General features: G+C 52.6%; 58 protein-coding genes (2 of these 58 running past the window's edge). 29 read left to right on the forward strand and 29 right to left on the reverse strand.

Annotated features, from left to right (window positions below):
- The 3 genes from BM007_RS02420 to BM007_RS02430 all read right to left on the reverse strand — a co-directional run.
- A protein-coding gene (locus BM007_RS02420; protein WP_032651162.1) for a YnbE family lipoprotein crosses the window boundary here: on the reverse strand, positions 1-19 show its beginning. 173 nt of this gene lie to the left of the window's left edge; the window shows 19 of its 192 coding nt (coding positions 1-19); its start codon is at positions 17-19; its stop codon lies beyond the left edge, outside the window.
- Positions 16-2,655, reverse strand: coding sequence for a YdbH family protein (locus BM007_RS02425; RefSeq protein WP_090417125.1), 2,640 nt, complete (start codon positions 2,653-2,655; stop codon positions 16-18). Before BM007_RS02425 ends, BM007_RS02420 begins: the two co-directional genes overlap by 4 nt.
- Before the next feature lie 127 nt (positions 2,656-2,782).
- Positions 2,783-3,106: a hypothetical protein gene (locus BM007_RS02430; protein ID WP_090417128.1), complete on the reverse strand. Its 324-nt coding sequence runs from the start codon at positions 3,104-3,106 to the stop codon at positions 2,783-2,785.
- 326 nt (positions 3,107-3,432) lie between these two features.
- Between BM007_RS02430 and BM007_RS02435 the strand changes: the two genes are divergently transcribed.
- Positions 3,433-4,422 (forward strand): 2-hydroxyacid dehydrogenase, encoded by a 990-nt coding sequence (locus tag BM007_RS02435; RefSeq protein ID WP_024909491.1) that lies wholly within the window; start codon positions 3,433-3,435, stop codon positions 4,420-4,422.
- A 19-nt stretch (positions 4,423-4,441) separates the two neighbouring features.
- Here the strand turns inward: BM007_RS02435 and BM007_RS02440 are convergent, their stop codons facing one another.
- Positions 4,442-5,647, reverse strand: coding sequence for an MFS transporter (locus BM007_RS02440; RefSeq protein WP_090417131.1), 1,206 nt, complete (start codon positions 5,645-5,647; stop codon positions 4,442-4,444).
- A 458-nt stretch (positions 5,648-6,105) separates the two neighbouring features.
- Between BM007_RS02440 and BM007_RS02445 the strand changes: the two genes are divergently transcribed.
- Positions 6,106-6,777 carry an MgtC family protein gene (locus BM007_RS02445; protein WP_024909493.1) on the forward strand — a complete coding sequence of 224 codons (672 nt, stop codon included), beginning with the start codon at positions 6,106-6,108 and terminating at the stop codon, positions 6,775-6,777.
- A 72-nt stretch (positions 6,778-6,849) separates the two neighbouring features.
- Here the strand turns inward: BM007_RS02445 and BM007_RS02450 are convergent, their stop codons facing one another.
- Entirely contained in the window at positions 6,850-7,305 is a 456-nt protein-coding gene (locus BM007_RS02450; RefSeq protein ID WP_254780639.1) for a MarR family winged helix-turn-helix transcriptional regulator, read from the reverse strand.
- Between the two features lie 68 nt (positions 7,306-7,373).
- Here BM007_RS02450 and BM007_RS02455 point away from each other — a divergent pair, with 68 nt between their 5' ends.
- The gene (locus BM007_RS02455; RefSeq protein WP_090417132.1) at positions 7,374-7,664 is read left to right on the forward strand and encodes a DUF1330 domain-containing protein; all 291 of its coding nucleotides are present in this window, start codon (positions 7,374-7,376) and stop codon (positions 7,662-7,664) included.
- A 125-nt stretch (positions 7,665-7,789) separates the two neighbouring features.
- Positions 7,790-8,224 carry a universal stress protein UspF gene (uspF, locus tag BM007_RS02460; protein WP_024909496.1) on the forward strand — a complete coding sequence of 145 codons (435 nt, stop codon included), beginning with the start codon at positions 7,790-7,792 and terminating at the stop codon, positions 8,222-8,224.
- A 57-nt stretch (positions 8,225-8,281) separates the two neighbouring features.
- Here uspF and BM007_RS02465 read toward each other — a convergent pair whose 3' ends face one another.
- On the reverse strand, positions 8,282-10,864 hold the full coding sequence (locus BM007_RS02465; RefSeq protein WP_090417135.1) for a bifunctional diguanylate cyclase/phosphodiesterase: 2,583 nt from the start codon (positions 10,862-10,864) through the stop codon (positions 8,282-8,284).
- Between the two features lie 323 nt (positions 10,865-11,187).
- A complete protein-coding gene (gene dcp, locus BM007_RS02470; protein ID WP_090417137.1) occupies positions 11,188-13,221 on the reverse strand; it encodes a peptidyl-dipeptidase Dcp in 2,034 nt (677 codons plus the stop codon).
- A 142-nt stretch (positions 13,222-13,363) separates the two neighbouring features.
- Between dcp and ydfG the strand changes: the two genes are divergently transcribed.
- Together ydfG and BM007_RS02480 are read left to right on the forward strand one after the other, a co-directional pair.
- Positions 13,364-14,110, forward strand: a complete 747-nt coding sequence (gene ydfG, locus BM007_RS02475; RefSeq protein ID WP_023292548.1) for a bifunctional NADP-dependent 3-hydroxy acid dehydrogenase/3-hydroxypropionate dehydrogenase YdfG — start codon at positions 13,364-13,366, stop codon at positions 14,108-14,110.
- Between the two features lie 91 nt (positions 14,111-14,201).
- Complete coding sequence (locus BM007_RS02480; RefSeq protein WP_090417139.1) at positions 14,202-14,888, forward strand: GntR family transcriptional regulator; 687 nt, start codon at positions 14,202-14,204, stop codon at positions 14,886-14,888.
- Between the two features lie 33 nt (positions 14,889-14,921).
- Here the strand turns inward: BM007_RS02480 and BM007_RS02485 are convergent, their stop codons facing one another.
- Positions 14,922-15,353 carry a universal stress protein gene (locus BM007_RS02485; RefSeq protein WP_048989540.1) on the reverse strand — a complete coding sequence of 144 codons (432 nt, stop codon included), beginning with the start codon at positions 15,351-15,353 and terminating at the stop codon, positions 14,922-14,924.
- Between the two features lie 287 nt (positions 15,354-15,640).
- On the opposite strand from BM007_RS02485, the gene ydfZ reads away from it, so the two are divergent.
- Positions 15,641-15,844 (forward strand): putative selenium delivery protein YdfZ, encoded by a 204-nt coding sequence (ydfZ, locus tag BM007_RS02490; protein ID WP_014883679.1) that lies wholly within the window; start codon positions 15,641-15,643, stop codon positions 15,842-15,844.
- Positions 15,845-15,887: 43 nt separating this feature from the next.
- On the opposite strand, the gene BM007_RS02495 is transcribed toward ydfZ, so the two are convergent.
- From BM007_RS02495 to BM007_RS02515, 5 genes are all read right to left on the reverse strand, one after another.
- Entirely contained in the window at positions 15,888-17,351 is a 1,464-nt protein-coding gene (locus tag BM007_RS02495; protein WP_090417141.1) for a mannitol dehydrogenase family protein, read from the reverse strand.
- Between the two features lie 220 nt (positions 17,352-17,571).
- Positions 17,572-18,939 carry an MFS transporter gene (locus tag BM007_RS02500; protein WP_090417143.1) on the reverse strand — a complete coding sequence of 456 codons (1,368 nt, stop codon included), beginning with the start codon at positions 18,937-18,939 and terminating at the stop codon, positions 17,572-17,574.
- Positions 18,940-19,012: 73 nt separating this feature from the next.
- Complete coding sequence (locus BM007_RS02505) at positions 19,013-20,032, reverse strand: Zn-dependent oxidoreductase (RefSeq protein ID WP_090417145.1); 1,020 nt, start codon at positions 20,030-20,032, stop codon at positions 19,013-19,015.
- Positions 20,033-20,046: 14 nt separating this feature from the next.
- On the reverse strand, positions 20,047-21,261 hold the full coding sequence (gene manD / locus BM007_RS02510; protein ID WP_023292552.1) for a D-mannonate dehydratase ManD: 1,215 nt from the start codon (positions 21,259-21,261) through the stop codon (positions 20,047-20,049).
- A gap of 111 nt (positions 21,262-21,372) precedes the next feature.
- Positions 21,373-21,699, reverse strand: coding sequence for a YnfA family protein (locus BM007_RS02515; RefSeq protein WP_048989542.1), 327 nt, complete (start codon positions 21,697-21,699; stop codon positions 21,373-21,375).
- A 152-nt stretch (positions 21,700-21,851) separates the two neighbouring features.
- On the opposite strand from BM007_RS02515, the gene BM007_RS02520 reads away from it, so the two are divergent.
- Together BM007_RS02520 and speG are read left to right on the forward strand one after the other, a co-directional pair.
- Positions 21,852-22,190: a DUF1283 family protein gene (locus tag BM007_RS02520; protein ID WP_028017573.1), complete on the forward strand. Its 339-nt coding sequence runs from the start codon at positions 21,852-21,854 to the stop codon at positions 22,188-22,190.
- Complete coding sequence (gene speG, locus BM007_RS02525; RefSeq protein ID WP_024909098.1) at positions 22,190-22,750, forward strand: spermidine N1-acetyltransferase; 561 nt, start codon at positions 22,190-22,192, stop codon at positions 22,748-22,750. Before BM007_RS02520 ends, speG begins: the two co-directional genes overlap by 1 nt.
- A gap of 17 nt (positions 22,751-22,767) precedes the next feature.
- Here the strand turns inward: speG and BM007_RS02530 are convergent, their stop codons facing one another.
- On the reverse strand, positions 22,768-23,478 hold the full coding sequence (locus tag BM007_RS02530) for a YnfC family lipoprotein (RefSeq protein WP_048989545.1): 711 nt from the start codon (positions 23,476-23,478) through the stop codon (positions 22,768-22,770).
- 104 nt (positions 23,479-23,582) lie between these two features.
- Between BM007_RS02530 and BM007_RS02535 the strand changes: the two genes are divergently transcribed.
- From BM007_RS02535 to BM007_RS23335, 5 genes are all read left to right on the forward strand, one after another.
- Positions 23,583-23,852, forward strand: coding sequence for a DUF1161 domain-containing protein (locus tag BM007_RS02535; protein ID WP_024909100.1), 270 nt, complete (start codon positions 23,583-23,585; stop codon positions 23,850-23,852).
- 131 nt (positions 23,853-23,983) lie between these two features.
- Complete coding sequence (ynfE, locus tag BM007_RS02540) at positions 23,984-26,422, forward strand: selenate/tellurate reductase subunit YnfE (RefSeq protein ID WP_061715343.1); 2,439 nt, start codon at positions 23,984-23,986, stop codon at positions 26,420-26,422.
- A 93-nt stretch (positions 26,423-26,515) separates the two neighbouring features.
- Positions 26,516-27,130, forward strand: coding sequence for a Tat proofreading chaperone DmsD (dmsD, locus tag BM007_RS02545; protein WP_090417147.1), 615 nt, complete (start codon positions 26,516-26,518; stop codon positions 27,128-27,130).
- A gap of 156 nt (positions 27,131-27,286) precedes the next feature.
- On the forward strand, positions 27,287-27,856 hold the full coding sequence (locus BM007_RS02550) for a hypothetical protein (protein WP_090417148.1): 570 nt from the start codon (positions 27,287-27,289) through the stop codon (positions 27,854-27,856).
- A 247-nt stretch (positions 27,857-28,103) separates the two neighbouring features.
- Positions 28,104-28,328 carry a hypothetical protein gene (locus BM007_RS23335; protein WP_024909104.1) on the forward strand — a complete coding sequence of 75 codons (225 nt, stop codon included), beginning with the start codon at positions 28,104-28,106 and terminating at the stop codon, positions 28,326-28,328.
- Between the two features lie 134 nt (positions 28,329-28,462).
- On the opposite strand, the gene BM007_RS02560 is transcribed toward BM007_RS23335, so the two are convergent.
- Positions 28,463-30,184: a SulP family inorganic anion transporter gene (locus BM007_RS02560; protein ID WP_024909105.1), complete on the reverse strand. Its 1,722-nt coding sequence runs from the start codon at positions 30,182-30,184 to the stop codon at positions 28,463-28,465.
- A 298-nt stretch (positions 30,185-30,482) separates the two neighbouring features.
- Here BM007_RS02560 and BM007_RS02565 point away from each other — a divergent pair, with 298 nt between their 5' ends.
- Positions 30,483-30,884, forward strand: coding sequence for a cell envelope integrity TolA C-terminal domain-containing protein (locus tag BM007_RS02565; protein ID WP_090417150.1), 402 nt, complete (start codon positions 30,483-30,485; stop codon positions 30,882-30,884).
- Between the two features lie 361 nt (positions 30,885-31,245).
- Entirely contained in the window at positions 31,246-31,629 is a 384-nt protein-coding gene (locus tag BM007_RS02570) for a SecDF P1 head subdomain-containing protein (protein ID WP_061715345.1), read from the forward strand.
- A gap of 146 nt (positions 31,630-31,775) precedes the next feature.
- On the opposite strand, the gene BM007_RS02575 is transcribed toward BM007_RS02570, so the two are convergent.
- Positions 31,776-32,063, reverse strand: coding sequence for a hypothetical protein (locus BM007_RS02575; RefSeq protein WP_061715346.1), 288 nt, complete (start codon positions 32,061-32,063; stop codon positions 31,776-31,778).
- 240 nt (positions 32,064-32,303) lie between these two features.
- Positions 32,304-33,164, reverse strand: coding sequence for a LysR family transcriptional regulator (locus tag BM007_RS02580; protein ID WP_090417152.1), 861 nt, complete (start codon positions 33,162-33,164; stop codon positions 32,304-32,306).
- A 176-nt stretch (positions 33,165-33,340) separates the two neighbouring features.
- Between BM007_RS02580 and BM007_RS02585 the strand changes: the two genes are divergently transcribed.
- Positions 33,341-34,879, forward strand: coding sequence for an MFS transporter (locus tag BM007_RS02585; RefSeq protein WP_090418203.1), 1,539 nt, complete (start codon positions 33,341-33,343; stop codon positions 34,877-34,879).
- A complete protein-coding gene (locus BM007_RS02590; RefSeq protein ID WP_048989553.1) occupies positions 34,876-35,169 on the forward strand; it encodes a DUF6966 domain-containing protein in 294 nt (97 codons plus the stop codon). Before BM007_RS02585 ends, BM007_RS02590 begins: the two co-directional genes overlap by 4 nt.
- 271 nt (positions 35,170-35,440) lie before the next feature.
- Here BM007_RS02590 and BM007_RS02595 read toward each other — a convergent pair whose 3' ends face one another.
- Together BM007_RS02595 and BM007_RS02600 are read right to left on the reverse strand one after the other, a co-directional pair.
- Positions 35,441-35,866 carry a VOC family protein gene (locus BM007_RS02595; protein WP_048989554.1) on the reverse strand — a complete coding sequence of 142 codons (426 nt, stop codon included), beginning with the start codon at positions 35,864-35,866 and terminating at the stop codon, positions 35,441-35,443.
- A 281-nt stretch (positions 35,867-36,147) separates the two neighbouring features.
- Positions 36,148-36,984, reverse strand: coding sequence for a MipA/OmpV family protein (locus tag BM007_RS02600; protein ID WP_090417154.1), 837 nt, complete (start codon positions 36,982-36,984; stop codon positions 36,148-36,150).
- A 203-nt stretch (positions 36,985-37,187) separates the two neighbouring features.
- Between BM007_RS02600 and BM007_RS02605 the strand changes: the two genes are divergently transcribed.
- The 3 genes from BM007_RS02605 to BM007_RS02615 all read left to right on the forward strand — a co-directional run bounded on the left by BM007_RS02605 (position 37,188) and on the right by BM007_RS02615 (position 39,870).
- Positions 37,188-37,865, forward strand: coding sequence for a response regulator (locus BM007_RS02605; protein WP_061715351.1), 678 nt, complete (start codon positions 37,188-37,190; stop codon positions 37,863-37,865).
- A complete protein-coding gene (locus BM007_RS02610) occupies positions 37,865-39,253 on the forward strand; it encodes a sensor histidine kinase (RefSeq protein WP_090417156.1) in 1,389 nt (462 codons plus the stop codon). The genes BM007_RS02605 and BM007_RS02610 overlap by 1 nt, the downstream gene beginning before the upstream one ends.
- A gap of 137 nt (positions 39,254-39,390) precedes the next feature.
- Complete coding sequence (locus tag BM007_RS02615) at positions 39,391-39,870, forward strand: efflux pump transcriptional repressor OqxR (protein WP_008502426.1); 480 nt, start codon at positions 39,391-39,393, stop codon at positions 39,868-39,870.
- Between the two features lie 67 nt (positions 39,871-39,937).
- On the opposite strand, the gene oqxB is transcribed toward BM007_RS02615, so the two are convergent.
- Both oqxB and BM007_RS02625 read right to left on the reverse strand, forming a co-directional pair.
- Positions 39,938-43,090 (reverse strand): multidrug efflux RND transporter permease subunit OqxB, encoded by a 3,153-nt coding sequence (gene oqxB / locus BM007_RS02620; RefSeq protein WP_090417158.1) that lies wholly within the window; start codon positions 43,088-43,090, stop codon positions 39,938-39,940.
- Positions 43,091-43,113: 23 nt separating this feature from the next.
- Complete coding sequence (locus BM007_RS02625) at positions 43,114-44,286, reverse strand: multidrug efflux RND transporter periplasmic adaptor subunit OqxA (RefSeq protein ID WP_090417160.1); 1,173 nt, start codon at positions 44,284-44,286, stop codon at positions 43,114-43,116.
- 336 nt (positions 44,287-44,622) lie between these two features.
- On the opposite strand from BM007_RS02625, the gene BM007_RS02630 reads away from it, so the two are divergent.
- Positions 44,623-44,973: a helix-turn-helix domain-containing protein gene (locus BM007_RS02630; protein ID WP_061715355.1), complete on the forward strand. Its 351-nt coding sequence runs from the start codon at positions 44,623-44,625 to the stop codon at positions 44,971-44,973.
- On the opposite strand, the gene BM007_RS02635 is transcribed toward BM007_RS02630, so the two are convergent.
- Complete coding sequence (locus tag BM007_RS02635) at positions 44,897-45,811, reverse strand: LysR family transcriptional regulator (protein ID WP_217642344.1); 915 nt, start codon at positions 45,809-45,811, stop codon at positions 44,897-44,899. The genes BM007_RS02630 and BM007_RS02635 overlap by 77 nt on opposite strands.
- Positions 45,812-45,911: 100 nt before the next feature.
- On the opposite strand from BM007_RS02635, the gene BM007_RS02640 reads away from it, so the two are divergent.
- The 3 genes from BM007_RS02640 to BM007_RS02650 all read left to right on the forward strand — a co-directional run bounded on the left by BM007_RS02640 (position 45,912) and on the right by BM007_RS02650 (position 47,594).
- Entirely contained in the window at positions 45,912-46,892 is a 981-nt protein-coding gene (locus BM007_RS02640) for a nitrilase family protein (RefSeq protein WP_090417163.1), read from the forward strand.
- 76 nt (positions 46,893-46,968) lie between these two features.
- The gene (locus tag BM007_RS02645) at positions 46,969-47,286 is read left to right on the forward strand and encodes a YebG family protein (protein WP_061715357.1); all 318 of its coding nucleotides are present in this window, start codon (positions 46,969-46,971) and stop codon (positions 47,284-47,286) included.
- Positions 47,287-47,378: 92 nt separating this feature from the next.
- Entirely contained in the window at positions 47,379-47,594 is a 216-nt protein-coding gene (locus tag BM007_RS02650) for a DUF6500 family protein (RefSeq protein ID WP_090417165.1), read from the forward strand.
- On the opposite strand, the gene BM007_RS02655 is transcribed toward BM007_RS02650, so the two are convergent.
- Complete coding sequence (locus tag BM007_RS02655; protein ID WP_254780640.1) at positions 47,583-48,629, reverse strand: NAD(P)/FAD-dependent oxidoreductase; 1,047 nt, start codon at positions 48,627-48,629, stop codon at positions 47,583-47,585. The two genes, BM007_RS02650 and BM007_RS02655, sit on opposite strands and share 12 nt — an antisense overlap.
- Before the next feature lie 336 nt (positions 48,630-48,965).
- Between BM007_RS02655 and BM007_RS02660 the strand changes: the two genes are divergently transcribed.
- The gene (locus tag BM007_RS02660) at positions 48,966-50,135 is read left to right on the forward strand and encodes a hypothetical protein (RefSeq protein WP_090417169.1); all 1,170 of its coding nucleotides are present in this window, start codon (positions 48,966-48,968) and stop codon (positions 50,133-50,135) included.
- A gap of 215 nt (positions 50,136-50,350) precedes the next feature.
- Here the strand turns inward: BM007_RS02660 and hxsA are convergent, their stop codons facing one another.
- From hxsA to hxsD, 4 genes are read right to left on the reverse strand one after another with little or no spacing between them, the layout of a single operon-like run.
- The gene (gene hxsA / locus BM007_RS02665; protein ID WP_090417171.1) at positions 50,351-50,986 is read right to left on the reverse strand and encodes a His-Xaa-Ser repeat protein HxsA; all 636 of its coding nucleotides are present in this window, start codon (positions 50,984-50,986) and stop codon (positions 50,351-50,353) included.
- Positions 50,983-52,095: a His-Xaa-Ser system radical SAM maturase HxsC gene (gene hxsC, locus BM007_RS02670; protein ID WP_090417173.1), complete on the reverse strand. Its 1,113-nt coding sequence runs from the start codon at positions 52,093-52,095 to the stop codon at positions 50,983-50,985. Before hxsC ends, hxsA begins: the two co-directional genes overlap by 4 nt.
- On the reverse strand, positions 52,088-53,476 hold the full coding sequence (gene hxsB / locus BM007_RS02675; protein ID WP_090417175.1) for a His-Xaa-Ser system radical SAM maturase HxsB: 1,389 nt from the start codon (positions 53,474-53,476) through the stop codon (positions 52,088-52,090). The genes hxsC and hxsB overlap by 8 nt, the downstream gene beginning before the upstream one ends.
- Positions 53,476-53,748 carry a His-Xaa-Ser system protein HxsD gene (gene hxsD, locus BM007_RS02680; protein WP_090417177.1) on the reverse strand — a complete coding sequence of 91 codons (273 nt, stop codon included), beginning with the start codon at positions 53,746-53,748 and terminating at the stop codon, positions 53,476-53,478. The genes hxsB and hxsD overlap by 1 nt, the downstream gene beginning before the upstream one ends.
- Positions 53,749-54,029: 281 nt before the next feature.
- On the opposite strand from hxsD, the gene BM007_RS02685 reads away from it, so the two are divergent.
- Positions 54,030-54,440 (forward strand): YybH family protein, encoded by a 411-nt coding sequence (locus tag BM007_RS02685; RefSeq protein ID WP_090417179.1) that lies wholly within the window; start codon positions 54,030-54,032, stop codon positions 54,438-54,440.
- Positions 54,441-54,484: 44 nt separating this feature from the next.
- Here BM007_RS02685 and BM007_RS02690 read toward each other — a convergent pair whose 3' ends face one another.
- Positions 54,485-54,940, reverse strand: a complete 456-nt coding sequence (locus BM007_RS02690; RefSeq protein ID WP_090417181.1) for a hypothetical protein — start codon at positions 54,938-54,940, stop codon at positions 54,485-54,487.
- Positions 54,941-55,368: 428 nt separating this feature from the next.
- Here BM007_RS02690 and BM007_RS02695 point away from each other — a divergent pair, with 428 nt between their 5' ends.
- Both BM007_RS02695 and BM007_RS02700 read left to right on the forward strand, forming a co-directional pair.
- Positions 55,369-55,992 carry a glutathione S-transferase family protein gene (locus BM007_RS02695; RefSeq protein ID WP_090417183.1) on the forward strand — a complete coding sequence of 208 codons (624 nt, stop codon included), beginning with the start codon at positions 55,369-55,371 and terminating at the stop codon, positions 55,990-55,992.
- A gap of 158 nt (positions 55,993-56,150) precedes the next feature.
- Entirely contained in the window at positions 56,151-56,888 is a 738-nt protein-coding gene (locus BM007_RS02700; RefSeq protein ID WP_090418206.1) for a YoaK family protein, read from the forward strand.
- On the opposite strand, the gene BM007_RS02705 is transcribed toward BM007_RS02700, so the two are convergent.
- Positions 56,838-56,933, reverse strand: the 3' portion of a protein-coding gene (locus BM007_RS02705) for a MerR family transcriptional regulator (protein WP_090417185.1). The gene runs 354 nt beyond the window's last position; only the last 96 of its 450 coding nucleotides appear in the window; the start codon falls outside the window, past its right edge; it ends in the stop codon at positions 56,838-56,840. The genes BM007_RS02700 and BM007_RS02705 overlap by 51 nt on opposite strands.

Here is a 56,933-nt window from a genome sequence, read left to right on the forward strand (position 1 = left end):
CACCAGCCATCTTATTCATTGTTGTTCCTCACTTTCCTTGCCAGTCGAACTGCGGGGAGCAGGTATCGCCGCATGTTGCTCAAACCAGGTTTGCAGGTTGTCCCCAAAACGCAGGCTGCGCCAGAGGGTAAAAACATTCTCGTCGTGGGTATAGTTCAGGTTGACGGAGCTGCTTTTGCCATCGACCCGGCTGGTCCCCTTGATGGTCGCCTGCATGGTTAATTCACCCAGGTTATCTAAATTGATTCTCGTCCACGAACGCGAAATTTCCATATAGCGGAGCCAGTTAATCGCGGCACCCGCAACCATATTATCTTTCACGATGGCGTCGGCCGTATCTTTGTCGATGCGCAGCGTCATGGGCCCCGGGTTGGTCAGCCAGCCATCTTTAATGATCCATTTTTCGTTGTCCAGCCAGAACGGCAGCGCTCCGCTCACCGGCCCTGACATGGCAAACTGCTTCGGATTGACGGCGCTAATCAGCTCGCTCGAAGAGATATTGTCCACCCGCAGCAGGGCCGGATCGTGCTGCGGCATCCGCAGCTGCTGCATGGTGATCTTCCCGCCGAGGGTTTCCACCTTCACGTTGGTGAGCAGCAGCGGACTGTCCTCCGTCCAGGGATAATCGCCCTGTAAATCCGCGGTAATGTTGCGCGCGGTCACCAGGTTTTCCACTTCGCCGATGCGTAGCGTGACCGGACCGCGCGTGCCGAGGGACCAGGTTCCCTCGCTGAAGCGGAACGGCAGCACAAAGTCGACGCCGTTAATCTGGTTATCCGGCATCCAGGCGCTACCGGATTTCAGCACGCCGTGCCCGCCCGCTTCAAAGCCCTGATCGGCCGCCGCCGAGAAGGCGACCTGCGCATAAAGCTCCCCGTCGCGCAGCGTCATTTTCCAGTCCGGCGGGATCAAAGGCTGGAATACGGTGAGCGACTGTTTCGGCCACCAGGCCTGCCCGCGAAGGCGCACGCCATCCCAACGACCGTTCACCTGTACCGGACCGATTTTGTCCGCATGGAGGTCGCCCTTAAACTGAAAAATTGTCGGGTCGGTGCCGTCGACGCTGAAGGTCAGGACCGAGGGCGGCAACACGCTGCCGCCGGAGAAACGGGTTTGTCCTGCATTGAGCGACAGCGCGCCGCTGAAGGCCGGTTTTTCGGCATCGCGCAACCAGCGTACCGGCTGATCCAGCACCAGACGCGGCTTGCTGACCTCCATCGTGCCGTACTGGAGCTTGTCAAAACCGGTGGAGAGCGCCGTCAGCTCAATCAGGTTGTCGCGCCACTCGCCTTTCCCGGCGACATCCCAGCGGGCATGCATCGGCGTAAAACCGCCTTTACCCCAGTAGCGCCACTGCCACAGGCCGTTATCGGGTAAAAAGTCGTTGGCCTGGCCGTCCAGGTGGAGTTCAAAATCACCCATCTCGTTTTCATGGGCGCGCAGAATCGCCTGTAAACGACCGTCCACGCCCTTCTGCGTCAGCTTCACGCCCGCCAGCGGCCAGCGGATTTCATCGATATCGAGCGAATTGATGATGCGCCCGCGCGAGCGGAGCAGCGCGCCCGGCTCAAAGGCCAGCTGCGGTTCATACAGGCTGCCGGTCAGCGTGGCGGGCAATTTGGCGTAAAGAATGAGATCGTTTTGCTTCGCCTCGCCGCTCAGATGCAGGGGCATGTTGCTGTTTTCCATACTGAGCCTGCCGGGCCCAATATTCAGTACCGCGTTGCCTTTCCCCGCATCGCCGTGCGTCAGCACATTCAGTCGTCCGGTCAGGGTGGTTTTCTCCAGCCCCTGCTGCCAGTTGTCTGCACGAAGGGACACCCGCCCGCTCAGCGGCATACCCGAGAGATCCCAGTTCCAGCGCCCGTCGCTGATGTTGAGCTGCCCCGCCGTGATCTGCCACGGCAGGTCGAGCAGCGGATCGGGGTTGTCCCGCGCCATCACCACCAGCTGTCCCTGATTCTCTTCCCAGTCCAGATCGGCGTCGACCAGGGACGTTAACTGTGGCACGTTAAAGGTCGCCACCGCGTGGCCTTTCACCGGCACGCCGTCCGGAACCAGCGGCAAGGTAAACTCGCCCACCAGCTTAATCGGCTGCGGCTGGTCCGGTAGCTGTACATCAAACTGGCTGACCGAGAGCGTTTGGCCGCGAAGCGTGCCTTTAATGCTTACCTGCTCGCCTTTATAGGCGATCTCCTGGCTGGACGGGGTCAGCGACGCATTAAGCTCACCCTGCCACTGCTGCCAGGGCGACAGCGTCAGGCGGTGAACCGTAAGCCAGGTATTGGGCAATACCGCCTGCCACTGGGCCAGCGTTTTGGGAGCGACCGTTGAGGGCGCAGACTGGGGAATTTTGCTCAGGCAAACGGAGTTAAGATCCAGCGCGCCGATATCCAGCTTCCAGCGGCTGGGATGTGACAGCGTCACGTTATCGATACGGGCAATTTCGCAGTCTTCAACCAGATAGCGAAGATCGGGGATCACCAGCGCGTGGCGAGTCAGTTTCGGACTCTCTTCGAAAGCGATGCGCGTCCCGACGGGCAGCCAGATCCCGGCGAGCGTCGGTACCCACTGGGCGAGCGTCATCAGCAGCGTCAGCGGCAACAATATGAACAGCAGTAAAAGCGCAAGAGCGGCTTTGTATTTACCCTTCATGGGCAGTTAATATCCTGATTTAGAAAAAGAATTAAGCCGGCATTGCCGATCATTGTCGCATGTTTAGCTGGTCAGTTGAAGTCAAAGCCAGGTTTAAGAATAGATGCTGTAACGTTAAGTTGCGAAACTAGGGTCTGTTCCGAGGCAACGCCAGAAGGTAAAGCATGGCGAATATCAACGCCCCCCAATACACCGAGTTGTACCGCCAGGGATCAAAATCAATAAGTAAAAATGCGCTAACAAACTCATAGCCGTTGGCAAAAACGTTAATTTGAATGGCAGCAATGGCTATCACAAACAGCGTATAAGCAATGAACAGTGGATATTTCCGGAGCCGGTTAACTTTCAATTTCCCGAAGTACAATAAGAAGAAAATCATAATAGAAACAATAAAGTAGAAAAAAGCAGGCAGCATCGGCGGAGATAAGGACAACTCCAATTGTTGAGACATGCATCATTCTCCCTCTTTATCAGAAACTCACCCAGTTTCTGGTAGCGTCCCATCACATCAGGAAGGATTGCAGTTTTCGCACCCTCTTGCCATTCTTTAACGTAATTCAGACAGGCGTTTCTCGCATCCTCTACCCACTTCATTTTCCGCTACATGTCCTGATCAGATCCGCGCCGAAGATTTCTCGTAGTAAGAATATCATGGAGTTAGGGTGCACATATGCTCTAGAATAATTGATAGAACTTATTGAATTCAATAATATTTTAGAAATTGTAAGATAATTTTAATCATGCTAACGTGAATGCAAAATCACTGGAGAAAGTCTTATGAAACTCGCGGTATACAGCACAAAGCAGTACGACAAAAAGTATCTGCAACATGTTAACGAGGCTTACGGGTTTGAGCTTGAATTTTTCGACTTTCTGCTATCCGAAAAAACCGCCAAAACGGCGCACGGCTGTGAAGGCGTCTGCATTTTCGTAAACGATGACGGCAGTCGTCCGGTGCTGGAAGAGTTGAAAAAACAGGGGGTGAAGTACATCGCCCTGCGCTGTGCGGGCTTTAACAACGTGGATCTCGATGCGGCAAAAGAGTTGGGTCTGAAGGTGGTTCGCGTTCCGGCGTACTCTCCGGAAGCGGTCGCGGAACATGCGATTGGCATGATGATGTCCCTCAACCGTCGTATTCACCGCGCTTATCAGCGTACCCGTGACGCCAACTTCTCGCTGGAAGGGCTGACCGGCTTTACCATGTACGGCAAAACCGCTGGCGTGATCGGTACCGGTAAAATTGGCGTGGCTACCCTGCGCATTCTGAAAGGTTTTGGCATGCGTCTGCTGGCATTCGATCCGTACCCAAGCGCTGCAGCGCTGGATCTGGGCGTGGAGTACGTTGACCTGCCGACGCTATTCTCGCAGTCCGACGTGATCTCCCTGCACTGTCCGCTGACGCCGGAAAACTACCACCTGCTCAATCAGGCGGCGTTTGACCAGATGAAAGATGGCGTGATGATCATCAACACCAGCCGCGGCGGACTGGTTGACTCTCAGGCTGCAATCGAAGCGCTGAAAACCCAGAAAATTGGCGCGCTGGGGATGGACGTGTATGAGAACGAACGCGATCTGTTCTTTGAAGACAAGTCTAATGATGTCATCCAGGACGACGTGTTCCGTCGCCTCTCTGCCTGCCATAACGTCCTGTTTACCGGACATCAGGCGTTTCTGACTGCCGAAGCGCTGATCAGCATTTCGGAAACCACGCTGGGCAATCTTCAGCAGTTAGAAAAGGGTGAGCCGTGCCCTAACGAACTGGCTTAAGTGCTACGCCGGGTGGTGGCTAAGCCTCACCCGGCGCGTTTGTTTCCCAGCTGCGGTGCGCAACGCGCCACCAGATCAGAACGGCGGCCAGCGCAATCGCGCTCAGGACACTGAATGCCGTCGCAAACGAGTAATGACCGGCGATCGTCCCGGTTAACGCCGGGCTCATGGATGCCCCTACTCCCTGCATCAGCATCACCACACTCTGCCCGGCATTGACGTGCCCGCTTCCGCGCAGCAGCACCACAACAAACGACGGTACGACGACACCGAGGATCCCGGCGGCCAGGCCGTCGAGAATTTGTACCGGGATCATCATGAACGGCGCGTCCGTGGATGCCGCCAGCGCCGCGCGTACCGGCATGACCAGCAGCGCCAGCATAATTAAGCGCCAGTAGCCAAAATGTTCGATCCGGCGCGAAGCCCAGATGGCGACGGGGATCATCACGGCCTGCGAGATGATGACGGTACCCGCCGCGTACAAACCGGGGTTGATCGTGGCGGGTGCCGCAGCCACCCTCATGCTCAGCATCGGTAATAGCGCGGCGTTTGCCAGGTGGAACAGCAGCAGCGTCAGCCCGGTCACAAACAGCGCCCGGTTTTTCATCAGCATCGCAAAACCGGGGACCGGCAGGCTCGCTGAAGAGGACAGCCCGCGCGCCGCGTCGTTATCGATATCGCTGTTGCGAATGGCAAGCAGCGCACACAGCGTTAGCAGCGTGGTACAGGTCATCAGCAGGAAAATCCCGCCCACGCCCCAGTACCAGGCAATGCCGCCTGCCATCAGAGCGGTCATGAAATTGCCGCCGTGATTGAACGCCTCGTTTCTGCCCATCTGCGCGCTGAACCCACCCTGTCCGGTCAGCCCCAGCGTAATCCCGGCGATCAACGGCCCGACAAATGCCGCACAGATACCGGTGACGATTTGCGACACGGCGACCACGCCGCTCTGCTGGCTAAACCAGAGCAGAAGCGTGCTTAGCGTGATCAGAATGCACAGCAGCGCGAGCACAGCGCGTTTGTTGCGGGAGGTGTCGGTGATGAATCCCGCCGGCAGCGTGGCCAGTAATCCCGCCAGCCCGCCGGCCGTCATCAGGATGCCGATATCATCAGGGGTCCAGTGGCGTTCGGTCAGAAAAATACCGAGAAAAGGTCCCAGGCCATCGCGAACATCCGCAATGAAAAAACTTGTCAGGCATAACGCCCGCAGCGAACGAAGAGACATACATCCTGCCTTTGTCTGTTATCGCCTGTAGAAAAAGAAAATGTAGTATACCGGGTATTTTTGAAAATCAGATGACGTCTTAAAAAATATGCCTTCCGAACTTAAACAATTCATAACGGACGTTGTTTTTTCACTTTACTCATTATCGACCCTGACTATACTGGCAATAAATTTTCACAGGAGTCCTTCGTTGGAAAGTTATTTTATCGTCGATACGAAGGTAGGCTGACGCGATTTTCTCGCTGCTTACCTTTACGGTGGGCAGCAATCCTCTTTACGTGATTGCATCCCAATACATTAAGAACGACCAAATTTGTGGGGCATCACGATGTTCATGTTTAACCATTCACTCTTTCCGCCACCCTCCCGCTGACATGCTTTGCGTTTTAACGGCGTCATTCTGTGCTGTGTGAAGCACTGACGCTTATCGTTTAATCATGTTAACAGGCGACAGGCTGATGTTCCCTTATATCTCTCATCTGCTCGCAGCAATGCTGCTGGGCGCAATTATCGGCGCGGAAAGACAGTGGCGCCAGCGTATGGCCGGGCTTCGTACCAATGCACTGGTTGCGACGGGCGCTGCCGTGTTTATTTTAAGTTCCATCTCGACGTCACCCGATAGCCCGGGACGCATTGCAGCGCAGATCGTCTCCGGAATAGGTTTCCTTGGCGCTGGCGTCATTATGCGTGAAGGAATGAATATTCGTGGTCTAAATACCGCCGCAACGCTATGGTGTTCGGCCGGAATTGGTGTGCTGTGCGGCTTAGGGCAATTCTGGAATGCAGGTATGGCCAGCGTGATTATTCTTTGTGCCAACATATTGCTTCGCGAAGCTGCGCAACGGATTAATCAACTGCCCGCGCTCCATGAAGGCGAAAAATGCTATGTCCTGAAAATCACCTGCAATGATGAGCATGAAGATGCAGTCCGACAGAGCGTGGTAAACATGGCGAAAGAGTTGACCTTAAGCCTGAAATCCATTTATTGCGCAACGGCGCAATCAGAAGGTAAAACTGAAATTCGGGCCGAGGTGATGACCCGGGAGGAATACCGGAAATTACTCGATCTGATTATGGGTAATATTGGCGGGAATAAAATTATCGCGTCCGTCAGCTGTCACGCAATTTAAGTCTATTACCGGGCATTACGCCCGGTATAACCTTTCCGTTTTGCACGGCCTCTGACAATAACGCGGAGAGCTTCATAAGGCAGCACTGATTTTAGCCAGACGTTTCATCATCTCCGTCGTCAGGCTAAGCTGCTCGCTGCCCATTAGTTGGGACAACTCCTGCTTAGCGGATTGCCATACCGGCATGACCTCTTCAAGCAGACGCCAGCCTTCAGCTGTCAGCGTGAGTCGTTTTCCGGCACGTCCACGGCCTCCAGCCGAGTCAATAATGCCCCGGGATTCCAGACTACGGATATTACGACTCAGTGTTGTCGCATCCACCCCTGCTCTGGCGGCGAGTTCCGCAACGGTTTCATTAGGAGAACCCCCGATGCCAACCATCAGACTGAACTGCTCAGCGGTCAGATCAAACGGTCTGAAGCAGGCGTTGTAATAGCGCGTAATAGCCCGAGCGGTAGCGCGCGCCTGAAACGCCGGACAGACCTCCGGAATGCTCTCCAACAGCGCCACATCAATGTTGTTCATCATTTCATCTCGACAAGCAATGCTAAAGTTAATACTGTATATACACTATTTATATTACTTGAGGAACCATTATGCCTGCCTTTGTTCATATCAACTTACGGGTCATTGACCCTGCCAGACAGGCCAGCCTGACCCCTCGCTTCACGTCAGCATTAGAGGAAGCAGGCGGAAAAATTGTCCATTTTGGAGCTGTCGCACAGGTACTGGAAGGGGAAGTAGCGCCGTTACCCTATGCAGGCATTTTTGAATTCCCGACGTTGGATCAGGCCATTGCCTTCTATCATTCGGAAAAATATGCGCCGATTAAGGCTGAACGCCAGCTCGCCCAGGAAGCAAGAATGTTCATTGTCACGACGGAATGACAGGCAGGTTCAACTGAACCTAAATCACAGAACCGAAATTTGTCCCCGTTATGAAAGCCTGCTCTCTGTTTTGCTGGAAATAACGGTTTACCCTGAACTGTGCAAAAAACACTCAGGAGGGACACATGTACAATTCAATTTTGGTTCCCATTGATATCTCCGAGGATAGCCTGACGCACATGGTTATCCCCTTCGTTCAGGCACATACAGCACTTAACACAGCTAAAGTTCACTTTCTTACTGTTATTCCATCTCTTCCTTATTACTCATCATTAGGTTTGGCCTACTCCGTAGAAATGCCGAAGATGAAAGAGTTCCAGCACGCTGCTTTAGCTAAACTGGATGAAATGGTTAAGCAATTCAAAATCCCTGCAGATAAGATTCAGACTCACGCCGTGACGGGATCCCCTAAGGATCAAATCCTTAAGCTCGCTGACACGATCGGCGCCGACCTGATTATCATCGCCTCCCATAAGCCTGACATATCGACCTATCTGTTGGGTTCAAACGCTGCGGCAGTGGTGCGGCATGCGAAATGCCCTGTGCTGGTTGTAAGATAAAAAAACCGGGCGACATGCCCGGTTTTTCATTTACGTTTCCCTGAATGAAAGCACGCTTTAGAGATTGACTCTGTTTGCGTTTAAATTTAAGTCCGTAATAGCGGCCGGTTTTCCAAGCAAGTAGCCCTGAACTTCATCACATTTATTTTTTTTAAGAAAAGAGAGTTGTTCGGCAGTCTCCACCCCTTCTGCGGTTACCGCCATCGAATAGGCTTTACCCAGATCGATAATTTTCTCTACGACTGATTGGTTCTGCGGTGAATCGCCCAGGGTAAAAATAAAACTCTTGTCGAGCTTGAGCCCGTCAAACTGAAACTTCCGGAGATAGCTCAGGGATGCATAGCCGGTACCGAAGTCGTCGATCAGAATGCGGACACCCATCTTTTTGAGAGACTTCATGGTCTGCAAGGTTTTTTCTGGATCGGAAAGCGTGACATTTTCAGTCACTTCTATTTCCAGACGGTTAGGCTCAAGCCCTGTTTCGTGAAGTATCTCTTTTATCCTTTCGGCAAGATCGCTTGCCTGAAATTCGATAGCAGAAATATTTACGGATACCGATAACCCCGGCAATTTATCTTTTGTCTCCGCACACGCTGTACGTATGACCCAGTTACTGAGGTTAATAATCAGGCCTGTTTCTTCCGCCAGGGTGATGAACTGATCGGGCATCATAGTCCCTCGCTGCGGGTGCTTCCAACGTACCAGCGCTTCGACGGCGTCTATTTTCGAGTATCGGAGGTTATAACGCGGCTGGTAAACCAGATAGAGTTGCTCTTCGCGAATCGCTGTCTTCAGTTCTAATTCCAGTTTTCTCCGTTCGGTCAATTTTTCCGACATATCCGGGCGATAATAGACCCATCTGTTTCTGCCGGATTGTTTCGCCTGGTAAAGCGCAATATCAGCATAGCGTAAAAGATCGTTTGCGCTGCTGCTATCCTGGGGAGCCAGCGCAATGCCCATGCTTACGCCTATCGCCACATCATTGCCCTCAATGGAGAAAGGACGGTTAAGTTCTTGCACGATGCGGTGACACACCTCCTCAATGTGCTCTTTTTGGCTGCTGTTGCCGAGGAGCAGCATAAATTCATCCCCTCCCTGCCTTGCGACAAAATCACCTCGACGAACGCAGTTTTTAAGCCGTAAAGCGACCTCGCCAAGCAGAGCATCGCCCGCGGAATGCCCAAAAATATCATTGACGGGTTTAAACTTGTCTAAATCGAGGCAAATCATGGCAAAGGGATAATGATTGACGCCTTCTTTAGCGAACTGGCCTGCAAGAAACTCCTTAATATGATACCGGTTCGGCAGACCGGTTAATTCATCATGGCGTGACAGGAACTCCACACGTTTTGTTGCTTCAACTTCCTGAGAGACGTCGGTTGCCGCGCCCCGCAAAACCACCGTTCCGTCAGGCTGTGCAGAAAACTTTGCCAGAAGCGTGCAATAGGACGTGGATTGTTGCGCGTGAGTGTAAGGGCAGTTCATAAATTCAAAGCGTTCAGTTAACTCGCGGCGGCTGACACAGCCATGTAATAATCCAGCTGTCGAGGGAAAGAGTTCATCCAACCTGCGGCCTATCCATTCGCTATTTTCATATCCCGTCACCGTAGAAAAACGGCCTGAAAGCCACGTTATCTTTAACGATAAATCTGTTTCCCAGAACCAGTCGCTGGTTGTTTCACTGACGTCCCGGAATCGTTTTTCACTCGTGATGAGATTTAACCGTGCCTGCTCGAGGAGAAAGGTATTTTCGTCAAGCATTCTCGCCTTCTGCATAATATGACGCATGAGAATAACCGTCATCGATACCGTCAGAATGACTGAAAGGATGAGTAAGGGTAAAAAATAAATAATCAACGCCTGACCGGGGTTTTCGCTGTCCCAGATAATTTGCACATCACCATTCTGGGCACTTAAGGTAAATTCAGTCTGGTTGTTTATTTGAGAAGTGACTGGATCGGGTGAAGTACGAACATTTTTGACGCCGGCATCCTGCCCAATCGTGAGGAGTTTTTTAGCCGTTAGCTTGTCTATAAACACCATTGTCGAAGCTTTCCCCGGTAAGGGGTGCACGCTCGTATCATCCCCCGTCGTTATCCATTCCGCAGAAACAATGGCCGGAACGGAATCGATAAGCGTTAGCATAGAAACTGGCAATCCATTTTTTAGGCTCACCTCACGGAGTAAACGGTCTTTGGTGGATTTATCTAACCAGCGATCCAGATCCTGAAGCTTCAGTTTCCCGTCAACCACGCTGTACCGCGTTCTCCCTTCCGGGGAGAGAACAAACACCCCTTCGTAGCCAAAGTTGTCATAGAGGGACTTGCCCAGGTTTTGCTTATCCCATGCCCAGTGAACGTCAGTGTTCAGATGAAGATATTTGTAGGCATCTCCCCACTCTGCATTATCTTTCAAATGACTTCGCATGCTTTCCTGACGGGTGTCCAGCGCTTTCCTTAACAAAAATTCATCATGCTTGTCGCTGATTTCATTAACATTATCTTTTATTATTAGCAGAGATATTATAGCGGCGATGAAAATACTTATCAACAACGTAACAATATAGGTAAAGGTTTTATTTATCAGGCCTTTAGAAGGCTCGGTATCCGTGAAAGCCGGATTGTTCAGAGGTAGGGTCATCTTTCGCCTTCTTAACTGCTATTACATCAATATTTATGCCACCTTCATTTATCGGCAAAAAATAATAAAATTTTATAGCAAAAAATCTGAAGCTAAAGATTATGTGGTTTTTACAACCCAGATCAAATTATTAATCATTAACTCTTTTACAGCCTAAATTCGGTTAATTAAATATACCGGTCAAAGTAACTTATCACCTCAGCGGTTGTATTTACACAGAATGGATATTAAGACTATTTTTTGCTGTAGCGGTCACAGGAACGATGAAACGTATAAAAAAACCGGGCGTAAAGCCCGGTTCTTTTTTTCTGATGAGACTGACTCTATTCGCTCAGCCCGCGATTCTCCAGCATCGGCTCAATCTTCGGATCGTGGCCGCGCCAGGTGCGATACAGCTCAGCTAAATCCGTGCTGTTACCACGGGACAAAATCGCCTCGCGGAATTTTTGCCCGTTTTCACGGGTCAGGCCGCCCTGTTCAACAAACCACTGATAGCCATCATCAGCGAGCATCTGCGTCCAGAGATAGGCGTAATATCCCGCCGCGTAGCCGCCGCCAAAAATATGGGCAAAATAGCTGCTGCGATAGCGCGGCGGCACGGCGGGCAGATCCAGCCCCTCTTTTTTCAACGCAGCCGCTTCAAAATCCTCCACGCTCGAAACGGCCTCGCCGATGCCGTGCCAGTTCATGTCCAGCAGCGCGGCAGCCAGCAGCTCGGTCATGTCATAACCCTTGTTGAAATGGGTCGCGTTGAGCATGCTTTCCCGCAGCGCGTCCGGCATCGGCTCACCGGTTTCGTAATGGCGCGCATAATGGGTAAACACCTGTGGATGGCTGGCCCAGTGCTCGTTGATTTGCGACGGGAACTCAACAAAATCACGCGGCGTATTGGTGCCGGAAAGCGTGGCGAACCGCTGGCTGGCAAAGAGACCGTGCAGCGTATGGCCAAATTCGTGGAACAGGGTTATCACGTCGTCCCAGGAGAGAAGCGCGACACCGCCATTCGCCGGTTTTTGGTAGTTACAGACGTTGTAGATCACCGGACGGGCAGCAAACTCGAAGGATTGCTCGACGAAATTCCCCATCCATGCCCCACCCTGTTTGGAATCACGGGCAAAGAAGTCACCGTAAAACAGCGCCATGCCCTCACCGGTGTGGTCGAAAATTTCCCATACGCGGACGTCCGGGTGATACACCGGGATATCGAAGCGCTCCACAAAGCGAATACCAAACAGCTGGCTGGCTGCCCAGAATACACCATCCTGCAGCACGGTATTGAGCGCAAAGTAGGGCCTGATTTGCGACTCATCAAGGGCATATTTTGCCTGGCGCACGCGCTCCGCATAAAAGGCCCAGTCCCAGGCCTCCACGGTGAAACCGCCCTGCTCGTCGTCGATGACTTTCTGAATGTCGGCCTGCTCGCGTTCCGCGCGGGCGCGGGCGGCAGGCACAATGCCGCGCATAAATTCCAGCGCGGCGGCCGGGGTTTTCGCCATCTGGTCGGCGATGCTCCAGCTGGAGTAATCCTCAAAGCCCAGCAGGCGGGCCTGTCGCGCACGTAGCGCCGTCAGACGCAGGATCAGCGCGCGAGTATCGTTTTCATCCCCTTTCTGGGTACGCGTCCAGCCTGCGTTGAAGAGGTTTTCACGCGTCTGACGATTGCGCAGCGCGGAAAGCGCGGGCTGCTGGGTGGTGTTCAAAAGCGGGATCAGCCAGCGATCGTTTAGCCCTCGCTCCGCGGCAGCCTGCGCCGCGTCAGCGATCTCACCGGCGCTTAGCCCGTCAAGCTGGTGCGCGTAATCCACCACCAGCCCACCCGTTTTATCGGCAGCCAGCAGACGCTGGTTAAACTGGCTGGTCAGGGAGGCCGCCTCGGTATTCAACGCCTTTAGCTCGGCCTTTTCTGTCTCATTCAGACGCGCGCCGGCCAGAATAAACCTCTGATACGTCTCTTCGACCAGACGACGGGATTCGGCGTCCAGCGCGGCACGGTCCTGCCAGACGCTCTCCACGCGGGCGAACAGTACGTCATTCAGCCAGATATCGTTTGCCAGCGCGGCAAGCTCGGTGGAGAACTGTTCCTCGAGCTCCTGTAAATACGGATTGGTGTGCGCGGAAGTCATGGCGAAGAACACGCTGCTGACGCGCGAGAGCAAAGCGCCGCTTTTCTCCAGCGCCAGCACGGTGTTAGCGAAGTCAGGCGCAGCGGCCTGAGCGACAATCGCGTCAATATCCGCCCGCTTCTGGCGAAGGGCTTCATCGAAGGCCGGACGATAGTGGCTGTCGTTGATCTCATCAAAATGGGGGGCCTGGTAAGGCAGCAGGCTGATGTTAAAAAAGGGATTCGTGGCCGTCATCTTTCGCTCCTGAGTACGGGTATCCTCCCAGAGTAGGCCAGGCCGCCATCCCCTGCAACGCTGTCATACAAATGTTGCCTTAACGCACCCTCTGCGGCCGTGCTATGTTAGTACAACACAAAAAGCGTTGAGGAACAGTGAGATGATTATTTTAGTTACCGGGGCAACGGCAGGTTTTGGTGAAAGCATCACGCGTCGCTTCGTCGCCAACGGGCACAAGGTTATCGCGACCGGCCGCCGTCAGGAGCGTTTACAGGAGCTCAAAGACGAACTAGGCGACAGCATCCTGACCGCGCAGCTGGACGTGCGTAACCGCGCAGCGATCGAAGAGATGATCGCTAATCTGCCAGCAGAATGGCGCGCCATCGACGTGCTGGTCAACAATGCCGGTCTGGCGCTGGGCATGGAGCCTGCCCACAAAGCCAGCGTGGAAGACTGGGAAAACATGATCGACACCAACAACAAAGGGCTGGTCTATATGACCCGCGCGGTGCTGCCGGGCATGGTCGAGCGTAATCGTGGTCACATTATCAATATCGGTTCCACCGCCGGGAGCTGGCCTTACGCGGGCGGCAACGTCTATGGCGCGACGAAAGCGTTTGTGCGCCAGTTCAGCCTTAACCTGCGTACCGATCTGCACGGCACCGCCATTCGCGTCACCGACATCGAGCCGGGCCTGGTGGGTGGCACCGAGTTTTCCAACGTGCGTTTCAAAGGCGATGACGCGAAAGCGGACAAAACCTATGAAAACGCGAACGCCCTGACGCCGGAAGATGTCACCGAAACGGTCTGGTGGGTGGCGACGCTGCCAAAACACGTCAACATCAATACCGTAGAAATGATGCCAGTCAGCCAGAGTTTTGCCGGACTTAGCGTCCATCGTGGCTAAATCGACCCTTCCCGGCCTGCGGGCCGGGTCTGTTTCGGATTATAAAAGAATGGTAGTATGTTCGGGCTAACTCTCTGAGAAATGACAACTCATGGCCGCTGAATCGCAACTCAATCCCACCCAGCCCGTAAACCAGCAAATCTATCGCATTTTGCGACGTGATATTGTCCATTGTCTGATCCCACCGGGAACGCCGCTTTCAGAAAAAGAGGTCTCCGTGCGGTTTGACGTTTCCCGGCAGCCGGTGCGTGAAGCGTTTATTAAGCTTGCGGAAAACGGTCTAATTCAGATCCGCCCGCAGCGCGGCAGCTACGTGAACAAAATTTCACTCTCTCAGGTGCGCAACGGCTGTTTCGTTCGCCAGGCCATTGAGTGCGCGGTGGCGCGCCGTGCCGCAACGCTCATCAACGACAACCAGTGTTACCTGCTGGAGCAGAACCTGCATCAGCAGCGGATTGCGATTGACCGTAAGCAGCTGAATGACTTCTTCCAGCTTGATGATGAATTTCACCAGAAACTGGCGCAGATTGCCGATTGCCAGCTTGCATGGGACACCATCGAGAACATCAAGGCCACCATCGACCGCGTGCGCTACATGAGCCTCGATCACGTCTCCCCCCCGGAAATGCTACTCCGACAGCATCACGACATTTTCAGCGCGCTGGAAAAACGCGATGCGGACGCTGTGGAAAAAGCGATGACGCTGCATCTGCAGGAAATCAGCGAATCCGTGCAGCTGATTCGTCAGGAAAATAGCGAGTGGTTTAGCGAAGAGTGATATTCGCCGCCCCTTTCGGGTGCGGCGATGGGTTTAGCGAACGACTAACACCGGAATTGTGGCGTAGCGCAGGATAGATTCCGCATTTGATCCCAGCAGATGGGTGGTGATGCCCGGATTTTTCGACCCGATGACAATCACGTCATATTCCCCTTCCTTGCTTAGCCTGATAATTTCATCGCGGACGTTGCCAAAGCGAACGAGGGTGTCAATTTTCTCCGGCGAGATATCGAACAGTCTTTTTAACGCGTTCATTTTCTTCCCGGATTCTTCAGTCATATATTCTTCGAACTTTTTAATATCGGCGTTAAATCCGCGCAGCAGGGACCGACTGCTGGCCGGCAGAATATTGACCAGGGTAATCGAGGCGCCCTCTGCCTTTGCAAGGTTTGCCGCGTGGCGAACCGCTTTGTCGCTCAAATCCATTTCAAACACATCAACAGGCATCAAAATCTTCTTATACATAAGCCTGACTCCTTATTCCGATGAAAGGGTTATTTCCTGTACCCAGAATGGCACCGGGAATATAAACCAACCCTCAACGCTTCCCTGTCGAAACTATCAATTAATGAAAATAACGGTCTGCTTTGTAAATTGCTGTCGTGAACCGTCAGTGCCCAACACAATAAAGAAAAAAGTGTGAGTTTGATCAAAAACAAAAACATGTGATGCAGACAGGCGTATTTATATGCTCCGTGAACGGCAACCCTGAAATAGCGCCGTAACGAACAGGTTAGAGAGGAGAAAATACCATGATGACATACGACCGTAACCGCAATGCAATCACCACCGGCAGCCGCGTCATGATTAGCGGCACAGGCAAAACTGGCGTGATTAAAGCGATCCACAGCGACGGGCTGGATGCCGCGCAGGTGCGCCGCAGCAAAACGGTTGAAGTGGAAGGATGCGAAGGTAAGTTCGAGCCGATTGAGCTGATTCGCCTGGGGATGCACTAAGCTGTGCGCAGACATGCCGCCGCGAACGGCGGCATGTGCTGAATTACCGTTGAGAGACGTACTGGGCCACGGTCGCTTTCGCACCCTTTTGCAGCAGCGTCTGGTATGCCTTCATCACCGCATCAACAAAGCCTGCTTCCCGCGGTAACTCTTTGCCGAAGATGGCCTCGATACCGAGCAGCGCCTTGACCCGGCTTTCCCCTTCCGCACTGCCCTTCACCGCCGCCTGAATCACCGCCAGCTGCGGATCGCTCACGTCAATATCGTTACCCTGCTCGTCCACGCCGCCGACATAGCGCATCCACCCTGCCACGCCCAGCGCCAGCAACGGGAAAGGCTTCTGATGCACCAGATGCCAGCGCACGGAATCCAGCATACGCTGTGGGAGCTTCTGGCTGCCGTCCATCGCAATTTGCCAGGTCCGATGGCGCAGAGCCGGGTTGCTGTAGCGGGCAATCAGGAGATCGGCATAACGACCTAAATCAACGCCTTTGACCTTCAGCGTAGGCGCCTGCTCGTCAAGCATCAGCGCGTGCGCGGCGAGGCGGTAGTTCTCATCTTCCATACAGTCGTTGATATGCTGGTAACCGGCCAGATAGCCCAGATACGCCAGGAACGAGTGGCTGCCGTTGAGCATGCGCAGCTTCATCTCTTCAAACGGGATCACGTCCGACACCAACTCGGCGCCAGCTTTTTCCCATTCCGGACGGCCCGCAACAAAGTTATCTTCGATCACCCACTGACGGAACGGTTCACAGGCTACTGCCGCCGGATCGCGCACGCCGGTCAGCCGTTCGATTTTATCCAGCGTTTCGGGGGTGACCGCGGGCACGATGCGATCCACCATGGTTGACGGGAAGGTGACGTTAGCCTCGATCCAGTCCGCCAGCTCACCGTCTACCGCCCGGGCGTACGCGCAGGTGACATTGCTCATCACATGACCGTTCTCCGGCATGTTGTCACAGGACATCACGCTAAACGCCGGCAGACCCGCCGCTTTGCGACGCGCCAGCGCTTCCACGATTACACCCGGCGCAGATTTCGGCTGGTGTGGGTTTTGCAGGTCGGCGACGATAAACGGGTGATCGGGCATCAGTTGCCCGGTCGCCGGTGAGTGGCAGTAGCCTTTCTCGGTGATGGTCAGCGAGACAATCGCCACCTGCGGTTCACACAGCGCTGCCAGCACCGTCTCCAGCCCGTCTACCTGCGCATGGAGGGCCTTTTTGACCACGCCCACCACGCGGGAGGTCCACGCATCGGCAGACATCTCCGCCACGGTATAGAGATTATCCTGCGCGTTCAGATCGGCAATCTGCTGCTCGCCGCCAATCAGGTTAACCTCACAGTAACCCCAGTCGCTGCCGTGATCAGCGGCGAGGATATCGGCATACACAGCCTGATGCGCCCGGTGAAATGCGCCAAAGCCTAAATGAACGATGCGTGCTTTAAGGCTGTCGCGATCGTACTGAGGCAGCGTCGCGTTGGCCTGTAATAAGGTATTTTCCATGATTAAGACTCGTTAATTAGAAAGCTGTGGTTCGCTGCCGCTCCTTCTGAAGCGGCAGCGCCTGCTGACTACACCAACTAGAATGGCAGTTGGGGTAAAAAAATAACTGCCATCAACCATACTGATACTGACGTTTGAGATTTTGATTTATATTAACTTTTGCTCATGTGGTGTGACATAAATATAAAGTTGTGTGATAAGTCACTCAAGATATAAACCATTAGCGCCGCGAGGAGATCGCGCCGTAACCCACACGCTCTTCTGGTGAGGACTCCGCTGCGTCTTGCGCCGCGCTCAAATCACGGTCGCGCACTTCCGGCATCAGGATCGCCGAGAGCAGCCCAATCACGGAATAGGCCACCAGCATGGCAACAATCGGCCACCAGTAGCCGGTCATATTGCAGAAGATCCCCGCCAGTACCGGACCAAAGCCCACAGCTACCAGACCGCCCGCCTCTTTCGAGATAGCCATACGGGTAAAGCGATTTCGCGAGCCAAACATCTCCGCCATGGTGATATTTTCCAGCGCGAACAGCCCCAGAACGGCGAAGTTATGGATAACGATGATAGAGAGCATGATCGTCCCCGGCGCATAGCTCTTATCGACGATGATCGACAGCATCGGGTAAGCGAGCAGAATGGCGGAGATATTGAGGATAATGTACGGCAGACGGCGCCCCACTTTATCGGAAAGCCAGCCCAGCAGCGGGATAGAGATAAACCCGAGAATGGAGCTGATCATCAGCGCATCGGTAGGGATGGCCTTATCGAACAGCAGCGTCTGGACCAGATAGCCCGCGAGGAACGTCTGGATCAGACCCGAGTTGCCCGCCTGGCCGAAACGCAGGCCGGTCGCCAGCCAGAAGGATTTACTTTTCACCATTGAACCGAGCGATGTGTCCGGCTGCACGGTTTGTGCATCGTTCACTTTCTCAAAGACCGGGCTCTCCTTGAGGTTCATACGCAACCAGATGGCAAAGATCATCACCACGACGCTGGCGAGGAACGGCACGCGCCAGCCCCAGGCGAGCAGCTCTTCACGGTCAAGGGCAAAGAACATGATGGCCCAGATCGCCGTTGCGCTCAGCGTCCCGCAATTAGTGCCCATCGCCACCAGCGAGGAGATGATGCCGCGTTTCCCTTTCGGCGCGTACTCCGCAAGCATAGTCCCGGCCCCGGAGATTTCAGCCCCGGCCCCGAGCCCCTGAATAATGCGCAGCGTCACCAGCAGAACCGGGGCAAAAATCCCGATCTGCGCATAGGTCGGCAGGACGCCAATCAGCGTGGTGCAGATCCCCATCATGGTGATGGTGATGAACAGCACCTTCTTACGGCCAATGCTGTCGCCCATTCTGCCAAAGATAAAGGCGCCGACAATGCGTGCGATATAACCTGCGCCATAGGTCCCCATCGCCAGGATCAGCGCCATCGCGGCAGACTGTTCGGGGAAGAAGATCTCATGGAAGACCAGGGCAGCCCCCAGCGAGTAAAGCTGAAAGTCCATAAACTCCAGAGCGGTGCCGAGCCAGCCGGAAACGGCGGCTTTCACCAGATCGGCAGTGGATCGTTGCGGTTGTGCTTGTGTCATGATGGCTATCTCTGAAAGGTAAGATGCGAACCACATAGAGCCTGTCTGCGCAGGCCCTTAATCGCGTAAATGATTATTGGCCGAACGTGAGTAAGACTTTGCAGCACTGCCGCTGATCTTTCTCAAACAGTTCGATGGCGTCTGTTACGTGGTGATAGTCAAAAGTATGGGTGATCAGTTTTTCCGGGTCGATCAGCCCCCTCTTCAGCCAGTCGATGACGACCGGGAATTTGTTGGCATTGAGGCGCGAGGAGAAGATCGCCAGCTCTTTGCCGGTAATGCCCTGCTGAACAATCTGGCTCGGCTCGCTGGAGAAGCCCATCAGCACGATGCGCGCCGCCGGAGAGGCCAGGGTTATCGCTTCCTGCAAAATAGATGGATGGCAGGCGGCATCAATGATTAACGTCGGTTTGATGCCTTTTTCCTCCAGCGCGTCCTGCAGCGACTGCTCGCCATTATTAAAGACCCAATCCGCGCCGCTGCGCCGGGCCATCTCAAGGCGCTCGTCTATGCGGTCTACCACGATAACCTGCTTCACCTTATAGACGCCTTTCAGCGCCTGCACGGTGACCAGCCCCATCGGGCCAGCGCCGTAAATAAGCGCGACGTCCTGTTCCATCGGTTTCGCCTGCCCCGTTACGTTGGCGGCAATGGTGAAGGGTTCAACCATGACGGCGTGTCGGTCGGGAATGTCATCCGGGATAGGCCAGGCATTTTTAGCGGGCACTGCAGCATATTCGCTGAAGCCGCCGTCGCGGTGAACCCCCAGCACCACCAGCGAGGTGCAGACGTTCGGTTTTCCGACGGAGCACGGATAGCAATGCCCGCAGCTGATCACCGGGTCAACCGAGACGCGCTGGCCCAGGCGGGCACTGTCTACGCCCTCGCCCACGGCGTCAATCACGCCAAAAAACTCGTGGCCGATCGTGCGTGGATACTTCGCAAACGGATTATGGCCGCGATAGATGTGGCTGTCCGAACCGCAGATCCCCGCCAGCGTGATTTTGACGCGGACGTCACCTGCGCCTGGCTCCGGGCGTGGCCGCTCTTCAATCACCAGTTCGTTCGGCTGTTGAATCACTACGCTTTTCATCGTTCGCTCCTCGTTTACCAGTTCCACAGCGTGCCGTCTTCAAGACGGGCCACCGGCAGATAGGCCGGATCGTAGGGGTATTTCGCCGCCAGTTTTTCATCAAACTCGATGCCCAGCCCCGGCTTGTCGCCCGGGTGCATATAGCCATTATCAAAGCGCCAGCTGTGCGGGAAGACCTCCAGCATCTGTTCGGAATAGCCCATATACTCCTGGACGCCAAAGTTTGGCACCCACAGGTCGAAATGCAGCGCGGCGGCGTGGCAAACGGGCGAGAGATCCGACGGGCCGTGCGAGCCGGTACGCACCTGATAAAGCGAGGCGAAGTCCGCGATGCGACGCATCCCGGTAATGCCGCCCGCGTGGGTAATGGTGGTGCGAATATAGTCGATAAGCTGCTCTTCGATGAGCTGCTTGCAGTCCCAGATGCTGTTAAACACTTCCCCCACCGCAATGGGCGTAACGGTATGCTGGCGGATCAGGCGGAAGCAGGCCTGGTTTTCCGCAGGCGTTGGGTCTTCCATCCAGAACATGCGGAATGCTTCGATGCTCTTGCCGAAGCGCGCCGCTTCGATTGGCGTCAGGCGGTGGTGCATGTCGTGCAGGAGATGTTCATTAAAGCCGAATTTACTGCGCACCGCGTCGAACAGCTTCGGCGTGAAATCGAGGTATTTTTCGGTGGACCACAGCTGCTCTTCCGGCCAGTCACCTTTGGTCGCAGGCTCGTAGGCCAGCCCCTTCCCTTTGGCCATGCCGTAGGTGGTTTTCATGCCCGGCACGCCGCACTGCACGCGGATCGCCTTAAAGCCCATCTCTTTATGACGGGCGTAGTCTTCCAGCACGTCGTCAATGGTGTGCCCGGTGGTGTGGCAGTAGACCATCACCCCTTCACGGGAGGCGCCGCCCAGCAGCTGGTAGAGCGGCATGTTGGCCGCCTTGGCTTTGATGTCCCACAGCGCCATGTCCACGGCGGAGATGGCCGACATGGTGACCGGGCCGCGACGCCAGTAGGCGCCCTTATAGAAAAATTGCCAGATGTCTTCGATGCGGTGCGCATCGCGGCCAATCAGCTGGGGGCAAAGGTGATCCTTCAGGTACGAGGCAACGGAGAGCTCGCGCCCGTTCAGCGTAGCGTCACCGAGGCCGACAATCCCCTCATCGGTGGTGATTTTAAGGGTGACAAAGTTCCGCCCCGGGCAGGTAACAAACACGTCAGCCGCGACAATTTTCATAATTCCTTTCCTTACATCGTTCGTTGTGATGCTGGAAATTTACCCACCAACCCTACTACCATACAAGTATAATGATCATAAAATCAGCTAACGATCACAAAACCCGGGGACTCAGGCGCGCCCCCATCCCGCCACAATAATCAGCATACCGCACAGGGCAATCAGCGCCCCGGCCCAGTCGTATGCGCTGAGCTTGACGCCGTCCACCACGCGTAACCACAGCAGCGCAGTACACACATAAACACCACCGTAAGCCGCGTAAACGCGCCCACTGGCCGCCGGATGCAGCGTTAACAGCCAGACAAACAGGGCCAGCGCGACGCTTGCCGGAATGAGCAACAATACGGTTCCTCCCTTCTTCAGCCAGAGCCAGGGCAGGAAGCAGCCGATGATTTCGCATAGCGCGGTGGCAAAAAAAAGCAGCGTCGTTTTAAGCATATTTCACGTCAGGTGAGGATCTATTTAACCATCATACCTGATGATGCCCTTTACTTTTCCATACTTGCTCCGCGGGTATGCCGTCATTTCGCTTTAGTGTAGAATCTGTACGGGGTAACTTGATTATCTGCACCCATTTAAAAGGAAACGCTATGACCACATTAAGCAAACGCCTTTGTCTGACAGCCCTGCTGGCGCTGTCATCGTTCGCCTTTGCCGCCTCTGCGACAGCGGAAACCAGCAAGCTCGTTATTGAGTCTGGTGACAGCGCGCAAAGCCGCCAGAACGCCGCCATGGACAAAGAACAATGGAATGACACCCGTAACCTTCGTCAGAAGGTCAACAAACGTGCTGAAAAAGAGTGGGACAAAGAAGATGTCGCTTTTGACGCGCGCGATAAGTGTCAGCAAAGTGCAAACGTCAATGCCTACTGGGAGCCTAACACTCTGCGCTGCCTGGATCGCCGCACTGGCCGCACGGTAGCCCCGTAATGTCTGGATCCTGCGACGTTAAACTCCGTCCGCTGGAGCGTGAAGACCTGCGTTTCGTCCACCAGCTCGATAATAATGCCAGCGTGATGCGCTACTGGTTCGAAGAGCCTTACGAGGCGTTTGTCGAGCTATCCGATCTCTACGATAAGCACATTCACGATCAGAGTGAACGTCGGTTTGTGGTGGAGTGTGAAGGCGAAAAAGCCGGTCTTGTTGAGCTGGTTGAAATCAACCACGTTCACCGTCGGGCGGAGTTCCAGATCATCATCTCCCCTGAGCATCAGGGAAAAGGCCTTGCCTCACGGGCAGCGAAGCTGGCAATGGATTACGGATTCAACGTTCTGAATCTCTACAAGCTTTACCTGATTGTGGACAAAGAGAACGAGAAAGCGATCCATATCTACCGCAAGCTGGGCTTTATGGTGGAAGGCGAGCTGATTCACGAGTTCTTTATCAACGGTGAATACCGCAATACCATTCGCATGTGCATCTTCCAGCATCAGCATCTGGCCGGGCACAAACCGTCAGGCGCCAGCCTGCTGAAACCAACCGCGCAGTAACCTGCGCGGCTTTATTCTCAGTAATAATCAATCGTGTTCTTGATGGTGTACTTGCGCTCAACGGCGGGTTTGACGCTGTCGTCGGTGATCGTCAGATCGCAGCTCACCGGGTTATTGTGGCGGTCGTAATCGCAGCTCTGCTTGACGTTACCCAGCGGCTTGTCATTCAACATGCTCACCGCCGAGTAATCCATTCTTTTGCGAACATCTTTAGACGGCGTCGACTGGACGGACAGGTGCTGATCGCCGGAGACGGTGGTTTTGCCCAGCGGATAGCCATCCGCATCGTAGCGATACTTCACCTCCATCTCTTTGCCGTGCGCCGCCACCACAAAACCGTTGTCGTCGGTATCCCACGTCACCCCGGCTGACGGCAGTTCGGCCAGTTGGCATTTCCCCTGGAGCTTCACTTTTCGCTGCTGGGTTTCTGCGTCAAGATAGTAATTGGCATCCAGCACCAGCGCCACGCCGGTGTTGGCCTCCAGGTCGTGCAGCTCCAGCGTATCGAAACACCCTTCTGTCGAGACGGTGCCGGTGACCCGTTTGGACACTTCGCCCTTCTCGTTGAACAGCGTCTGAGTAAAGTCTTTGACCGGGCCGCGCAGCGGATCAAAATCAAATTCGTTCGAAAAACTCGCCATCTCGGGCGTAAACGACAGCGGCGCGGAGCTGTTGTCGCACCCCACCAGTGTTGCTGCCAGTAGCGTTATCGCTGCGTATTTCTTCACATTTATTACCGTACAGGGAGATTATTCCCAATCATATTAGCAAATACAGTTGTTTACACGAAGCCTGCTAAAATTAATCTCTACACAGAGAAAAGGAGCTACAGATGAAACGGTTACCCTGGATTACCGCCCTGCTGTTAATGAGTGCCTCAACGGCCGCGCTGGCGGCACCGGATTCCTGCGAGCGCGTGAAAAGCGACATTCAGCAGAAAATTATCAATAACGGCGTGCCTGAATCAGGCTTTACGCTGAGCATTGTGCCTAACGACCAGGCCGATCAGGCGGGCACGCAGGTGGTGGGCCACTGCGCGAACGACACCTTTAAAATTTTGTACACCCGCACAGGCAGTGGTGCGGCAGCTGAACCTCAGTAATTGACCCTCAATCCCCTTTGATTTGATGAGGATTAATATTTAGTCCCCCCAAATCAGTAACACTCACCCCATCATTAGCCCGGATATCATTTCGGGAAAAATAATACGCAATTATAATGATGGGGTGAGCCATGTCCGATATTGAACATCACGGCGGAATTAGCCGTCGAACTCTCGTGAAATCTACCGCAATTGGTTCTCTGGCGCTTGCCGCTGGCGGGATCTCGCTTCCGTTTGGTTTAAAAAGCGCCGCCGCGGCGGTGAAGAACGCCGTCCAGCCGCCTGAAGATACCGTGGTGTGGGGCGCCTGTTCGGTCAACTGCGGCAGCCGCTGTGCGCTGCGTCTGCACGTACGTGACAATGAAGTGTACTGGGTCGAAACGGACAACACCGGCGAGGATATTTACGGTAACCATCAGGTGCGAGCCTGCCTGCGCGGACGTTCAATTCGCCGTCGTATCAATCACCCTGACCGTCTGAACTACCCGATGAAGCGCGTGGGCAAACGCGGTGAAGGCAAGTTCGAGCGCATAACATGGGATGAGGCACTGAACGCCATTACCGCCAGCCTGAAAGACGTGGTGGCCAAATACGGTAACGAAGCGGTGTATATTAACTATTCCTCCGGCATTGTCGGCGGCAATATCACCCGCTCCTCCCCTTACGCTTCGCTGGTGGCGCGCCTGATGAACTGCTACGGCGGTTTTCTGAGCCACTACGGCACCTACAGCACGGCGCAAATCGCCTGCGCGATGCCCTACACCTACGGCAGCAACGACGGTAACAGCACCTCCGACATCGAAAACACCAAACTGGTGGTCATGTTCGGCAATAACCCGGCGGAAACGCGCATGAGCGGCGGCGGGATTACGTACTATCTGGAACAGGCTCGCGAGCGGTCCAACGCCCGCATGATCGTCATCGACCCGCGCTATACCGATACGGCAGCCGGGCGCGAAGATGAATGGATCCCGATCCGTCCGGGTACCGATGCCGCCCTGGTGGCGGGTATTGCCTGGGTATTAATCGACGAAAACCTGGTCGACCAGCCGTTTCTGGATAAATACTGCGTCGGCTATGATGAAAAAACGCTGCCGGAAGGCGCGCCCGCTAACGGTCACTACAAAGCGTATATTCTCGGCCAGGGTGATGACCACACGGCGAAAACGCCAGAGTGGGCCTCACGCATCACCGGCATTCCGGCGGATCGTATCGTTAAGCTTGCCCGCGAAATCGGCTCCGCGAAGCCGGCCTACATCTGTCAGGGCTGGGGACCACAGCGCCAGGCAAACGGCGAGCTGACGTCCCGCGCCATCGCCATGCTGCCTATTCTGACTGGGAACGTGGGGATTAACGGCGGTAACAGCGGCGCACGTGAGTCAACCTACACCATCACAATTGAACGTATGCCGCTGCCGGACAACCCGGTCAAAACGCAAATCTCCTGCTTCAGCTGGACGGACGCCATCGCCCGCGGGCCGGAGATGACCGCCCTGCGCGATGGCGTGCGCGGGAAAGATAAGCTGGACGTGCCGATTAAGTTCATCTGGAACTACGCGGGCAACACCATCATCAACCAGCACTCCGATATCAATAAAACCCACGAAATCCTGCAGGATGAAAGCAAGTGCGAGATGATTGTGGTCATCGATAACTTCATGACTTCGTCAGCCAAGTACGCCGATATCGTGCTGCCGGATCTGATGACCGTCGAGCAGGAAGACATCATTCCGAACGATTATGCTGGCAATATGGGCTATCTGATTTTCCTCCAGCCCGTGACCGCGCCGAAGTTTGAACGCAAGCCGATCTACTGGATCATGAGCGAAGTGGCGAAACGCCTCGGACCGGATATTCATCAGAAATTTACCGAAGGACGCACGCAGGAACAGTGGCTGCAGTACCTGTATGCCAAAATGCTCGAAAAAGACCCTCAACTGCCGTCCTATGACGAGCTGAAAAAAATGGGTATTTACAAGCGTAAAGATCCAAACGGACACTTCGTGGCCTATAAAAAATTCCGCGAGAACCCGGAAGCCAATCCGCTGAAAACACCATCGGGCAAGATTGAAATATACTCCAGTAAGCTGGCGGAGATTGCGGCCACCTGGGAGCTGGAAAAAGATGAAACCATCAGCCCGCTGCCCGTCTACGCATCAACCTTCGACGGCTGGGACGCGCCCGAGCGTGCGCAGTTTCCGCTGCAGCTGTTTGGCTTCCACTTTAAGGCCCGTACCCACTCGAGCTACGGTAACGTCGACGTGCTGAAAGCGGCCTGCCGTCAGGAGGTCTGGCTTAATCCCGTCGATGCCGAAAAGCGCGGCATCAAGAACGGCGATACGGTGCGCGTCTTTAATCGTCGCGGCGAGGTGAGAATTGAAGCAAAAGTGACGCCGCGCATCATGCCCGGCGTGAGCGCCATGGGCCAGGGCGCCTGGCACGACGCCAATATGAGTGGCGATCGTATCGACTACGGCTCATGCATCAACACCCTGACCACGCACCGCCCTTCACCACTGGCGAAAGGCAACCCGCAGCACACCAATCTGGTACAGATCGAGAAGGTGTAGCGGGTGAATGGCTTGACCGTAGTTTATTCTATGGTTTGTATGATCGTTTAACACCGTCGCGTGGACACCCTCCGCGCGAACAAGGAAGATGTAATGAAAGACGTCTCACATCGTGAATCGTTCGCGTTCAGCGCCCGGGTGTTGGGTGCGCTGTTTTATTTCGCACCAGACAGCGAGCAGGCCGCGCCGCTGGTGCAGGCCCTCACTGCGGGCGAATGGGTTCAGGACTGGCCCCTGCCTTCGGAAACTCTGCGACCCGTAGCCGACACCTTTGCCGCGTCTGCCGACGAACCGCTGACGGACGCCTGGCAACGACTGTTTATTGGCCCTTACGCCCTGCCCACTCCACCGTGGGGCTCCGTCTGGCTGGACCGTGAATCCGTGCTGTTTGGCGACTCGACCCTCGCGCTGCGCCAGTGGATGCGGGAGAACAATATCGCATTTGAAATGCAGCAGAATGAACCGGAAGATCACTTCGGGACATTACTGCTGCTGGCGGCATGGCTGGCCGAGAACGGCCGCGAGGCGGAGTGCGCTCAGCTTCTGGCGTGGCACCTGCTGCCGTGGAGTACCCGCTTCCTGACGGTGTTTGTCGAGAACGCCAACCATCCGTTTTATATCGCGCTGGGTAAGCTTGCGCAGCTGACGCTTGCGGACTGGCGATCCGGGCTGCTTATTCCGGTTGCGGAAAAGACGCTGTATCGCTAAGGGGTGTGGCTTGCTCGCGGTTTGCGGGCAAGCTACGGTCAAAAGAGGAGGCTTAAAAAATTTAACTCGAAACAGGAGGCATATTGAATTTAATAATATAAAATAGCTTTTCCTGGTAAGGTCAACACTTTCGTTTGATACATACAAAACAAAACCATGACTAAAAATTATTCCTTCGAAGATAAACGCAAGAAATTACTTGTTACAGCCGTGATATTCATCGTTTTAGGTGGATGGCTCTGGTATATGTCATGGGCATCTGGCATCTCCCATAATACTATATTAAAAAAATCCGTTCCTGAATGGATGACATATATTTCACTTGGCGTTTTGATTGGAACAATTTTTGTTATGCGCGCTTTTTATCTGCGCACTTTTAACAAAACATTAGAATATATTGCCAATGCTTTTTTTAGCGGCTTTTGCCTTGGTTTTGTATTGAGCTTAAATTGTTATGATATTTATGTCTATCTCTTCCCGGACAAAATAATTGGCTATGAATCTGAATATGAGGTTGTCTTTCCGGGGCCTTCGAGAGGTAAGTATGGCCATTGTGAAGCGGGTCTCTGGTTAAAAGATCAGAACACCAACAGATGGATACAGCTTTGTACAAACAAAGAATATCTGCACAGCCATCGTAAGCAGGGAATGACTGGGGTGTGGGTAAAGGCTCGTGTGAATAATATTGGAAGTTACATTGTGAATTATGAGTTCATTTATTTGTAGGCACTACCCTATCTATTTTTGTTCCGGCGAAAATGAATGGTACTTAAGGTCCGCTCCTTGCTTATAGCCGTCAGCCTGATACTTCGCACCAGAGATTGCGCATTCACAGCGGAGAAACCGGCTATGGGAGGGTCATCTCAAAATCGAATCAGGGTAAATTTCATTCATACCCCCACTTTTAGTGGTGGATACGTGACGGCTGTTCATCTATTCTGCTTTTTCAGCGAGCAAGCCGGAGTCATTTTTAGTGGATAATCCCATATTTCAGAAAACCATCATTATCTTTATTCTCATCCTGTGGGTAATAGACGAAGTCAGGAGAAAGAAAAAAAAGCGTTATGACTCCGCTATAGCAGAGGCTAATGCCAGAGAACGCTATGAATGGCGCTATCTCAGATGGGGTTGGCAGGCAATACGAGTGGCGGCGGCAGTGTATATCTTTGTTCAGCTGATTCAGTTTTTACTGAGATAGATGGCAGAAGAAAGTAAGACAGGCAAGGAACATCTCACTGTCCAGGCCAACAGTAGCTGAGCCTCGGTGGTAGAAATTGTGAGGGGTCCCTGCCTGCCAGTAGCATGCGTTACAAGCCTTTAACCAGTATTTGGTTATGTGTCACCGACTGATTCTCCCTCACTCGCACTCTCTTTACTTTGAATGAACCGAAGTGCCAGGTAGAGGTCTGGCGCCAGAATCATGTCATCATCATTCATTGTTGGCCGACTGTCTTTAAACCAGCGTGTTAATTCCGTTTTCCTGCCCGCGAGGATTAATTTAATCTGTCGACCTTTCAGGTCACGCTTTAACTCATTAATGGTTGCCAGGACACTGATGTCTGAATAGGTGAAGCAGGCAACGGCATCAATCACCACCCATTTAGGCTGTAAAGCGGCACCATCAACCAGGTTCAATACCCGGCGTTTAAAATAAGCCACATTAAAATAGGTCAACGGTGAGTTAAATCGATACATCAGTACGCCAGGAACCATTTTAATATCGGTGGTATTCCCTAACGAGTGAATCATTCCATCTTCGTCAGTGCCCAGCAGGTGCTCAGAGGGACGAAACACCGTACGAAGGAACTGTAACAGCCCAAGCAACACCGCAAGGCCGATCCCCTGGATAACGCCGATAATTAACACACAGCCAAAGGTGAAGAAAGCCAGGCGAAATGCCTGTTTATTTCTGCGCCTCAGGTTCCATAGCCCTCGTAAATCAATCAATGACCACGATGCATACATTAGAACAATACCTAACGCAGATACCGGAATGTATTGTAATGGTTGAGTGAAAAATACCACGACGATACCGATGAGTAAGGCTGCGACCACGGAAACCAGCTGACTTTTCCCACCAACCGAATCATTAACCGCGGTCCGGGAATCGGCGCCACTGATAGCAAACCCCTGAGATAACCCAGACATAATGTTCGCAATACCCAGAGCCCGGAACTCAGCATCAGCATTAATTTCATAGCCATTTTTTGCGGCGAAACTGCGGGCGGTCAGCATCAGACTGACAAAACTCACCAGGGCCAGGTTCAGCGCCGGGATCACTAAATCACGCATCGGACCGGGCTGGAACGCCCCCCAGTGAACGACGGGTAAACCAGACTGGAAGCCATCCCCACCGATAGTGGCAATACCATACTGTTGCGCAGATGTCCCCCATACCAGTGCCGTTGTTATCACAATGGCAATTAAAGGTGCTGGCCACTGGCTGCGGTACGTTTTGATAACCATTAAAATAATTAACGTTATAAGCGATATCCCTATCGTTAATAAATGGCTGTCCGAAAGTCGGCCTGGCAAGGCCATTATTTTCTCAATAACCTGCGCTTCATCTAGCTTGATCCCAAAAACCTTGCCTAATTGCCCGACAATAATCGTCACGGCTACGCCATTCAGCAAACCCGTAAGAATGGGATGAGAAAGCAGATCGGCAAGTGCCCCCAGGCGAAATTTACTGGCAAGGAGGCACCACCCGCCCATCATCAATGTCATGATGATCGTCAGTTGCCAGTGCAGTTCGGGGTTACCTGCAGAGAGAGGAAACACGACGGCCGCAATCACCGCGCAGGTCGTGGCATCAGGGCCAACAATAAGCTGACGTGAAGAGCCAAACAGTGCATAAGCTATCATCGGTAAAATGCAGGAATACAGCCCTACTATTGCCCCAACCCCCGCCAGCTCAGCATAAGCAATAGCAACGGGTAGCGCGACAGCCGCAACGGATAACCCGGCTTTAACATCATGTTTTAGCCAGCTTTTATCGTAGGCTAACAAATTTTGTAGCCCTGGCATGTAGTTCAACAATAGCTTTCCGACCACGTTATTCTCCGGACATTAATATTACCCACGAGATGTTGGCACACTTTTATGTGAGGTTCTGGCTTTCAAATGCTCCGGACGGAGGCCCCGCCGCTCAGGTCCTGTAAATGCTTAACCATTTTATTATTCTGACTGGTGTTAAACATAGTTCAAAAACGAACGGTTAGTCGGAGGTGGAACCGGCAGCCAGGTCACCGACGTTGTAACCCGTTATTGGTAGTTGAAAAGAGGCCAGGAATTACGGAAGAATATTTAAACATTACTGAAGCTTAAATGGATTGCGGGGTAAGAAGTGGGAATGTCTCAAGCAGTAAAGAAAATCGCTATGGTGGCTATTCTGGTGAACCTGGCCGCGGGATGCGTGCCACTACACCCTTCCGGTTGCCATAAGACCACGGCTACGGGTAATTGCGGTTCAGGACGCTGGGACGATCGGGATGAATGGGGCGCGCAGGCGCGGGCAATCAGGGCGGCAATAAACGCCGAAATTGAAGAGCCACAAAACTGGAAAGGGAAAAAATGCAGGTTGCATATGGAATTTGCTCAGGATGGCACACCTTTAAGCATCTCAACCAGTAACGGCAATAGAGCCTATTGCGAAGCGATAAAATCAGCCGCCCATAAAGCCAAATTCCCGGCCTTCAGCAATCCAGAAGTTTATAGAGATTTTCAAAAATCCGGCTTCGACATGCGCGGCTAGCATCATGATTATGTGTTGAATGGCGCGCTTTGCTCAACTCCGCCATGCTGCTTCAGGCCATTTTCTCTTTATGTCATGAGCGGATTTTTTGGTAGTTTCAGTAGGACTGTATTTCAGCATAATGCACCTGTCTGTAAGCATATTGGTGAACCTGTCCCCCTGGATAGAGTAACTGACAACATTTCCTGGGCTGACATGCGTGCCTCTGACATCAACTATGAGAGCGATTGCATACTTCCGCTCCTCGATCCAAACTGACCTACTATTTCTCCAATGTCAGGTTTGCGCCAGAAGCAGACGTTGATAACGTTGATATAAGTTAATTTATGGGGAGCAGGTCAACGAACAAAAGGAGAAGAAGATGCAAATCAAGTTTGGGGTGTTGTTACTCGCAGTGCTTGTGCCATTGACATCGACTGCAGCAAAAGGGAGTTTGTTTTTTTCGGTCGGTAATGAGAAGACTTCTTTTTCCCCTGGATGTGTAAAGTCAATTGATTATGTAGAGAAGGATGAGACAGGTGCAGAGAATTTAATCTTTAGTTTTTCCGATGAATGTGGCAAAAGGTTGTCGGAAATGACCCGACAGAATATAGGAAAGCATATGGCCATCGCCTACGATCATAATAAAATTACTTCCGCTATAATTTCCTCGCGTCTGAGTACCAGTTTCAGAGTATCCACAAAAGACATACCAAGAATACTGTTGATGCAAATACTTAATGATTATGATGGTGTTCGTGATTAACCAGAAAAAAGCGGCAAACAATATTTTACTTGGCAATGAAAAGTCATTCATAAATACAATGTCCGCTTTTCGCTCATAGCGAACCTTCACCTCAGTGACCTAGTCCGCTTCGTGCCAGAAGCGGACATTGCTAAGAGTCCCGAGGGTTAATGAAATTGAATTAGATCAATATGCAAAGCTAAAAATTGAAGTACGAAACCCAAAAGCATTAAACTGAGCGCAACGTAGGCGGAAATTTTATAACGAGTTTTTCGCTTACGGATTTTAACATTCCTCTCCCCGACCGTTGTTCCATCTCCCAAAGGCGTACCGTCCCCCAACCCTAAAGACACACCTTCATCATGTGATGGCTGAGGCAGCCCAAAGAAGAAAATTAGAATTACACCCAAAATATTAGAAGTCAGCCCTATTGTATTTAGTAACTCTGGTGTCATGTTATTTGTCCTTTAATTTTTAGTCTTGGAGGAGAAATTATCTCTATTTTCTGTGCCCATTTTCCCTTTCTCATAACACTATCAGCTCAAATGAAATCGTTATACAACACTCAACGGCCTCTGTCTGCTTTTCGCTCACAACAGACCTTCAGCCTAGCCATCTTGTCCGCTTCGTGCCAGGAGGGGACGTAACGAATAACTGTTTGTGTGGAGCAATGGGGAGCAGGCCAATTCAACTCTTTATTCGGAAACAACACCTGCCATCTCATACAGAAGATTTCCAAACTCAATAGCGGAAGGAGTCTTTCCCCTCCTGCTCCAAATGAGAGTGAAGTAAGCGGTCGGCAATTCTGGTAAACCGTATTGTCTGTCAATAACGGTCATCCCCGGCTCCAGGTCACTATGTGGTATGGCCGTAATAGCAAGTCCAGCCAGAACCGCAGCACGCAATCCCTGCTGGCTTGGTGATGTAAAGGCCATACGCCACTTAACGTCGGCTCCGTCCAGGGCTTTAACTCCAATCTGTCGATGAACACAAGGTTCCGGAGCAAATGCCAGAGGTAGTGGCGTGTCACACTTATATTCAAAAGATCGCGCTGCTGCCCAGACAAACTGTGTTTTTCGTAACACCATGCCATCATCGTGCTTACCTGACAAAGACATCACCACTGCCAGGTCCAGCCCGTTAGCATCGACTTCTGACTGCAAGTTCAAGTAAGTATCCACAGTGACATCAAGTCGAACATCCGGAAAAAGATGGGCGAATCTTGACAACAGAGGCGGAAGCCGATTTCCCATGAAGTTTTCGGGCACACCAAACCGCACCACGCAGGAGACTGAGGAACGCTGGAAACGGCGGACCAAAGCATCCTGAGCACGTAAAACCTGATCGGCGTAACGAACGAAGTCTTCTCCATCTTCTGTCAGAGTCAGACTACGTGTCGTTCGCATCAGCAAAGGCGTGCCCGCCTGCTCTTCAAGGCGACGGATTTGGTGACTGATGGCGGATTGGGTAAGGTTCAGTCGCTGAGCCGCCCTCGTGAAACTCCCAGTGTCCTTGACTGCGATAAAAGCCCGTAAAAGATTGGTGTCAAAGTCCATATCTACGATTAATGATGAAATTTAATTAATGTAACGAAATTATATCATTTCCGTCATAGCGTCAATGACGCCAAAATAAAAGCTCAAATATTAATTGCACCTCATGATAATAATGTCCGGCTTGTTTTAAAGCCGGGAATTTAATGTTCAGCTATCTCAAGCTACAGGGAACCACCATGACCATCTCCCCCTCAGCCAAAAACGCATTAACTCTTGCGGCTGTCTGTCTGGCTTCGTTGATGTTCGGTCTGGAAATATCAAGCATTCCAGTGATACTACCTACACTTGAAACAGTATTGCTTAGTGATTTCAAAGAATTGCAGTGGATTATGAATGCCTATACGCTCGCCTGCACCGCTATACTGATGGCTATTGGCACTTTGGCTGACCGTTACGGGCGCAAACGCCTTTTTGTTGTCAGCCTGATGTTATTCAGCGTGACGACGTTAGTTTGCGGACTGGCAACAAATACGTCAGTTCTCATTGCCGGTCGCTTTTTGCAGGGTATGGCGGGAGGAGCCATGTTAATTTGCCAGATCGCAGTGTTGTCCAATCAGTTTACTGAAAGTGGGGCACGTGGAAAGGCTTTTGGCTCATGGGGCATTGTTTTTGGCTTGGGGCTGGGTTTTGGTCCGATTATCGGCGCCGCAATTGTCGCCATTTCAAGTTGGGAATGGGTCTTTCTCGTTCATGTTCCGATAGCTATTATCGCGTTAGCACTTGTATTTATGGGGGTTGAGGAATCTCGTGGCCCTCAGGAACGCAGTCTTGATGTCAAAGGTATCGTATTCCTGTCACTGTCCGTATTTGGACTTGTCTGGTACATCACTCAGGCACCCACATTAGGCTTCATAAGTCCTGTTGCCATTACTCTCCTCGGTGCAACGCTACTCTGTTTGGTCATCTTTATCATGGCAGAACGGAGTAATAGTGCGCCTATGTTTGACTTCTCGGTGTTTCGTATCCGTCGCTTCTCTGGGGCATTGCTCGGTTCGGTTGGTATGAACTTCAGCTTCTGGCCCTTCATGATATATATCCCACTGTATTTTCAGAATGTTTTAGGTTATAGCAATGTCGCTGCAGGACTCTCACTATTGGCCTATACATTGCCAACATTGGTATTTCCACCAGTGGGCGAAAAGTTGTCCCTACGATACCGTGCAGAGGTTGTCATTCCGGCCGGGCTATTTACTATAGGAGCAGGTTTTCTTCTGATGAAATGGGGCAGTAGCCTGGAGTCTGCAAGTTGGTTAACAATGCTGCCGGGATGTCTGCTGGCGGGTATTGGGCTGGGTATTACCAATACGCCAGTGACGAATACCACAACAGGTTCAGTGGCGAATGAGCGCGCTGGAATGGCTTCTGGCATTGACATCAGCGCACGAATGATCAGCCTTGCCATCAATATTGCACTGATGGGGTTTATTCTTGTCGAAGGGATATCCGACTACCTTCGTTCCACATTATCAGGAGCAACGGATTTCACGCAATTGCGTCAGTTGGCTGAGGGTCTGTCTGCAGGAAATATTACGATGATGGAACAGATCACCCCAGTTATGAACATTTCCGGTACTACTGTCCAGGGAGCGCTATCTCAAGGTTTCGGATGGGTGATGATTTATGGTTCAGTTTCTGTATGGATATTGGCTATATGCAGTTTTCTTATTTTTAAAGAAAATGGCGTTAAGATACCTGTAAGTGGTGGTTGGAAATGAAAAATGAAATAAAGAAAACAGTAATCGAGATCATTAAAATACTATCCTCAAATGAGGAGGATTCATGGGCAAAAACATTTGAAAAACTGGCGATCGAGCTCGATATTGATTTTGAATCATCCATTTATTCATTGAAAAAACTTTACGGCGGGATGGGATCATTTAACGATATTGTTCTTCATAAAAATGGGATGCCTCTAATTCGAGAAAATGACGCATTAGATGATTTGAGATACAAGCTCTACAAGCAACTTGACCATGCAATCGGCTTGTTAAAAGCAGGTGATTGACCATAACGTCGTTACCAGCAACGCCAGTGAGGTACTGGCGACGTTTCCGGTACGGAATACCACGCGGCTCGCCGAAACATGGCCAATCGGCGGACAACACTAAGGTCCGCTTTTCGCTCACTGCGGACCTTAAGCACAGTCAGATCGTCCGCATCGAGCCAGAGGCGGACTGCGCCAGCCGTGTTCTGAATTGAGATTACTCGTAGGGAACGCCCTATTACACGGCTGATTTAGTCACCGCTAAACATCCTAAATTTCATCCATGGAGAAACTATTGTTCCTTTGAATACTCATCTGTCTCCGGAGAATAATGCTGACAAACACATGCCAGCTTATTCCCATCAGGATCGCGCAGGTAGGCAACATAAAAATCGGGTCCGTACGCGGTTCGTGTACCCGGCGCGCCTTCATTCTTCCCGCCCGCAAGGAGGCCTGCCGCATGGAACCGTCTGACAAGATCCGCGTTATCGGCACGGAATGCGAACATTGTCCCGTTTCCCGCCGTTGCGGGATGCCCGTCAAAAGGAGGGCAAATACAGAAGCTGAAACCCTCCTCCGGATTATTTTCATCTCCCCACATTGCCCAACCTTCTGTCCAGGCAGGCACACGTGAATAGCCAAGCACTCTAAAAACAGCGTCATAAAACGCCACGGAGCGCTGAAGGTCATTTGTACCTATGGTGATATATGTCAGCATCTTATCACACCCTCTTTGCCGTTTATCTGAGCGGACATTATACCTGGAGGCTGCTCTGCCGATGAAATAAAACTGTACTTAATAAACTATAGATTTATGTCTTATTTTGGAATGGATGTGGATATTATCATCCCCTCCGTGTTTGTCATTACAGCACAATGGAGCTTTAGATAAATCCATCAACCACATGTGCTGTAACTGTCAGCAAGAGGTTCCGCCCCGCCATCTAAACCGGAGCGGCTTATATACGGCTCAAGATCACCAGCCGCCGCAACCCACAATTAAAAACTGTACGTCACCTTCAAACTCCCCGTAGGGGACGTTTTACGATGCACAATCGGGCTATCGCCCGCCTCCCCCGTCAGCTGCGTAACGCCCGCTGAGGCAAGCACGCTCCAGCGAGAGGTGAGCTTGTGGGTCCAGTCAAGGTTCATCGACCAGGCATAAATCCCGGCCCCGGCGTCATGTCGGGCAAATCCCGATGCGGCCGACTGGGCGGCGTTGACCCCGTAGTAGGTCTGCATATACTTGCCGGAACCCCAACTGCCGGTCAGCGCCAGCGTCACCGCATTTTTTGGTGAGGTGTAGAACGGGCTGGAAATGCCGAAATGTACCGCTTCACCGTTGTCCCTTTCAGAAACCGGTACCTCAGCCTGCAGCTGCAGATGAAGCCAGTCGGTCACCTTGTACTCCAGCCCAGGCACAACAATAGCCGAGCCTTTTATCTCGCCCATCCCCCGCAGCTCGTCGCTGCCGGAGCTGATCGAATCGCTGCTCACGTCTTTATCTTTACGACCAACTCGATAGCTCAGCGCTGCGCTGTAATCCAGGTTACCAATGTTGTTGCCGTAACCGATACCCCGCGTGGTACCGATAAAAAAACCGTTGGCCATGGCGTAATCCACCACCTGAGCTGCGCTGACGCGAGTTTTATCTGAACCCGAGTAGCGTGGCGCGACGTCCACGCCGCCCCCCAGGGTTAAGACGTTATCCTGACTCTGTTCTGCCGCCAGTACGGGCGTGGCCAGTAACGCCAGAACGACGCCCGGCGCGATGTTTTTCAGGCTGCGGCCCGAAAGTAAATGGGGGAACGTATGACGCAGTTCGATGTTTCTCATTACAGAAGCCCTTTTGGATTCAAATGATGACGATGCATGCGGTTAACCGCCAGAACGCCCATTTTGAATACTGACCCTAAGGTTCTGATGAGCCGAAAATGAAGAAACACTGAAGCGCGAGCAGATGCTGTAACCCGGACAGATTTCCTGATACCGTTTTTTTCTTAAGATGTTCTTCATTCACGGTTGATACAGTTACCAGTGTGAAAATTCTACTAATCGAAGACGACCTCGATCTCGGCAATGGCGTACGTATCGCCCTGTCAGATCAAGGATTTGACGTCATATGGGTACGCCGTAAAGAGGATGCGCTGCATCAGCTGGACGTCTGCGTGCCGGAACTTATTTTGCTCGACCTGGGACTGCCCGACGGCGATGGCATGAGCCTGATGACGCGTTTGCGTCAGCAGCTCAAGGGGATCCCGGTCATCATCCTGACGGCGCGAGGCACGTTGCAGGATCGGCTGAGCGGGCTGGATGCCGGTGCAGACGACTATCTCGTCAAACCTTTTATTCTCGCCGAGCTGCTGGCGCGAGTCAGAGCCCTGGCGCGGCGCAGCTACGGTTTCGAGAATGAGGCGATAGAAATTCGAGGCTTATCTCTTCATGTCCCGACGCGTCGCGTGACGGTAAGTGCGCGCCATATCGATCTGACGGCCAGTGAATACGCGCTACTGGAAACGCTGATGCTGCGCGCTGACCGCGTGATTACGCGACGGTTTCTGGAAGAACGGATATTCGGCAACAAAGAGAACCTCAGTAATGCGCTCGACGTGCATATGGGGAATTTGCGGCGAAAGATCGGCGACGGCTATGTGCGAACGGTGCGGGGCGTCGGGTACGTCATTGATACCGTATCCATTCAGAAGGTGACCGGCTGATGCAAAACGTCTGGTATCACCTGAGACGCCCGACGCTGGTACGTCGAATTATCATCGCCCAGCTGCTGCTGCTGACCCTGCTGTGGTGTCTTTTTTTAACCTTCATTCTCTGGGAGGACCTGCGCAGCCCTCCCATCCTCACGGGCAGTAAAACGTACGACACCGTTTTTACCCTAGCCGAGCGTATGGACGGACGCCCGCAGGACCGTACCGCCGTGCTGGAAGACTTCAGCCAGGCCCTTCGTGAAGGTTACGGCGGAGGGGAAGATCCCGTGCTGTCGATTAACCTCATCGTTCGCAAAAATAATACCGTTATTTTTGCCTCAGACGGTGCGCCCGCGGGGATAACAAACACCCGGTTCGGCGAACTGGAGCACGTTCAGAGTGGAGATCGTACCTGGACCAGCCGCACCCTTAAATCCCCTCACTCCGATGTGGAGGTTACCCTTTTCACCCCAGCCAGCGGCTGGAACTTCTTTATCTATCTGAACTCACGTGGCTACTACATCCTGCCGCTGCTGGTCTGCTTCCCTTTTCTGCTGTTTCCCGCATGGCTGTCAATACGCATTGCGATGCGCCCGTGGAATAAGGTGGTCAATGAAATTACGTTACGCACGCCTGACGATCTCTCCCCCTTAAAAGCCGTTCCCAGGCACAGGGAGCTTCGTCAGATGGTGGACGCGATCAATGACTTCCTTGCCAGAGTCCGTGAAAGCGCGGAAAGGGAACGGGTTTTCATTGCGGATGCCGCGCACGAGCTGCGTACCCCCCTCGCGGCGATGCGCATCAACGTGGAAGCGCTGCAGTCCTGGGTCATCAGCGAGAACCAGCAGGAGCTGCTTGCGGGAGTGGTTCGCAGCAACAGCCGCGCCGCGCGTCTCGTCAACCAACTGCTGCTGATGATGCACAGTGAAGCGCGTATTGATACGGCTATGGAGCCCGTGCCACTAACAACGCTTATTCAGGAACGAATGGCCGAGCTGGAGCCGCTAGCGTCTGCGCGCGACATTGAGCTGGAATTCTTCGCCGAGGATGAAATCTGGATCTCAGGCGTCAGGGAACGTCTGGTGTCGCTCATTGATAATCTTATTGAGAACGCCGTGAAGTACAGCCCCGAGGGCGGGCGGATTCAGGTCGATGTCCGTGTAGTAGATCGCTTCGCGCGGCTTCGCGTTTCAGATGCAGGACCCGGCATTCCGACCGAGCTGCGGGAGCGCGTGTTCGACCGCTTCTTCCGCGATCCCAATCAGGTGCAAAGCGGCAGCGGGCTAGGGCTTGCCATCGTCAAAGCGGTGGCGCAGCAACACAGCAGCAGCGTAAACCTGAGCACTTCCGCTGAAGGAGGCCTCATGGTGACGGTTGACTTCCCGAACCGCACGTTTAGCTAAAGCAGAACAGGGGGTTTGATCGCAAATGCCGCAGATTGCTTCAAAATAATTACCGTATTTGTTATATTGTTGTTTATTGCTTATTCACCTCTGCGGTGCCAAAAAGAACAAGATTCACCGCAACCCAGGACAGAGAAATGTTAGATTACCGCTTCCCGACAGCTTTGCAGATGGTTCTCAGCGTAGCGATGGCGGAGCAATTGGGTGAACGTTCGACGAGTGCGATTCTGGCCTACGGTCTGGAAGCGAACCCGAGCTTCATCCGCAAATTGATGGTTCCGCTGACGCGTGACGGCATTATCGTCTCAACGCTTGGCCGTAACGGCTCCATTCATCTTGGTCGTCCGCCGGAAGAGATCACCCTGCGCGACATCTACCTTTCGGTCATCGAAGATAAAAAGCTGTGGGCGTCGCGCCCTGACGTACCGGCCCGCTGCGTGGTCAGCGCTAACGCCTGCTGGTACTTTAAATCGATTTCTGAAGAGGCCGAGCAGGCGTCGTTAGCGGTACTGGAGCGCCATACCGTGGCTAGCGCCCTGGAAGCGGTGAAAAACGCCGACAGCAGCGGATGGGATCCGCTCCCCGACCTCATTGCCCAGTATCAAAAAACGTCGTAACGCGTTATTTGTTGCGAAAAAAAACCGCCTTCACTATGAAGGCGGTTTTTTATTATCTGCAATATCCCTAGGCAGGCAGAACTTCCCTTTCCTCTTTACCACGCGTCACTAACTTACGCAGCGTCACGTAAAACACCGGCGTCAGGAACAGACCAAACAGCGTCACGCCCAGCATCCCGGAGAAGACCGTGATCCCGGTGACGCCGCGCACTTCTGCACCCGCGCCGTGACCAAGGATCAGCGGAATGGTCCCGGCAATAAAGGCGATGGAGGTCATCACAATCGGGCGTAAACGCAGGCGGCACGCCTCCAGCGCGGCCTCCATGATGCCTTTGCCCTGAATTTCCAGCTCGCGGGCAAATTCCACGATAAGAATGGCGTTTTTACAGGCCAGCCCCATCAGCACCACCAGCCCTACCTGCACGAAGACGTTGTTATCGCCCCCGGTCAGCCAGACGCCAAACAGCGCGGAAAGCATCGTCATCGGCACGATGAGGATCACCGCCAGCGGCAGCGTCCAGCTTTCATACAGCGCCGCCAGGACCAGGAACGCCAGCAGCACCGCGACCGGGAAGACGATCAGCGCCGTATTCCCCTGGGTGGCCTGCTGGAAGCTCAGGTCCGTCCATTCAATGTTCATCCCGTTCGGCAGGATCTGCTTAGACATCGCGTCCAGCTGCGTCATCGCCTGCGCAGATGAAAGCACGCGCGGGTCGGCATCGCCAATCAGGTCCGCCGCCGGGTAACCGTTGTAGCGGATCACCGGATCCGGCCCGTAGGTGGTCGTGATGTTCACCATGCTGCCAATCGGCACCATTTCGCCCTGGCTGTTGCGGGTGCGCAGATTCGCAATATCTTCCACGCTGTCGCGGAACTGCCCGTCGGCCTGCGCCATCACGCGCCAGGTGCGCCCGAACTGGTTGAAGTCGTTGACGTACGACGAGCCCAGATAGGTTTGCAGCGTCCCGAAGAGATCGGTCAGCGACACGCCCTGCGCTTTCGCCTTATCGCGGTCAACCTGCACGTCCAGCTGCGGCACGTTAGCCTGGTAGGTTGAGATCGGGAAGTGCATTCCCGGCGTCTGCATAATCGCACCGGACATGGTGTTCACCGCGTTTTGCAGCGCGCCATAGCCCAGACCACCGCGGTCCTGAATGTACAGGGAATAGCCCGACCCCTGACCCAGTCCTAAAATCGGCGGCGGCAGGATGGAGAAGCCAAAGCCTTCCTGAATTTGCGCGATTTTCGCGTTGATCTCCGCGTTAATTTCCGCCGCGGAATGTTTACGCTGATCGAACGGCTTCAGGCCGAAGAACACCGTCCCGGTATTCGGCGTGTTGGTGAACTGCAGCGCGTTCAGCCCCGGGAACGCAACCGCATAGTCCACGCCTTCGGTATTCATCCCGATTTCGCTCATTTTGCGGATCACCGCATCGGTGCGCGCCAGCGATGAACCTTCCGGCATTTTCACGCCGCCAATCAGGTACAGTTTGTCCTGTGTCGGAATAAACCCGCCGGGCACCGCTTTAAACATGACGCCTGCGGCACAGAGCAGCAGCAGATACACCACAAATACCGCGCCGCGTCGTCCGAGCGTTTTGCCCACCAGCCCCTGATAGCCGTTCGAGCTGCGGAGGAAGAAGCGGTTAAACGGACGGAAAATCCAGCCGAACAGACGATCGATAAGCCGGGTCGGGAAATCTTTCGGCGCGCCGTGCGGTTTTAACAGCAGTGCCGCCAGTGCCGGAGAGAGCGTCAGCGAGTTAATGGCGGAGATGACCGTGGAAATCGCGATCGTCACCGCAAACTGCTTGTAGAACTGCCCGGTAACGCCCGAGAGGAACGCCATCGGCACAAACACTGCGCACAGCACCAGCGCGATGGCGATGATCGGCCCGGACACTTCGCGCATCGCCTGATGCGCCGCCGCAAGTGGAGCAAGCCCCTCTTCAATGTTTCGCTCGACGTTTTCCACTACCACGATGGCGTCGTCCACCACGATACCGATGGCCAGCACCAGCCCGAACAGGCTGAGGGTATTCAGCGAGAAGCCCAGCAGGTAGAGAATGCTGAAGGTACCCACCACCGACACCGGCACCGCGATCAGCGGAATGATCGACGCGCGCCAGGTTTGCAGGAACAGAATGACCACCAGCACCACCAGCACCACCGCTTCCAGCAGCGTTTGCACCACCGCACGGATCGAATCGCGCACAAAGACCGTCGGATCGTAAGGTGCCGCCCACTTCATGTCCGCCGGGAAGCGCGTTGACAGCTCGTCCATTTTCGCGCGCACCGCGTTAGACAGATCGATGGCGTTCGCCCCCGGCGACTGGAAGATACCAATCCCGACCGCGTCTTTATTGTTCAGCTGGGAACGCAGCGCATAGCTGCCGGAGCCCATTTCGATACGCGCCACGTCGCGCAGGCGGACGACCGTGCCGTCCTGCGTTGTTTTCAGGACAATATTGCCGAACTCTTCTTCGGTATGCAGACGGCCCTGGGCGTTAATGGAGATCAGGAAATCGCTCTCTTTCGGCAGCGGCTCGGCGCCAAGCTGTCCGGCGGAGACCTGCACGTTCTGCTCCTGCATCGCCGTGACCACGTCCGAAGCGGTCAGCCCGCGGGCCGCCACCTTGTTGGGATCCAGCCAGACGCGCATCGCGTATTCACCCGAGCCGAAAATCTGGATCTGGCCGACGCCGGGCAGACGCGCCAGTTCGTCCTTCACCTTCAGCGTGGCGTAGTTACGCATATACAGGGAGTCGTACTTACCGTTAGGCGAAAACAGATGCACCACCAGCGTCAGCGTCGGGGACTGTTTCTGGGTGGTGATGCCCAGACGCCGCACGTCTTCCGGCAGACGCGCTTCGGCCTGCGCGACGCGGTTTTGTACCTGAACCTGCGCCTGATCCGGATCGGTTCCCGGACGGAAGGTGACGGTAGTGACCAGCACGCCATCGGAACCCGCGACGGACTTCATGTACATCATGTTCTCAACGCCGTTGATCGCCTCTTCCAGCGGCGTCGCCACGGTCTCAGCAATCACTTTGGGGTTGGCGCCCGGGTACTCCGCGCGCACCTGAACGCTTGGCGGCACGACGTCAGGATATTCGCTCACCGGCAGCAGCGGGATGGCGATTAACCCTGTGATAAAAATAAGAATCGACAGCACCGCGGCAAAAATCGGCCTGTCGATGAAAAAGCGGGAAAAGTCCATGGGTGGATTCTCAGGTCAAGGGATCAGTTGAGGGCGCTGGCGGTCATGGCAACGGTTTTCGCGTTAACCGGCATGCCCGGCATAAACACTTTTTGTAAACCCTCGACGATGACTTTATCGCCAGGGTTCAGCCCCTGCCGCACGATGCGTAAACCGTCTGCCAGACGTCCCGGCGTGATGTCACGACGCTGCGCTTTCCCCTCTTTATCCACGATATAGACGTATTTACGATCCTGATCGGTCAGTACCGCTTTGTCGTCGACAAGCGTGGCTTTGAACTCGGCGCTGCCCGGCAGGCGTACGCGGGCAAACAGTCCCGGCGTGAACTGACGCTGCGCGTTATCCAGCAGCGCGCGCATACGGATGGTGCCGGTACCTGGCGACAGTTGGTTATCAAGGAAGTCCACTTTGCCCTGATGGGGATAGCCCTCCTCGCCCGTCAGGCCAATCTCAACCGGCAGCGCCGTATGATTGCTGGACGCCCCCTGCCCGCTGCGGGCCAGGTTTTGGTAGTGAAGGTAGGTCGACTCGTCCACGTCAAAGTAAACGTACACCGTCTTCTGCGAGACCAGCGTGGTGAGGACGCTGGCGGTGTCGCCCGCAGTCACCAGGTTCCCGCTGGTGATCAGCGCCCGGCTGGCGCGACCATCGATAGGCGCGGTGACTTTGGTGAAGTCCAGGTTGAGCTGCGCGGCGTCCACTGCCGCCTGCGCGGCGCGAATATCGGCCTGCGCCTGAGTGGCGGCCGAACGACGCTGCTCCCACTCTTCACGGGAGACAACGTTGGTATTGACCAGCTTATCGGTACGGTTAGCCTCACTTTGCGCCAGGCTGGCCTGCGTTTTGGCTCTCGCCAGGTTCGCCTGCGCCTGTTCCAGCGCGGCGCGATAGGTTCGGTCATCAATCGTGAACAGCACCTCGCCCTTCTTCACTTCCTGGCCGTCGGTGTAATTCACTTTATCAATGTAGCCGGACACGCGCGGACGCAGCTGAACGCTCTCCACCGCTTCAATCCGTCCGTTAAAGCTATCCCACTGGCTAATAGATTTCACCACCACGTCAGCAGCGCTGACGGCGGGCGCAGGCGGCGCGGCATTTTGCGCGACGCTGTTATCGCATCCGACGAGCAGCACGGAGAGCAACATTGCCCCCAGCGCGTTCAGATGAAAGTTACCCCAGGTTTTTTGCAGGCTCATTATTTTTATTCCAGTCATTATCGCCGCCGGGCAAGACGCAGCAGGAGGCACCGCGCCACTTCCTTTGTCCGGTGGCTGTCTCAAGGCCATTTGTGTCGTTCATCGCCACAAAACTGTAACAGTTGCGAGTACACTATCGCGGCGATTGTAGGAAGGCGCTTAACTAAGTGCAAGAATAATTGTTGCACTTTATGTGCTATTTGAGCGGATGTAAAAAGGCCCGTTTCGCTCAGGGATTTAAATGCAACAATAAAACTTGCAATTACTACAAAAACGCGCCACCTTTTAATGCAACAGACAAAGATACTTTTAGACAAGCAGCGTGAGGGTAACCAGATGAACACTGGCGCATTTATGCATGATTTACTCGACTGGATCGACAACAACCTGGATAGCCGTCTGGACATTGAGTCCGTCGCCAGGCGTTCCGGCTACTCAAAATGGCACCTCCAGCGCCTGTTCAAAGAGCATACGGGCTATCCCCTCGCCGGATATATTCGCGCGCAAAAGCTGCAAAAATCGGTTGAGCGCTTAACCCGCAGCGATGAACCGATTCTGAACGTGGCGATAGCACTTGGCTTTGACTCCCAGCAGTCTTTCAACCGCAGCTTTAAGCGTCAGTATGGTCAGGCGCCTGGGGCATGGCGGCGGAGCATGGGTGGCCCGGAAACGCAGCAGCTACGCTAGCAATGAAATTGTCACGGATGACATCCTCCCTGCTTGTGTCCCAGGCAATACCCACCTCCCAGCTGATTGACTCCCCCGTTAGTGTAATAATCGCCAGCTCCGGCGGCGCGATATGCGTCACGCTGGTGGGCAAAATGGCCACGCCGATACCCGCAACCACCATCGCGACGATAGTTTGGATATCGTCAGTCAGCTGAGTCGAAGAGATGAAAAGACCGTTGTCATGCAGGAAGCGGTCAATCTGCGCGTTTAAACCCCGCCCTCGCTCATCATACAGCCGCAACAGAGGGCGTTTCGTGAGCCACTCTGCAGCAGACATTGCTGGCGACGCGGCGGGCGTAACCAGAACCAGCCGATCGGTAAATAACGGCAGGTATTCGAGCTCCACGGGGGGAGGAACCCTGACAAAACCGACCTGTAGCTCATCATTTTGCAATCGCTCGTACTGCTGGAAGGAAGGCAGATCCGTCAATGACATTTCTACTTCCGGATAGTCTCGACGAAAATCAGCGATACAGCGTGGCGCCAGATAAAAGCTTGAGAGTCCGAACCCGACGGCGATATGCCCCTCCACGCCTTTTGATACCCGCTCAGCATGCTGCATAAATTTCCGGGTCTGCCTGACCACTTTTTCAGCCTCTGGCAGCAAACGCCTGCCGCTGGCCGTCAGTATTGCGCCGTGACGACCTCGTGAAAAAAGCGACATCTTCACCAGGGATTCGAGGAGATTAATCTGTTTGGTCAATGCCGGCTGCGAGATAAACAGCGCCCGCGCCGCATCGGCATAATTTCCTTTTTCAGCCAGTATCAAAAAGGCCTTTAGCAACCGGGTGTTCATTTTTACATTCCAGATGGTTATCGAATTAGGAAATGATTTGATTATACAGTTATCGGAAATCGTTATGTAATTCAGTCTCGATGACAACCGGAGACGCAACATGAACGAACTGACATCCTTAAAGGCGGCAACCGTACAGTTTCAGCATCAGGCCAGTAACAAAAAATACAATCTCCTGATAATGGAGAAATTTATTGAACAGGCGGCGCTTGAGCAGGTGAACATTCTCACTTTCCCTGAAATGTGCATCACCGGTTACTGGCATGTCCCTAAGCTCAGTGCAGCGGAGGTGTCTGCGCTGGCAGAGCCGGTTGCCGACAGCCCTTCCCTGACGCTAATACGCTCCCTGGCGATAAAACATCAAATGCTGATTGGCGCCGGGCTTATTGAACGCGCCGACGATGGCCGCTTCTACAATGCGTATGTTGCCTGTATGCCGGATGGCTCAATGCATACGCATCGTAAACTCCATGCATTTGAACATCCGGCCATCAGCAGCGGGGACAGCTTTACCGTCTTTGATACGCCGTGGGGCGTGAAGGTCGGTATCCTGATTTGCTGGGACAATAATCTGGTCGAAAACGTGCGCGCGACGGCGCTGCTGGGTGCCGATATTCTTCTCGCACCGCATCAAACTGGCGGTACCGATTCCCGCAGCCCTCACGGGATGAAGCCTATTCCGCTGGCGCTCTGGGAGGAGCGGGAAGCGCGCAAGGAAGAAATTACCGCGGCATTCAAAGGGCCAGGCGGTCGGGAATGGCTAATGCGCTGGCTGCCTGCCCGCGCGCATGACAACGGGTTATTTCTTCTCTTCAGCAACGGTGTCGGTGCCGATGATGACGAAGTGCGCACAGGCAATGCGATGATCCTCGACCCCTATGGCAGGATCGTGAATGAAACCTGGGCGGCTGAAGATGCGATGGTGAGCGCTGAACTCGATTCAAGCCTGCTTGCTATGAGCACCGGACGCCGCTGGATCCACGGTCGCCGCCCTGATTTATACCAGATACTGACGCAGCCGCAGGGCTATGAACGTGACGCGATCAGCGCACGCTTTTCGAATGAGCCCCCTGCCCGCTAAAATGTGAGCAATTTTTAGCTGCAACATTAATCCGGAACTGTTATACTGTATATAATTACAGTATGAGGTGCGCATAATGGCTGTTGAAACAAAATTTGTTGTCGTTAGAAAAGGTGAAGAGAAAATGACATTTGCCAGTAAGAAAGAGGCTGACGCTCACGACAAGCTGCTCGATATGGCAGACGCGTTCACCGACTGGCTGTTGCAAAGCGGAATGCAGATGGATGAAACGCAGGCTGAAAATCTTGGCCTGTATCTCGCCGAGCAGAAAGAGACCGTGCAGCATATTCTGCGCACCAGCAAGCTTCCCGAGCTCAACGCTCCAGCTGCTGCGGATAAAACAGAATCCGATGCGGCTGACACGAAAAAAATCAGGGCTGTGAAAGCGGCCTGATCGTCAGAAAATCATCACCGATCCGGAAGCCGTAAGCAGCCATCTGCTTGCGGCTTTTTTAGTCAGAACATGAAAAGCGTAAAGGAGATGACGTGCGCCAAGCAATGAAGGAAAAAATCATCAGGATCTGTGATTCAAAAATCGCCTCTAAGGGAAGCGATGTTGGGCTTTCGTTTTATGCTTTTTTTGCTAATAAAAACGACGATCCTGAACTGCTTATGGAAGTGGCACACTGGTGGATTATGGAGATGAAGCTGGACCATTTTGAAAAGGCAGAAAAGATCAGAAACCTCGTCTCAGCCCTTTAACACGCTAAAGCGGGATGGCCGGTAACAGTGCGGGATTTCATCGCTCTGGCCGTCGCATAACTCCTCTGAGACCAGTCTGCCAATCGTCGCTGCGCACGTAACGGCTGGGTGCATCGAGGCGACGTAAACCGTCCTGCGCTCATCAGCAAAACCAAGAACGGGATACCCATCCTGAATAACAGGACGCTCTCCTGTTGAGTACTGGATGAGAGCAGCCGACTCTGCGCCCGTGAGCCTGCTTCTTACCGCGCGTTGTGCAGCCTTCGCCGTTTCTCTGACGTTGCCGTTTGCCGGGTAATCTTCTGCGGCTAACAAATCCCCGTTGTGCGCTTGCCGAACCTCAATGTCATCACCGGAGAGGATCGTGTTGACCACGTTCCGGGAGGCCTCAAAGCGCAACAATATGGCCGGTGATGACAAAACCGGAACATGAATACCCACCCGCTCAGTCAGCGCTGGAATACCTGTACCGCAGGCCAGCACGACGCAATCTGCATCCAGTTTCCCCCGAGAGGTCAGGACGCCTGTCACCTTCCCCTCCGTCATGCAAAGCCCCGTAACGGTTGTTTGGGTATTTAGGACGACGCCCTTCTCACAGGCTTTGTCGAGCAATAATCGCGTTGCGCTGACGGCATCAATAGCACCATCTTTTGCAGCATAGCGGGCCTCTGAGGGAGGATTGTTCAAAGCCGGTTCAAGACGGCCAATCTCCGCCTTGTGGAGGAGACGTTCGTCCTGCAGGCAGGACCCGGATGCCGCACCGTAGGTTAACGAACCGCTCCATTTAATGTTAGGTTCCGGTATGTGTTCTTCTAGCCTGTGCCAGTCCGCAAGTGCGATGCGCCGGATAAACACGTCTGTCGCATCATCCTTCACCACACCGGTCAGCCAGCCAAACGCGCTGCCGGTTGCACCTGACGCAGGCATATTCTGTTCTACGAGGGTGACATCAAATTCACGGTGGGCGAGATGCCATGCTATGGATACGCCAGTGATCCCAGCACCTACGACGACAATCCTTTTTTTATGGGTCACGGTGCCCTTCTCCTTTGCGGGAAACCTGTTTATGCCTGATGTAAAAGTAATCTCTTACAGACAATTTTGTATGATCGCAAAATCCGTGGGGACTGCGGTTCAGGACGAAAGATTTAAAGGTCTGTATCTCACTCATGAGCGACCTTATGGCCTCGTTTTATGTACGCTTGGTGCCGGAAGCGGAAGTTGAACAACCATCTGTGCGATTAAAATATAACAATAGTTTGATGGAGGAGCGGGTATCACTACCTTAAAACATGATATCTAAGAGGGATTGATTGTTACCAGGAACCCAGACGGGTTTATCGTTGATGGAGCTAAGTTGAGATATCCGTTATGAAGAGATCAATAACATACAAAAATGATCGTATGCCAGCACCGAGAACAAATCACTTTACGCCTGAAGCGAGGCAGCGTGTTATCAATGGACTCGTTGCGACGGCTAAAGCTGACTTCGTATCTTTAGTTCACTGGCTGAAAACAGGTAAACAGAATGGTGAACCTATTCCGTTAGATAAATGCGAAAGTCTTCGAACCGCTATTCTTAATCTTGATACCCTTAAAGCTGGTGTACAAACCGACTGGAAGCAGGCGATCCAGTTGATGGAAAAAGAAATCAAAAAAAGCCATCAATTGAATGCCTCAGTTCCTACATCCTCGCAGCTAATTACTGGTGTTCTGCGAAATCTTAATGATATCAGCGAGAAGATCGCTGCGGGTAAAGCTGTTCCCGAGATGCTTGGCTGGCTCGAAAATATGCAGCAAATGATTACCAACCTCAAGGGAAATGAGGGTCTGGTTAAAAGTATCAGTATTCTAACCCGAAGTGCACAGGATGCTTTGCGTGGTTATAGCAAGAATCAGTCAAAATCAAAAATCAGGAAGCCTGAAAAAATAAATCCTCTCCTTCGTGATGAGCAATCCTTTCGGACCGAGTGTGCCCCTCTGATCGGGGAAAGCGATATTTTCATAATCGCTAGTTGCCTTATTTCAATGTCGGCTCGATTGGGGCAGTCCCCTGTTAACCTGGCTAAAAGAGCAGCCGCTTTAAAAGGTGTCATCAAAACTGAGCTTTTGCCCGAACTGCTGGAGTTACTTCAGCAGGATGTAGAGTTGAATGCCTTAGTACCGCTCCACAGAGACAAAGATGACAATACTCGTAGTGATGGTGGTAAGCTTGTTGGATTGACAGGGGTCGTTGAGGGGGGCTCTTCTATCGGTGTGGAAGCGCAGCGCATTATTACCGCAGAACTTAAAAAGCTTGCGTATATCTCCGGAGTTCAGCGCGTTTATCTGGATACAGCTCGTTTAGGACTGGCTTTGGAAGATGATACGTTTAGGGTTATTGAAGAGGTAAAACGTATCGCAGGGAAGCATAATTTGAGTCCATTATCGGTTGCGGTGTATTCGACTTACAAAACGCCAGGCATAAGACCGGAGATCGCCGGAGATGTTATTACTTTACTGGCACAGGATGAGGTTCTTTCAGCGACAGTCAGACGGTAACTTTATTTTTATTAGCTCCGATTTGCCCTGACATAGGTGTGGTGCAGGGCCGGGCTCAATCTGACAGTCCGCTCCGTGCCAGAAGCGGACATTGATAACATCGCAATATCTTAATTTATGGGGAGCAGTTCGCGGACGTTGCTTACTCTTAGTAACCAATAGTGTGCACGCGACTAAAACAATTTATTACTTTTCATTTTATGCCCCACTGAGATTTAACGAGCCAAAATATTTAACGAGTTCAATAATTGAGTATCCAGCGTTTCAGTTGCAGGGGTTGGTAGTCCGTTCGCAATGCGATAATTTTTTATTGACTGCCTTGTGGAAGGCCCCATTATGCCGTCAATATTCCCGTTGTAATAACCTTTGTCCAGCAAAGCGAATTGAACCCGCATGATTAAGCGCTTACGCTTCTCTGTACCAGAAGTCAGCCCATTACTTGCACGGTTAGCTTCTGTAGTTCCACCAGAATTCGTAGTAGTAGAGTTGTTATTGTCGTTAGAACGAAGCGAACGCACAGAGGAAGAGGATGATGAGGAACTTGTTCCTGAACTTGAAGACCCAGATGAGCTTGGTGAGCTGTATGTTTTTGGATAATAAGGAGTGCTGCCACCATAGTACCCTCCACCTGATGATGATCGGTGAGAACTATGGCTTCGATGGGAGCTATGACTGCGATGCCCTGCAATGTAGAATGGAATTTCGGTGTTAAGTGGGGCTATCACTAAATCATGTTCATTAAGAGTCATACCGGGCAAATCACTTGCTCCGGTAGATGAATCACTTGCCCATACAGAATTATTAAGTACCAAAAATCCCGGAAGTAGAGCAGCAAAATTAAATTTTTTCATAAAATCGGTCTCGGTGGTTGATGAAAACGACCTGTTGAGGAACTGAAATAACCTGCACAGGAAGACTTCTGAGTGCATTCATCACATTCTTTAGGATAGTAATTTTTCCAATCAGAGATCGACTGAGCAGCAAGCTCCCAAGCTCTTTCAGGAAGATGACACAAAGGATAATTAAAAATTGTTAAAGGTATGCCTGACCTGTGCGCAGCGTCTATGGCGGAGGTTATTTTCTCACTATAACTGCTGTGCTCAATGAAGATTGTTGACCAGTTCTTTCGTGCCCAACCGATAGATTCCAGCCCCATAAGGGAAATCTGATTAATGTTGGAGAACACTCGGCCAACGAATTCTACAATATCATCCAATTCTGTATAGTTAGCCAGTGTCGGAATAACTCTAAGTTCGATATTAATCCCTGAGTTTCCTGCATTGATTAACCCCTTAACCGTTTCATTAAATGCGCCATCACTCCCTACCAGATGATCATGCACAAGTGGTCTTGATGAGTAGAGCGGGATACCAAAGGTGATTTTGATCTTTTTGCTTCGCTTTGCCATTTCCTGAGTAAAGTTGATATCAGCAAATTTGCGTCCGTTTGTTAAAACATGCAAAGCAGTATCTGGTGAATTCTCGATGATAAAATCAATGAAGTGAAGGAAATCATCTCCATACAGCAAAGGTTCTCCACCGCTGACCCCAACAACTCCATCCAAACCAAATGAAGCTATAGCAAGAGCTGATTGGGTAAGTAGCCAGTCATCATTTGATTTCTTTGGTGGCTGCGAACAAAACAGACACAAGTTATTGCAGCGTTCCGTCACTAAGACAGTATTATGATTGGCTCTGCGGGACAGAATTACGCGTATCATATTGCCATTGTTGATTATCCCAATATCTCCATCTTCAATTGACTCATATAATTCAGTGCTAATAACAGAGAAATCAAAGCATGGTCGAATGGCATCATTATTGCCTTCAGCAACTACCAGTAAATTGGGCAAAAAGAATAAAGGGTTCATTGGCTTTTGTTTGCATAACCGATAGAACCCCGTGGGCACATTCTTTTTTGAAGCAAAATGAAAGATATCGTTCCTAATAACCTCAGACATATGCCCATCCTTTTAGCATCTCAGCCTTCGGACCACCTTCTGAGATGCAGTTCATCAGATACCTGAACATCCCCTTGTGATACTGACAAAACGTTGAACGACTCCTATCACCAACAGGCTCACCCTGTACACTTATGTTCTGGCATGGATCTGCACCGCAAAATGGTTGATATGCACATGTATCACAACCTGGCAGAGCAAAATTAAACGATGAAGTCAACACTGCGTTATAGTAAGGACTCTTAGAAAATGATAGCGTTTTAACCTCACCCGCACTGAACTCCGTTTCAGGGTTCACCTTCTGCAACATACGGCTCTCATCGCTACCATATACTCGACCGTCATAATTGAAAAGAATACTGTTAAGTACGACCCCGCTTGGCGACTTTAAATCCGCATAACCACTAAAGCCGGGATTGAAGATCCTTTTCAGATGAATGGAGGCCGAATGTTCCACAACCCTTATCCCTTCATTATTCATCTTAAGGATTTCATCTATCAACGAGGCATAGAAACTGAAGTATTCCTCCATAGAAAATGTGAACGATGCTTTTTGTGCAAACCCATAGGGACTAACAGGTCGGATAAACATGTCCTTGAGGCCAAGAGACAAGTGAGCCTGGACAATCGATTCAGGATGCCTAATGAGATCTTTAGTAACTGTAGTAACCGTTGCAACGCGACCAGCGCCTAAAGACCGTTTGATAGCCTCTACCCCTGATACTGTTCTACTGTACGCAATCCCATGACCAAGAATTCGATTACTGTTGTGAACAACTTCCTCACCATCAAGCGAAACAGAGAACGTTATGTTCCTATCTCTCGACCATTCAAGCATATCCTCATTCAAGACAGACAGGCTTGATGCTACCACCATCTCAAAATCGGTGCTTCCCAGCGTTTCAGCACATTGCTCATAGATAGACTGAATTAAATCGAACCGCAATAGTGGCTCTCCACCCTGTATCTCTATCTTATAAGGTGGAGTTGATAGTTTTTTGATAGTAGAAATGATATCAGGGATGAGAGCGGGATCTAGATCATAACCAGAGGCGTTCACGGAAGCTCTACTGACCTGACAATACTTGCAGGTATGGTCGCAACGTAATGTGGGCACAATCATGAAAATTGGTCTGACCGCCAGTTCATTCATCAATCGTTTTGCAAAAGCAGAACTTAAAGCATAGGGAGTTATAGCCGATGAGCTTTCGTTGGTTATGAACAGCTTGCTTTCTAGTGCGTTTGATTGATCCGCACTGATTTGCTCATCAGAAAGATCAAGCAGCTCTTGCTCATTAATGAAGTGATGAAAGCCAGCGAGGTTGCTTATAAAAACCCGTCCATTAGGCAATCTGTCAAAATTGAATGGCATCAATTCCATTACGAAAGCCTTTCATCTACGCTGCGAAGCACTTTATGGACAATAGAATCTCTCAACGCCCCTGTTTTATGCTGTAGCTTTTCTCGCAAAACGTAATCATTCAGCAGCCTCTCGAATTCATAAAGGCATTCGGGACTATCGTTTTCAAAAGAGATTGTCCAAGAGGATAGCTCCTCAAGGAGTTTCCATCGAGTAAGTGGAGTCATCCAGTATAGGCTATTGCGTATAACCCACTCAGAATAAAGTTCTTTTTCAAACGTTCTTTCGCACATTGCCATTACCTTTCAATGCAAATAATCACGATCAGCAGCTGCTTCAAAGCAGATTTTTCCTATGGAAATAATGATACAACATATCTATCGATATGTTACAAGTGACTAGGGTGCCGTTGAACAATACATCGCAACGTTCGTAATGCCATCACCAATTGTGAACTTCTGCTTCTCGCTCTTAGCAGACGTAACGTTCCCCTCCCGCCATTAAACCTGGTAGCTATACAAACACGCCAGACTGTTACGTTAATACCTGTTTACCCTATAAAGAGGAAACGCGCATGACCCCACATCCGCTACGCCAGATAATCGAATCCTGTGACCACGCCATCACCACCAAAAACTATGACGCCCTGATGGAGTATTACGCCGACGATGCGGCTCTGGTGGTCAAGCCAGGCATGACGGTTAAAGGCAAAGAGAACATCCGCAGCGCGTTTATTGCCATCTCTGATTATTTTCAGGATCAGCTGATCGTCGAACAAGGGGAGATGCAGGTGATCGAAGGTGGCGGTAATGCCCTCGTTATCATGGAAACCGTTCTGCGTTTTCCTGATGGCCAGGGTGGAATAACAGAAATGTCGCGCCGCGCGACCTATGTTTTTCGACAGGAAAGCGATGGTCGCTGGCTTTGTACCATCGACAACTCTTACGGTACGTCGCTTCTGGATACCGGGAACCCCTCGCGTTAATCACACTTTCAAAGGGGCGCTTCCGCCCCTCCACGCCTGCGCCCTTAATGTGTAGTGATGCGCGGCTCCTTCACAAACTCAGCCAGCAGCCACACCATATCGTGCAGCAGGCCTGTCAGTTCCTTCGCTACGTGAGCGGGCAGCGTTCCCCCCCTCACCGCCTGTGTCAGCGCCAGAACGTAGTCCACCTGAGTCAGGGTGTCCTGCCAGCAGTCCGGCACACAGGAGTTGATTTTCTCACCCATGATCAACTGTTCAATCAGGTATGGCGGAAGATCGGCATCGCAGAGCTCACGCAGCTTGCGCAGGGTCTGAAGGAGACGCTCGCACAGCGCAGTGCGGCTCGCGACATCATCGATTTCGACCAGCACGCTCACCAGCGCGGCGCAGTTGTCGGCGACGACAAACAGATCGGCATCAGCCGGAAGCGGCCGGGAGATAAGTTGCAGAATGACGTTTTCGTCAGATGGAAGATAAGTCAGGGTTGGGATAGTAGCCATACAAGGCATCCTTCTATATGCAATTCATTTAACCACCCAGTGAGTTCCTACGCTCGGGGGGTAGCGCTGACAGAGGTAGGAATACCGCCCATATAGAAAAACGGCCAGCCTTACGGCTGCTCCGCCAGCGCCACCGTTATTGTAACGAGATCGGCACTGCTGCGACATACGTAATGTCACTATATGGTTGACGGGTTCCTACGCCCGATTGCGGATGTGCCGCAACGCAGGCACTTTACGACTGCGCTCCGTTGAGGAAAAGTCATAACACTGAATTTCATAAGGTTACTTTGCGGTTTGCGAGGCGCCTTCCAGAAACGTTTACCAGGGCCAGACAGAACACGCCCCACCAAATTTTGCCCCAACCTTCCCCGTGCAACTGGTGTATTGTTTTTAGACAATTCATTCCTCTAAAGGACACCTGCGCAATGATCACCATCCTCGGCAAAACCACCTCCATAAACGTTCGAAAAGTACTCTGGACCTGCGAAGAAGCAGGCATAGCCTATCAACAGGAAGATTACGGCAGTGGTTTTGCCTCAACGGAAACGGATGCCTTCCGCGCCCTGAACCCCAACGCCATGGTGCCGGTGCTGATTGATGGCGATTTCGTGCTGTGGGAGTCCAATTCCATCTGCCGCTATCTGGCGCGCAAGGCCGGACGTCACGACCTGCTGCCCGCAGAACCGCAGGCCTGCGCCAACGTTGAGCGCTGGATGGACTGGCAGGCCACTGAATTTAACAACGCCTGGCGCTATGTCTTCCCGGCGCTGGGCCGTAAAAACCCGGACTTTAACGACCCTGAGCGCATTGCGGCGGGAATCAAAGAGTGGAACCACTGCATCACCATTCTGGAAAACCAGTTACAGCGCACCGGGGCCTTTGCGACGGGCGAGACGTTTACCCTCGCTGACGTGGTGCTTGGGCTGTCGGTGAATCGCTGGAAAATGACGCCGTTTGATAAGCCAGACGTGCCCGCCATTGAGGCCTGGTTCGAGCGTCTTAACCAGCGTCCGGCATTTTTGCGTCACGGCAATAACGGCATGGTGTAAAACTTAATGCCTGAATGAATACCGCAACGAGGCTGTTTTTTTAATTACGAAACCCTGATTGTCGTCAGAGGGAATAATAATTAAGCCATATCCTGGACAGCCCGTTGCACCGCTTTGCTAGCCTGACTATTCAGGCAAAGCTCAACCCGGAGGTATTCTTGCTGATTAGACTCAAGAAAGAACGAACGCATAAGGAGGATCGCCGGCTTGCTCTCTGGCTGGCGACCTCGGCAGGTTTGCTGAATGCCATCGCCCTCGGGGCATTCGGTTTTTTCCCCTCACACATGACCGGCAACACCTCACAGTTATCCAGCGAAGTCTCTTCCACTGACCTGAGCGATATCATTTTCTTCGGCTCGATTATTCTCTCCTTTGTCGCAGGCGCCATTCTTGCCCGCATGATTGTAATATGGGGCATTATCCATAACGTCAGGCTGGTTTTTTGCCAGATCCTGTTCGTCGAGGGGATATTGCTGACCGGTGTCTCATTCTACGAGATGTATTTTCAGGCCCTCAACAGCAACCGCGAAATTATTCTTTTTCTCTGCTTTCTGATGGGCATTCATAATTCCACTTCTACGCAGCTTTCCGGCGGACGGGTGAGATCGACGCACATTACCGGCACGCTAACGGACGCGGGGATTTCCCTGGCCTCCGTAATGGTGGCGATGCTGCGCAGGGATTACTCCAAAGATACGGCGGCGCAAAAAAGTCAGCTGAAAACCCACTTAACCACCCTGTTTTCGTTTATTACGGGCGGTATCGCGGGGCTGCTGCTTTTCCGATGGATTGGCTTTAACGCCATGCTAGCGCTTGGGCTGATGCTCGCCGTAGTCGCTATCGTTTCAATTATCACCGTCTCGACGCGGGTTAGACGGGTTCGCGCTACCGTCTGAGCGTTGCAGCTGCCCCAGCAGACGCTGCATGTTGTCGTCGCAGGA

It is taken from the genome of Enterobacter sp. NFIX59 (assembly GCF_900113755.1).
GTDB lineage: Bacteria > Pseudomonadota > Gammaproteobacteria > Enterobacterales > Enterobacteriaceae > Enterobacter > Enterobacter pseudoroggenkampii.

Bases quoted from the DNA above. Each gene is read 5' to 3' on its own strand.
- BM007_RS02580 (WP_090417152.1), bottom strand. From the start codon at position 33,164: ATGGACTTTGACACCAATCTTTTACGGGCTTTTATCGCAGTCAAGGAC.
- BM007_RS02690 (WP_090417181.1), bottom strand. From the start codon at position 54,940: ATGGCTACTATCCCAACCCTGACTTATCTTCCATCTGACGAAAACGTC.
- BM007_RS02600 (WP_090417154.1), bottom strand. From the start codon at position 36,984: ATGAGAAACATCGAACTGCGTCATACGTTCCCCCATTTACTTTCGGGC.
- BM007_RS02615 (WP_008502426.1), top strand. From the start codon at position 39,391: ATGTTAGATTACCGCTTCCCGACAGCTTTGCAGATGGTTCTCAGCGTA.
- BM007_RS02505 (WP_090417145.1), bottom strand. From the start codon at position 20,032: ATGAAAAGCGTAGTGATTCAACAGCCGAACGAACTGGTGATTGAAGAG.
- BM007_RS02535 (WP_024909100.1), top strand. From the start codon at position 23,583: ATGAAACGGTTACCCTGGATTACCGCCCTGCTGTTAATGAGTGCCTCA.
- BM007_RS02485 (WP_048989540.1), bottom strand. From the start codon at position 15,353: ATGTATAAGAAGATTTTGATGCCTGTTGATGTGTTTGAAATGGATTTG.
- BM007_RS02640 (WP_090417163.1), top strand. From the start codon at position 45,912: ATGAACGAACTGACATCCTTAAAGGCGGCAACCGTACAGTTTCAGCAT.
- BM007_RS02635 (WP_217642344.1), bottom strand. From the start codon at position 45,811: ATGAACACCCGGTTGCTAAAGGCCTTTTTGATACTGGCTGAAAAAGGA.
- BM007_RS02565 (WP_090417150.1), top strand. From the start codon at position 30,483: ATGTCTCAAGCAGTAAAGAAAATCGCTATGGTGGCTATTCTGGTGAAC.
- BM007_RS02515 (WP_048989542.1), bottom strand. From the start codon at position 21,699: ATGCTTAAAACGACGCTGCTTTTTTTTGCCACCGCGCTATGCGAAATC.
- BM007_RS02590 (WP_048989553.1), top strand. From the start codon at position 34,876: ATGAAAAATGAAATAAAGAAAACAGTAATCGAGATCATTAAAATACTA.
- dcp (WP_090417137.1), bottom strand. From the start codon at position 13,221: ATGACGGCCACGAATCCCTTTTTTAACATCAGCCTGCTGCCTTACCAG.
- ydfG (WP_023292548.1), top strand. From the start codon at position 13,364: ATGATTATTTTAGTTACCGGGGCAACGGCAGGTTTTGGTGAAAGCATC.
- BM007_RS02575 (WP_061715346.1), bottom strand. From the start codon at position 32,063: ATGACACCAGAGTTACTAAATACAATAGGGCTGACTTCTAATATTTTG.
- BM007_RS02685 (WP_090417179.1), top strand. From the start codon at position 54,030: ATGACCCCACATCCGCTACGCCAGATAATCGAATCCTGTGACCACGCC.
- BM007_RS02500 (WP_090417143.1), bottom strand. From the start codon at position 18,939: ATGACACAAGCACAACCGCAACGATCCACTGCCGATCTGGTGAAAGCC.
- BM007_RS02570 (WP_061715345.1), top strand. From the start codon at position 31,246: ATGCAAATCAAGTTTGGGGTGTTGTTACTCGCAGTGCTTGTGCCATTG.
- BM007_RS02630 (WP_061715355.1), top strand. From the start codon at position 44,623: ATGAACACTGGCGCATTTATGCATGATTTACTCGACTGGATCGACAAC.
- BM007_RS02585 (WP_090418203.1), top strand. From the start codon at position 33,341: ATGACCATCTCCCCCTCAGCCAAAAACGCATTAACTCTTGCGGCTGTC.
- BM007_RS02450 (WP_254780639.1), bottom strand. From the start codon at position 7,305: ATGATGAACAACATTGATGTGGCGCTGTTGGAGAGCATTCCGGAGGTC.
- uspF (WP_024909496.1), top strand. From the start codon at position 7,790: ATGTACAATTCAATTTTGGTTCCCATTGATATCTCCGAGGATAGCCTG.
- BM007_RS02445 (WP_024909493.1), top strand. From the start codon at position 6,106: ATGTTCCCTTATATCTCTCATCTGCTCGCAGCAATGCTGCTGGGCGCA.
- speG (WP_024909098.1), top strand. From the start codon at position 22,190: ATGTCTGGATCCTGCGACGTTAAACTCCGTCCGCTGGAGCGTGAAGAC.
- BM007_RS02520 (WP_028017573.1), top strand. From the start codon at position 21,852: ATGACCACATTAAGCAAACGCCTTTGTCTGACAGCCCTGCTGGCGCTG.
- BM007_RS02455 (WP_090417132.1), top strand. From the start codon at position 7,374: ATGCCTGCCTTTGTTCATATCAACTTACGGGTCATTGACCCTGCCAGA.
- BM007_RS02595 (WP_048989554.1), bottom strand. From the start codon at position 35,866: ATGCTGACATATATCACCATAGGTACAAATGACCTTCAGCGCTCCGTG.
- hxsD (WP_090417177.1), bottom strand. From the start codon at position 53,748: ATGTGCGAAAGAACGTTTGAAAAAGAACTTTATTCTGAGTGGGTTATA.
- BM007_RS02425 (WP_090417125.1), bottom strand. From the start codon at position 2,655: ATGAAGGGTAAATACAAAGCCGCTCTTGCGCTTTTACTGCTGTTCATA.
- BM007_RS02610 (WP_090417156.1), top strand. From the start codon at position 37,865: ATGCAAAACGTCTGGTATCACCTGAGACGCCCGACGCTGGTACGTCGA.
- ynfE (WP_061715343.1), top strand. From the start codon at position 23,984: ATGTCCGATATTGAACATCACGGCGGAATTAGCCGTCGAACTCTCGTG.
- BM007_RS02495 (WP_090417141.1), bottom strand. From the start codon at position 17,351: ATGGAAAATACCTTATTACAGGCCAACGCGACGCTGCCTCAGTACGAT.
- BM007_RS02695 (WP_090417183.1), top strand. From the start codon at position 55,369: ATGATCACCATCCTCGGCAAAACCACCTCCATAAACGTTCGAAAAGTA.
- BM007_RS02550 (WP_090417148.1), top strand. From the start codon at position 27,287: ATGACTAAAAATTATTCCTTCGAAGATAAACGCAAGAAATTACTTGTT.
- BM007_RS02440 (WP_090417131.1), bottom strand. From the start codon at position 5,647: ATGTCTCTTCGTTCGCTGCGGGCGTTATGCCTGACAAGTTTTTTCATT.
- hxsB (WP_090417175.1), bottom strand. From the start codon at position 53,476: ATGGAATTGATGCCATTCAATTTTGACAGATTGCCTAATGGACGGGTT.
- dmsD (WP_090417147.1), top strand. From the start codon at position 26,516: ATGAAAGACGTCTCACATCGTGAATCGTTCGCGTTCAGCGCCCGGGTG.
- hxsA (WP_090417171.1), bottom strand. From the start codon at position 50,986: ATGAAAAAATTTAATTTTGCTGCTCTACTTCCGGGATTTTTGGTACTT.
- BM007_RS02660 (WP_090417169.1), top strand. From the start codon at position 48,966: ATGAAGAGATCAATAACATACAAAAATGATCGTATGCCAGCACCGAGA.
- BM007_RS02430 (WP_090417128.1), bottom strand. From the start codon at position 3,106: ATGTCTCAACAATTGGAGTTGTCCTTATCTCCGCCGATGCTGCCTGCT.
- BM007_RS02435 (WP_024909491.1), top strand. From the start codon at position 3,433: ATGAAACTCGCGGTATACAGCACAAAGCAGTACGACAAAAAGTATCTG.
- ydfZ (WP_014883679.1), top strand. From the start codon at position 15,641: ATGATGACATACGACCGTAACCGCAATGCAATCACCACCGGCAGCCGC.
- BM007_RS02480 (WP_090417139.1), top strand. From the start codon at position 14,202: ATGGCCGCTGAATCGCAACTCAATCCCACCCAGCCCGTAAACCAGCAA.
- oqxB (WP_090417158.1), bottom strand. From the start codon at position 43,090: ATGGACTTTTCCCGCTTTTTCATCGACAGGCCGATTTTTGCCGCGGTG.
- BM007_RS02645 (WP_061715357.1), top strand. From the start codon at position 46,969: ATGGCTGTTGAAACAAAATTTGTTGTCGTTAGAAAAGGTGAAGAGAAA.
- hxsC (WP_090417173.1), bottom strand. From the start codon at position 52,095: ATGTCTGAGGTTATTAGGAACGATATCTTTCATTTTGCTTCAAAAAAG.
- BM007_RS02465 (WP_090417135.1), bottom strand. From the start codon at position 10,864: ATGACCCTACCTCTGAACAATCCGGCTTTCACGGATACCGAGCCTTCT.
- manD (WP_023292552.1), bottom strand. From the start codon at position 21,261: ATGAAAATTGTCGCGGCTGACGTGTTTGTTACCTGCCCGGGGCGGAAC.
- BM007_RS02625 (WP_090417160.1), bottom strand. From the start codon at position 44,286: ATGAGCCTGCAAAAAACCTGGGGTAACTTTCATCTGAACGCGCTGGGG.